36 protein-coding genes (1 of these 36 only partly in view) are annotated in these 42,239 nt (G+C 44.2%); 20 read left to right on the forward strand and 16 right to left on the reverse strand.

The window, feature by feature from the left end:
- The 4 genes from ACI4L0_RS00505 to ACI4L0_RS00520 all read right to left on the reverse strand — a co-directional run.
- Positions 1 to 466 carry the 5' portion of a flagellar basal body-associated FliL family protein gene (locus tag ACI4L0_RS00505; protein ID WP_439798212.1) on the reverse strand. The gene continues 29 nt to the left of window position 1, outside the view, so the window shows 466 of its 495 coding nt (coding positions 1-466); its start codon is at positions 464 to 466; the stop codon falls past the left edge of the window.
- Positions 463 to 1,752 (reverse strand): GTPase HflX, encoded by a 1,290-nt coding sequence (hflX, locus tag ACI4L0_RS00510; protein WP_439798213.1) that lies wholly within the window; start codon positions 1,750 to 1,752, stop codon positions 463 to 465. The genes ACI4L0_RS00505 and hflX overlap by 4 nt, the downstream gene beginning before the upstream one ends.
- A gap of 639 nt (positions 1,753 to 2,391) precedes the next feature.
- A complete protein-coding gene (locus ACI4L0_RS00515; RefSeq protein ID WP_439798214.1) occupies positions 2,392 to 3,012 on the reverse strand; it encodes a hypothetical protein in 621 nt (206 codons plus the stop codon).
- Positions 3,013 to 3,121: 109 nt separating this feature from the next.
- A complete protein-coding gene (locus tag ACI4L0_RS00520) occupies positions 3,122 to 3,454 on the reverse strand; it encodes a hypothetical protein (RefSeq protein ID WP_439798215.1) in 333 nt (110 codons plus the stop codon).
- A 319-nt stretch (positions 3,455 to 3,773) separates the two neighbouring features.
- Here ACI4L0_RS00520 and ACI4L0_RS00525 point away from each other — a divergent pair, with 319 nt between their 5' ends.
- Entirely contained in the window at positions 3,774 to 4,052 is a 279-nt protein-coding gene (locus ACI4L0_RS00525) for a hypothetical protein (RefSeq protein WP_439798216.1), read from the forward strand.
- Here ACI4L0_RS00525 and ACI4L0_RS00530 read toward each other — a convergent pair whose 3' ends face one another.
- On the reverse strand, positions 4,053 to 4,445 hold the full coding sequence (locus tag ACI4L0_RS00530; RefSeq protein WP_439798217.1) for an acyl-CoA thioesterase: 393 nt from the start codon (positions 4,443 to 4,445) through the stop codon (positions 4,053 to 4,055).
- An 18-nt stretch (positions 4,446 to 4,463) separates the two neighbouring features.
- Positions 4,464 to 5,993: a DUF5312 family protein gene (locus ACI4L0_RS00535; protein ID WP_439798218.1), complete on the reverse strand. Its 1,530-nt coding sequence runs from the start codon at positions 5,991 to 5,993 to the stop codon at positions 4,464 to 4,466.
- 83 nt (positions 5,994 to 6,076) lie between these two features.
- On the opposite strand from ACI4L0_RS00535, the gene ACI4L0_RS00540 reads away from it, so the two are divergent.
- Positions 6,077 to 8,296, forward strand: a complete 2,220-nt coding sequence (locus ACI4L0_RS00540; protein ID WP_439798219.1) for a peptidase U32 family protein — start codon at positions 6,077 to 6,079, stop codon at positions 8,294 to 8,296.
- Between the two features lie 53 nt (positions 8,297 to 8,349).
- On the opposite strand, the gene ACI4L0_RS00545 is transcribed toward ACI4L0_RS00540, so the two are convergent.
- Positions 8,350 to 8,799: a single-stranded DNA-binding protein gene (locus ACI4L0_RS00545; RefSeq protein WP_439798220.1), complete on the reverse strand. Its 450-nt coding sequence runs from the start codon at positions 8,797 to 8,799 to the stop codon at positions 8,350 to 8,352.
- Between the two features lie 195 nt (positions 8,800 to 8,994).
- Between ACI4L0_RS00545 and ACI4L0_RS00550 the strand changes: the two genes are divergently transcribed.
- From ACI4L0_RS00550 to ACI4L0_RS00600, 11 genes are all read left to right on the forward strand, one after another.
- Complete coding sequence (locus tag ACI4L0_RS00550; RefSeq protein WP_439798221.1) at positions 8,995 to 10,935, forward strand: hypothetical protein; 1,941 nt, start codon at positions 8,995 to 8,997, stop codon at positions 10,933 to 10,935.
- A gap of 211 nt (positions 10,936 to 11,146) precedes the next feature.
- A complete protein-coding gene (locus tag ACI4L0_RS00555) occupies positions 11,147 to 12,202 on the forward strand; it encodes a magnesium transporter CorA family protein (protein ID WP_439798222.1) in 1,056 nt (351 codons plus the stop codon).
- Positions 12,199 to 13,170 (forward strand): formylglycine-generating enzyme family protein, encoded by a 972-nt coding sequence (locus ACI4L0_RS00560; protein ID WP_439798223.1) that lies wholly within the window; start codon positions 12,199 to 12,201, stop codon positions 13,168 to 13,170. The genes ACI4L0_RS00555 and ACI4L0_RS00560 overlap by 4 nt, the downstream gene beginning before the upstream one ends.
- Positions 13,167 to 13,622 carry a hypothetical protein gene (locus ACI4L0_RS00565; protein WP_439798224.1) on the forward strand — a complete coding sequence of 152 codons (456 nt, stop codon included), beginning with the start codon at positions 13,167 to 13,169 and terminating at the stop codon, positions 13,620 to 13,622. The genes ACI4L0_RS00560 and ACI4L0_RS00565 overlap by 4 nt, the downstream gene beginning before the upstream one ends.
- 116 nt (positions 13,623 to 13,738) lie before the next feature.
- Entirely contained in the window at positions 13,739 to 15,160 is a 1,422-nt protein-coding gene (locus ACI4L0_RS00570) for a lyase family protein (protein ID WP_439798225.1), read from the forward strand.
- Positions 15,161 to 15,174: 14 nt separating this feature from the next.
- On the forward strand, positions 15,175 to 16,257 hold the full coding sequence (locus ACI4L0_RS00575; protein WP_439798226.1) for a Gfo/Idh/MocA family protein: 1,083 nt from the start codon (positions 15,175 to 15,177) through the stop codon (positions 16,255 to 16,257).
- Between the two features lie 95 nt (positions 16,258 to 16,352).
- The gene (locus tag ACI4L0_RS00580; protein ID WP_439798227.1) at positions 16,353 to 17,018 is read left to right on the forward strand and encodes a LolA family protein; all 666 of its coding nucleotides are present in this window, start codon (positions 16,353 to 16,355) and stop codon (positions 17,016 to 17,018) included.
- A 3-nt stretch (positions 17,019 to 17,021) separates the two neighbouring features.
- On the forward strand, positions 17,022 to 18,137 hold the full coding sequence (locus tag ACI4L0_RS00585; RefSeq protein WP_439798228.1) for a helix-turn-helix domain-containing protein: 1,116 nt from the start codon (positions 17,022 to 17,024) through the stop codon (positions 18,135 to 18,137).
- Positions 18,130 to 19,584, forward strand: a complete 1,455-nt coding sequence (gene rimO, locus ACI4L0_RS00590; protein ID WP_439798229.1) for a 30S ribosomal protein S12 methylthiotransferase RimO — start codon at positions 18,130 to 18,132, stop codon at positions 19,582 to 19,584. The genes ACI4L0_RS00585 and rimO overlap by 8 nt, the downstream gene beginning before the upstream one ends.
- Complete coding sequence (locus ACI4L0_RS00595) at positions 19,581 to 21,791, forward strand: ATP-dependent helicase (RefSeq protein ID WP_439798230.1); 2,211 nt, start codon at positions 19,581 to 19,583, stop codon at positions 21,789 to 21,791. Before rimO ends, ACI4L0_RS00595 begins: the two co-directional genes overlap by 4 nt.
- A complete protein-coding gene (locus ACI4L0_RS00600; RefSeq protein ID WP_439798231.1) occupies positions 21,791 to 22,819 on the forward strand; it encodes an FAD:protein FMN transferase in 1,029 nt (342 codons plus the stop codon). Before ACI4L0_RS00595 ends, ACI4L0_RS00600 begins: the two co-directional genes overlap by 1 nt.
- A 79-nt stretch (positions 22,820 to 22,898) precedes the next feature.
- Here the strand turns inward: ACI4L0_RS00600 and ACI4L0_RS00605 are convergent, their stop codons facing one another.
- From ACI4L0_RS00605 to ACI4L0_RS00620, 4 genes are all read right to left on the reverse strand, one after another.
- Positions 22,899 to 24,386, reverse strand: coding sequence for a glutamate synthase subunit beta (locus ACI4L0_RS00605; protein ID WP_439798232.1), 1,488 nt, complete (start codon positions 24,384 to 24,386; stop codon positions 22,899 to 22,901).
- A gap of 123 nt (positions 24,387 to 24,509) precedes the next feature.
- Complete coding sequence (gene gltB / locus ACI4L0_RS00610) at positions 24,510 to 29,033, reverse strand: glutamate synthase large subunit (protein ID WP_439798233.1); 4,524 nt, start codon at positions 29,031 to 29,033, stop codon at positions 24,510 to 24,512.
- Between the two features lie 197 nt (positions 29,034 to 29,230).
- Positions 29,231 to 29,632 carry a NusG domain II-containing protein gene (locus tag ACI4L0_RS00615; protein ID WP_439798234.1) on the reverse strand — a complete coding sequence of 134 codons (402 nt, stop codon included), beginning with the start codon at positions 29,630 to 29,632 and terminating at the stop codon, positions 29,231 to 29,233.
- A 24-nt stretch (positions 29,633 to 29,656) separates the two neighbouring features.
- Positions 29,657 to 30,373: a rhomboid family intramembrane serine protease gene (locus tag ACI4L0_RS00620; protein ID WP_439798235.1), complete on the reverse strand. Its 717-nt coding sequence runs from the start codon at positions 30,371 to 30,373 to the stop codon at positions 29,657 to 29,659.
- A gap of 229 nt (positions 30,374 to 30,602) precedes the next feature.
- Here ACI4L0_RS00620 and ACI4L0_RS00625 point away from each other — a divergent pair, with 229 nt between their 5' ends.
- The 5 genes from ACI4L0_RS00625 (at position 30,603) to ACI4L0_RS00645 (ending at position 34,940) form a co-directional block, all read left to right on the forward strand.
- On the forward strand, positions 30,603 to 31,685 hold the full coding sequence (locus ACI4L0_RS00625) for a 6-phosphofructokinase (protein WP_439798236.1): 1,083 nt from the start codon (positions 30,603 to 30,605) through the stop codon (positions 31,683 to 31,685).
- Positions 31,675 to 32,520 carry an alpha-hydroxy-acid oxidizing protein gene (locus ACI4L0_RS00630; protein ID WP_439798237.1) on the forward strand — a complete coding sequence of 282 codons (846 nt, stop codon included), beginning with the start codon at positions 31,675 to 31,677 and terminating at the stop codon, positions 32,518 to 32,520. Before ACI4L0_RS00625 ends, ACI4L0_RS00630 begins: the two co-directional genes overlap by 11 nt.
- A gap of 13 nt (positions 32,521 to 32,533) precedes the next feature.
- The gene (locus ACI4L0_RS00635; RefSeq protein WP_439798238.1) at positions 32,534 to 33,190 is read left to right on the forward strand and encodes an ECF transporter S component; all 657 of its coding nucleotides are present in this window, start codon (positions 32,534 to 32,536) and stop codon (positions 33,188 to 33,190) included.
- 139 nt (positions 33,191 to 33,329) lie between these two features.
- Positions 33,330 to 34,097, forward strand: a complete 768-nt coding sequence (locus ACI4L0_RS00640) for a TrmH family RNA methyltransferase (RefSeq protein WP_439798239.1) — start codon at positions 33,330 to 33,332, stop codon at positions 34,095 to 34,097.
- A gap of 6 nt (positions 34,098 to 34,103) precedes the next feature.
- Complete coding sequence (locus ACI4L0_RS00645; RefSeq protein ID WP_439798240.1) at positions 34,104 to 34,940, forward strand: phosphatase PAP2 family protein; 837 nt, start codon at positions 34,104 to 34,106, stop codon at positions 34,938 to 34,940.
- Positions 34,941 to 34,945: 5 nt separating this feature from the next.
- Here the strand turns inward: ACI4L0_RS00645 and ACI4L0_RS00650 are convergent, their stop codons facing one another.
- Complete coding sequence (locus ACI4L0_RS00650) at positions 34,946 to 36,172, reverse strand: hypothetical protein (RefSeq protein ID WP_439798241.1); 1,227 nt, start codon at positions 36,170 to 36,172, stop codon at positions 34,946 to 34,948.
- A 136-nt stretch (positions 36,173 to 36,308) separates the two neighbouring features.
- A complete protein-coding gene (locus tag ACI4L0_RS00655) occupies positions 36,309 to 37,022 on the reverse strand; it encodes a 5'-methylthioadenosine/adenosylhomocysteine nucleosidase (protein ID WP_439798242.1) in 714 nt (237 codons plus the stop codon).
- Positions 37,023 to 37,333: 311 nt separating this feature from the next.
- Between ACI4L0_RS00655 and asnB the strand changes: the two genes are divergently transcribed.
- Together asnB and ACI4L0_RS00665 are read left to right on the forward strand one after the other, a co-directional pair.
- On the forward strand, positions 37,334 to 39,076 hold the full coding sequence (asnB, locus tag ACI4L0_RS00660) for an asparagine synthase B (RefSeq protein ID WP_439798243.1): 1,743 nt from the start codon (positions 37,334 to 37,336) through the stop codon (positions 39,074 to 39,076).
- Positions 39,077 to 39,139: 63 nt separating this feature from the next.
- A complete protein-coding gene (locus ACI4L0_RS00665; RefSeq protein WP_439798244.1) occupies positions 39,140 to 39,757 on the forward strand; it encodes a YkgJ family cysteine cluster protein in 618 nt (205 codons plus the stop codon).
- A gap of 343 nt (positions 39,758 to 40,100) precedes the next feature.
- Here ACI4L0_RS00665 and ACI4L0_RS00670 read toward each other — a convergent pair whose 3' ends face one another.
- The 3 genes from ACI4L0_RS00670 to ACI4L0_RS00680 form a co-directional block, all read right to left on the reverse strand.
- Positions 40,101 to 40,811 carry a hypothetical protein gene (locus tag ACI4L0_RS00670; protein ID WP_439798245.1) on the reverse strand — a complete coding sequence of 237 codons (711 nt, stop codon included), beginning with the start codon at positions 40,809 to 40,811 and terminating at the stop codon, positions 40,101 to 40,103.
- A 44-nt stretch (positions 40,812 to 40,855) separates the two neighbouring features.
- Positions 40,856 to 41,320 (reverse strand): hypothetical protein, encoded by a 465-nt coding sequence (locus tag ACI4L0_RS00675; RefSeq protein WP_439798246.1) that lies wholly within the window; start codon positions 41,318 to 41,320, stop codon positions 40,856 to 40,858.
- A partial coding sequence (locus ACI4L0_RS00680) for a DUF3289 family protein (RefSeq protein WP_439798247.1) occupies positions 41,310 to 42,239 on the reverse strand: 930 nt, incomplete at its 5' end. The genes ACI4L0_RS00675 and ACI4L0_RS00680, both read right to left, overlap by 11 nt.

Consider the following 42,239-nt stretch of genomic DNA (forward strand, 5'->3'; position numbering starts at 1 on the left):
AGACTGCGCGGATTTTTCCCATTACAAGATTTTCGTTAATCTTTTGAAGCAGCTCTTCCTTTATTGTTTTTTCTCCCTTTGATTTTATCTGGGGGAATGTGAGCGCGGAAAAATAATTTGTAAAAATGGCTTTTATCTGCCGCTCCTTTAGCGAAAGTTCCTCAAACAAAGCCTTGTCTTCCGACGGATACGAAAACCACGGGGAAACTACAACAACGACTGCCTGCGCGTCTTCTTCAGTCTGCCTGGTGAAAATCCGGAGCTGTCCTATGTCAGTGAACGCATCCATGCTTTTTTCGCTTCCTGCACTCATGTTTGTGATTTTTTCTGCCGCTGGATTTGGGTTCCAGAAAATTCCGTGTTTTTCCCTTGAAACAATATAGAACACTATTGTGGCTATAAAAATAAAGGCAAACAGGGAAACCGCTATGACTGAAAGAATTTTATTCAGTTTTGCGTGTGTCATTTTATGAATTCCTTGAGCAGCGAAAGCGTTCTTGTTGTGCCGTTTCCGTTTTCATCAAATTTTCCTGGAATTCTTGCGGTCAGCTCAATTCTGTCTTCAAGCCATTCTTCCTTTTTAATGGTGCCATTTTTTCTGGCAAGCTCCACAAGCGGCGCGCTCTCCATCGGAATTTCAAATTTCCATTCTTTTCCAAGAAGATTTTCTGTAAGAACCGAAATTATCTGGTCAAATCCCATGCCTGTTTTTGCGCTTGCATGGATTGCCTGGGGAAAGGTTTTATTCAGCGTTGAAACCGTTATGATATTGTCCTTTACGCGGTCAAATTTATTCAGCACGATTGCCTGCGGAATATTTTCAGCGTGGATTTCCTTCAATACTTTTTGAACCTGATCATACTGCTTTTTACATTCAGGATCTGAAGCGTCAACCACAACAAGAAGAAAATCGGAAAGCACGGTTTCCTCCAGAGTGGACTTGAAAGCATCAATCAGTGTGTGCGGAAGATTCGAGATAAAGCCGACAGTGTCAGTCATCAGCACGGAAGAAGCTTCGGACAGCGGACATTTTCTTGTGGTCGGGTCGAGGGTTGCAAAAAGCTTGTTTTCAACAAGAACATCAGCTCCGGTGAGCGCATTCAGCAGGCTTGATTTTCCGGCGTTTGTGTAGCCCACAAGTGAGCAGGTTGCTGCCGCGGTTCTTTCTCTCTGTCTGCGCTGTATGTTTCTGTTTACTGCGACTTGGGCAAGCTCTTTTTTTATCTGGACAATTTTGTCTTCTATCTGGCGGCGGTCAAGCTCCAGCTGTGTTTCGCCGCTTCCCTTGTTTCCGAATGCTCCGCCCCTCTGTCGCGCCATATCACCGTATGTGTGGCTAAGTCTTGGAAGCGAATACTGGAGTTTTGCAAGCTCCACCTGAAGGCTGGCTTCTTTTGTCTGCGCCCTTGAGTCAAAAATCCGTATGATGACTTCATTCCTGTCAAAAACAGGCATTCCGGATAATTTCTCCCAGTTGCGCTGTTTTGACGGATCTATTTCCCAGTCAAAAATTATGCAGTCCGCAGAAAGCTCCTTTGCTCTGTCCGCGATTTCCTGGGCTTTTCCTGTTCCTATCCCGTATGCGGGGGTTGGCTCTATGCGCGTAAGAACAACTGTTCCTGCCGTTTCCATATCCAGTGTCCGAACAAGACTTTGCAGCTCCTGCGGCTCAGGGTTTCCGCTTTTTTTGTCAGGCGCGCCGACTAAAAGGCATCTGACTTTTTGCTCCTGTTCTTGCCTTATTTCAACCATGGGTAATATTATACATTTTTCGGGGAATAAATAAAGGGGAACTAATGAAGTGTTTTTTGATGATTTTTTTGGAATTATTTCCTCAAACACTTAAAGTTATTTGATATTTCAAAAAACGCATTATTTTCTTATGAAAAATGACATTCAAAGAATTACAAGAAAAATTCCTTTGGAACAATCTGTCATGGCGGTTTCCCTGTTTGCCTTTATTTTCATTGCCACAACACTTTTTTAATTTTCACCGGCACGATTTTCGAGCCCCCCAGCCTCACAAAATGATTTTATGCCGTCTATCTTTTCTTGAACGTCAAAAAGGAATTTCTGCTTTATATAAAATAACAGATTTATTGATTCATTTGATAAGTTCTTATGGCAAATTGTATAGTATTTTTGAAATGGTAGTTCCTGACACGCCTGATTAAGTTCTGGGGCACTTGAGACCATTCGAGTAGGAGACAAGTGAGAATGTATTATGGATTCGATGCATTCTTTAAAATTCACTTGTTGTCCATTTCATTTTTGTATCTTACCAAATCACCCTTGCTTGCTTTTTTATAAAAATCATCAATGTTATAAATGCTTATTAAAAGAGGATTTGTAAAACCTAGTGGAACAACAGACAATGCTTTTGACAGACTGTTACTGCAATGCGTTCTGATAGCGTGAAATAAAATCCTTAATTCCAATTTCTTTCAAAATAGTCTTTTGCTCTTTTGCAAGCAACTTAACCTTAAAATTATAGTGGTTAGTGATAAAATCGAGGATTTGTTTAGAGGAATTATAAGAGGGTGGTGTTTTCCAGGAGATTGTATAATACAAACATTTTTTTGTTTGTTCATTAAGATGTATTGGTCTGACATTTATTTTAAACTTACTGTCTAATAAAAACATTGCCGTTATTAAATCATATCCCTTTAGTACATCTTCATTTGATTCTACTGCTGTCCATGATACAGAATTGTATCCTATGTCAAACAGCAAAATTTCAAGTAAGAGTTGTAAATTTTTCCAAGTAATAAAATTTTTCTTTGGGTCAAGAAATGAAAACATTTTTATGTTTTCTATGCTTCTGTCTTTGCTAGGTTGTATGCCGACCCAACCTGTGATTTTTTCACCCGTCATAAAAAAAAGGGGGCGGCTTCCAACGACTTTTCGTGCCATGTTCATAAAGTCAAACAAAGATGTATCACCTGGCTCTTCAAGTTCCTGTCCTATACGTTTTTGATACTGTTCTGGAATTTCTTTATAAGGCAATTCCAAAAATTTTAATTCCGAGTCCGTTTCAATTTATGATTTAAATTTTTTCAAATCAGCGAATTGTAATAAACATCTTCGTTCATGTTTTCAATACCCTTTCAAAATCCATTTTCTACTTTGTCCGGTGTTTGTTGTAAAGATTCCTCGCAAACTCAATCAAAGAAGCCGCACAATCACCATTTTCATTAATCCATTTCCTTAATTCTTCTAAGTTGCGACGATCATACATGTCGTCCGTGCCAGTGTGTGTATTGCAGTCGTTTTCTACATATTTTATATAATCTTCCAAAGTCTGCAAGTTGTGCCTGTGATGTTGTCTGATAACAGGGACACCTTCTTTCTTTGCTTTTTCGGCTGTGTAATCACCCCAAGTTTTATTATGACGTGTGCAGCCACCATTATTAGACTTGCCCCAGGCAATAGTTTTCTGATATGAACGGCTCATTCTTACCTCCAGAATTTTTTATCTTCTGGTCTTGTAGTAAATAACAATTTAGGATTTTTCTTTTTTGCAGATTTTAATTCTAATGATTTCTTATAGATTTGTTCAAGAACATTTCTTGTAATACTGGCTTTATTATTCCAGTCAATTTTTTTTCTAATTCGGGGGGGCGTTTTTTATATGTTTCCTTAAAAGTATTAAACTTTTTTGCTATTTTGTCGAAAATAAAAGGAATCTCCGGGAGCAGCAAATTCGGATTATCCAGTGTTTTCCGGAGGCAACTTTGAAAATGCCCTAAACAGGTTCAGGACTTCAAAAGAAAATGTCGGAATTTGAAAAAGAACAGAAAAACACTATTTCTTCCTCTGAGCATGGACTGATGAAAAAGGCTCTTGAATTATCCAAGCCGCAGAACGGCGGCGGTTCGGGGTTGCTTTCAAAAATTACAAAATCTTCATTAAGGACAAAAAATATGGCTAAGGTAATTGTAGAGCAGAATGGGATTTTTACAATCAAGGAAAATCTTGAAACTTCATCAGTAAAGCAGGATCCGGATTTAAAGTCCCTGGTTGAATCTGTTCTCAAGGGATTCCTTAAATAGTCATGGCTTGAGTCCTTCGACAATATATTCCTGTGGAAGTCTTGCAGGAGCATTGTTTTTTACAGAAGCCCAGGTTACATCAGCTTCGGCGCAGACATGCCCGTCTTCTTTTTTTATAATTTGATGAAAGGTTCCGCTTACAGCGCCAAGCTTTACAGGTGTTGTTTCAATTACAAGCTTGTCGTCAAGAAATGCTGAATTCTTATAAAAAATATCAATGTGGGTCACATAAAGATAATATCCCGCCTCGACAATTCCCTTGTAGTCGAATCCGATCTGGTGCAGGTAATCCATGCGCGCGAGTTCAAGGTAGTTGAGATACACTGCATTGTTGACATGGCTGTAGCTGTCACATTCGTATGAGCGTACAGTAAGACTTGTGCTATAGGTCATAAAAAATTCCTTGCGCTGTTACTCTTCGTTTATTTCGATGTGGAAATTCTGCATAAGGGAAACGAACGAAAAAATTTCCTTGTACACAGCGATGCACATCTGCTTGAGCTTTCCTTCTGCAAAATGATCTATGTCCTTCCAGTTTCTTATGAGGGCAGGGTGCTGCTTTATGCAGTCTTCCAGAATCATCTTGAGATTTTTTCCGTAGATAATAAAGAAATTTACTGAGCTTAAAATAATTTTCGCTGCCGATGTGTTTACAAAATTCAATGTGGAATGAATTATGTTCCGTGATTCCTTGTCACGCTCTGTGCGCGGAAGGTGTGTCTTCATTTTGAGACCGAGGTCAACGCTGTCATTAAGGCTGTTGTCCAGCGCAATGATTTTGTCCACGTTTTCAACAAGCTGATGGAATGCCTCGCTCATAGGGGAAGCAAGCTCCTGGCTGGCCCATTCACCGCGAACAAGAAGAATGTCCGAAAGCTCCTTGATGTCTTTTTTTACATAGTCAAGGATAAACTTTTTCAGGTATGAAAGCGGCTCGCAGTATTCAAAACGACCGATTTCCTTACGCTCGAACGGCGCGCTTCCGGCTTCCGTGTAGAATTTCAGCTTTTCAATTTGAGTTGTTCCAAAGATTTGTGTCAGCAGAGCTTCGATTTTTCCCTCTGTTTGCTTTTCTTTAAGGTTGTTGAGCGTTGCTTCAGCCTGCTTTTTGGCATCGGTGATAAAATCGTCCACAATGTAAAGCTCCTTGTTAGAAACATCCTCCTTGTATGACGGATTTTCAGAAATAAGCTGAACGAGCATTTCAATTATTCTGTTTTCTTTAAGGTAGCGGATTCTTGCAAGGATTTTTTTCCAGATTCCAGATGAAATAGGATCTACGCCCTTTGCCCTTTTTATCAGCTTGAAAACTTCCTCCCATGAGCTGTCGGAAAGAACCGGCCATGCAACATCGGCGAAATTCTTCAAGTCCTCAAGCACGTATGTTCCGCTGATAGGAGAAAAACGCGGGGCGGCCGAAAAAGAATTTTCCTTGAGTCCGCTGTCGAATTTTTTGAGCATAAAGAAATAATCGAACTGCAAGAAATTTACAAAATTCATGAGGTTTGTATAAAGGTTATCAATAGAAGAAATTTTTGCGCTGTCGAATTCAGAAGAGAAAGCGTCAATCTGAATTTTTGTTTCGTCAAAAACTTCTTTGAGCGGCTTTTTTCTTACAGCTTCGGTGATTGCGTTTTCCGAGATGTTATCCAGAGCTTTGAGCTGTCTTTCTGAAAGCGAATTGTTTATAACCATGTGCTTGAATGCCGCAGGATTTATAGACTGAATCATCGCCTGTGCAGGTGAAATCGCCTTGTATATTTCATAGAAAAATTTTGCAAAACTCGGGTCTATTTCATTTGTAGAAGCTTTGTAGAAATGATATTTGGTTTTAGAAATGTTTTTTGCAATGTTTTTTAAGGCGCGTTTTTTAGCGGCTTCTGGATTGTTTCCTCCAAAAAAAGAATTCAACAAGTCCTTGAAAAAATTTCGGTTTCCCATAGTGAAAATATACATAAACATAAAAGATTTTTCAAGGCGGTTTTATTTGTGACAAACAGTGGAAAAATTTGTATAATAGAAAAATGACAGAATTATTAGCTCCTGCGGGAAATATCGAGGCTCTTGATGCCGCCATAGGCGAAGGTGCGGATGCCGTTTATATGGGTTTAAAAAGTTTCAATGCCCGTCTTCGCTCCTCCAATTTTGCATGGAATCAGTTTGAAGCGGCTGTGCAGACAGTGCATCGCCTCGGAAAAAAAATTTATGTGACAGTAAATACTGTCTGCGAGGAAAACGAAACAGAGCGGCTTTACCGTTTTCTTTCATATTTAAACAAGATAAAGCCTGATGGAATAATTGTCCAGGATTTTGGTGTAATAAGAATGTGCCAGGAATTTTTTCCTGACCTTGAAATTCATGCTTCGACCCAAATGAATGTGGAAAGCGCCGCCGCCGCAAATTTGCTGTGCAAGCAGGGTGTGAAGCGCGTTGTTGTTGCAAGGGAGCTTGGACTTGAGGAAATCCGCCTGATAAAGTCAAGAACAAATGCAGAGCTTGAGATGTTTGTGCATGGTGCGCTTTGTGTAAGTGAAAGCGGCCTGTGTCTTTTTTCAAGCTATCTCGGCGGAAAATCAGCAAACCGCGGAGTTTGTACGCAGGCCTGCCGCAGAATATATTCAGCTGAAATTCCCGGCGCTGTTGAAAACGGATATTATTTTTCTCCCTGTGATCTGGAGCTTATTTCCCATGTGCCGGAACTCATGGAAGCCGGTGTTGACAGTTTTAAGATTGAAGGCCGCATGAAAAGCGCGGAGTATGTCGGGGCAGTTACCGCTGCTTACCGCTACGTGATGGATCATTGGAAGGAAGACAAAAAAGGTTCTATTGCGGAAGGAAAGCGCATTCTGAGCACTGATTTTGCGCGGTCAAAGACTGACTACTGGTATGGATTTAAATCTGTCCAGGAAGGTGTTGATTCGGCCGGGCAAAAAATATTGAATCCGCGTCAGGCTGGCGGAACGGGAATTTTCCTTGGCAGAGTGAACAGAACAAGGCCGGCATCTGCTTCTGAAACGGAGCAGTATTCATCCTCATTGGAAAAAAAGCAGGATTTTGCCATTCAGATGGCAGAAATTTCAGGCGGCGACTACAGCCCTGATCCAGGGGACAGCATCCGTCTTCACCGCAAGGATGACAGCGGCCGTGAAAGTCATAAAATCCGTGTGCTTTCTATAGATGAAAAAGGCTCAAGATGGATTGATATTCCGCAGGGTTTTTCAAAAGGGGACAGCGTTTATCTTTTGCAGACAAAGTCAATGTCCAAGCGGTACAAGCGCATCCTTCCGCCTGACCTTTCGCGCTTTAGAAAACAGCCGGGGCCGGAGCGGCTTCCTATTCTGGATCTTACTCCTCTTGCGCGCAATCAGCTGGATTGGTTTCCGGAAGGGCTTTATGTCCAGGTTTCCACTGTTTCAGATGCGCACATTGTATCTGCGCTTCATCCTGTCCGCCTAATAATTGAGCTTAACTCTGAAACCACCTATGACCTTTTGAACAAGGACAGCCCTTCGCGCCCAATTCTTCCGTACAGCAAAAAAATGGTCATGATTTCCCTGGATCCTTTTTTTGATGAAGGAAGGGCGGACGAATTCGGCAGGACACTTTCTGCGCTTGTGGAAAAAGGCTACACGGCTTTTATTGTGAATAATATTGCGCATATAAACATCCTAAAAAAGTATAAGGTCAATATCATCGCCGGGCCTTATCTGTACACTTTCAACCGGTGGGCGGTCAGCTTCCTTGAAAACAACAACATTATGGCTTTGCAGTCACCGGCTGAAAATTCAGAGAAGAATCTGGCCCGTGTGTTTGAAACTCCTGCCGAGCGCTCAAGGGTTCTGCTGAGCGTATTCTCTTATCCTGTTTTGTTCAGGATGAGATTCAAGCTTCCGGCCGACTATAATTTTACCTATTTCAGCGACAAGGAGGGAATGGGATTCAAGGTGAATTCCACGCCTGACGGTTCGTTTGTTATGCCCGAGTACCCGTTCAGTCTTTTGGACAAAATGGATACTTTAAAAGGAAAAGGGTGGACAAGGCAGCTTATAGATTTTTCAAAGACAAAGGTTTTGAAAAGCGATATAAGGAACCTTGTTTCCCTTATCCAAAAGCGCGAATTCATAACCGGAGCTTCCCGGTTCAACTGGAAAGATGGCTTTTACAGTCCGGAAAAACTTGAGGCATATCAGGCCGCCCAGGAAAGAAACATGCAGGCTGCAAAGCTTTCTAAAAAGCGAAAATAATTTTGGCCAGCATCACAAGCCCCTGAAAAACAGAATTTTCCGGGGCTTGTTTTTTAGAATTCCAGGTCGTCGTCTTCAGGCGGCTCGCGGAATTCTTCCTGCAAGGATTCCCGGGATTTTATTTTTCTGGAATTATTTTCAGTTCCGGATGAATTTTCCTCCGGGTCTTTTTTGGCAAGCGGCTTGAAGTCTATGTGTTCTGCGATTATTTCTATGCTGCTGCGTTTTTTTCCATCTTCGCTCTTTAGTGTTGTTTGCTTGAGCCTTCCTACAACCCGGATGCCTCTTCCCTTGGAGCACCATTTTTCGCACAGTTCCGCTGTCTGCCCGAATGTCGCAATGTCAAAGTATGAAACTTCGTCAATGTAGGAGCCGTCGCCTCCCTTATATTTTCTGTTTACCGCTATTGGAACACGGCAGAATGCGGCTCCGTTTTTGCAGCTTTTCTTTTCCGGCTGGCGGACGACGTTTCCTTCGATGATGATTTGATTCAAGGCGTTCATAGATTCCTCCGTAAAAATGTTTTCCAGAAGCTTTTTGCTTCCGAAGCTTTTACTGGAATTTATTTCTGTTTTTTTTAAAAAACTGCACGTTTTGCGGAAAAAATCCAAGGAAAAGCAAAAAAATTCTTGAAAATGAATTTTTAGACTTTCTCTTTTTATGTTTACTCTTGTTCTTTTTCAATATATAATGGAAACATGGCTACAACCTCAAATATTTTGACACTTTTAAAATTTAACTGCACAAAGCAGAAGACGGACATGCTCGAGTATGGGCAGTTTGCGGAATATGTTCATAGATATGCCCAGCATCATATCGAAGAAAATTCTGCTCTGGAAAGCTACTGCACCACTGATTACAAGAGTACACTAGAGGCTGAACTGAACACCCTTGTAGCTGACCGCCAGGTTGTAATTGGCTCTATACGCAATAAGGATTATATTTTTGTTGTTCCTTATTTCATTGAAAAATACAATGCGCTTTTTAATCAGATTGAGGCGAACATCTCCATTCCGTTCCCGAGCATAAATGACATGCCGAAAGTTGTTCCCCTTGATGTTGTTACAAAAAAGCAGGCTGACGACATTATCTTTGACCGCCTGGACAAGGAGGAGCTGAACGACAGGGCTTTGTACTGCATTGTTTTTTCAAAATCCGTTCCTTCTCTTATTTTTCCGTCGTCATATTCTATTACTTCTCTCATAAATCTTTCGCTGAAAAAGATTCAGGAGCTGATGCACAAAGAGGAAACGCACGACTATTTTTTGAAGAAGCTTTCTATTTCAAATCCGGGAAAGGAGCTTTCAATAAAGACATTTTTCAATAAATTCTGCGCGAATCCCCAGGCGGTTCTTGATGTTTTAAAGACCAGCGGCGACAATTTTTATTACTGGAGCCAGCTGTGCTATTTTATAAAGCAGGATTACACAAAGCTCAAGGATTTTGCTCCAGAGGATGTTACAATTCTTCAGTCTGTTGCAATAATTGAAATAACCACTTCCTATTATAAGTCCAAGGCGGCGGAAAGAATGCAGGCGGAAGCCGCGTTTGAGCAGCTTGATCTCCTTATGAAAAATCCTCCGTACTATTATAACATGAATGACATCAGGAAGATGAAGGACAAGTCTGGAATTCCGCTTTTAGGCCAGTACAAGGAAGAGCAGCTGCTTGAGCATCTCAAGGCAAAAACCCAGGAGTCTGTCGGAAACCAGATGCCGGAGCTTTTGATTTTCAAGATTAACGACGGAAGCGGCTACTACATTTTCAAGGAGCGTGTTATTCCGCTTATACTCAGGCTTGCAAATGATGTTAGAGTTTTAGTCCGCGAGGCTCTTATAAAAAAATGGTACAGTTATCTGCGCGAATACGAAATGCTTTCGGAAATGAAGGAGAACACTGCCTTTGAGCGTTGTCTTGAGCGTGAAGTTTCTTCTATAGAGCCTGTTCTTTCCGCGCTGCTGAACGCTTCGTTCTTGCCGGTTGTTGCTTTTGAAGACCAGACTCCAGGGCACGCAGGACTTTTCAGAAACGGCACGATGATTTCCTACAGCGAGCTTCTTATGCTGAGCAGGCATGAGCTTTTGGCGGATGCAAAGCTTAAGCTTCCGTTCTGGTACGCAATGCCGATTATTTCGTTCTTTATGAAGCTCCTGTTCAAAAAGCCCCGGGCAAAAATTAGAAAAAACGCAGGAACTTCCGCCACCCTGAAAATTCAGAATGAGCAGAAGGAAAAGGAAAAGGAAATGCTGAAACGCCGCGACGAGGACGACAGCATAGACCCAAAGAATGCCCGCCGCCGCGACCTTCGGAAAATCGCCATTGAAATTGAAAAGGAATTTGTTCCGGAAAGCAGCACGCTGGAACGCGAGCTTAAAGGCTACATGCATGAATGGAACGATAGAATCGGCAAGCAGAACTATGAAAATCTTGGAGAGGATGTAAATGCGCTGATACGGGACTATTTTAGAAAAGTCCTCAGAAGCCTTAAAGCCGACACATTCAATGCCGAGCGAATTCAGCGGCTTGCAGAGTCCCTTGTGGACACTCCGAGCATGATGAAGATAAAAAATCATCCTGCCTTGAAAAGGTATGTAGAGCTTTATATTTTGAAGATTGTAAAAAACCTGCCTTCAAATTAAGTGAAAGTCTACGGGCGGTGATTGGCATTTTTCTGCTATTTTTTGTATTTATTTGAAATAGCGAAAACAGCAGATGTTGTTCGTGCGGAGGTTTGATGCCCGGTGCTTGCATCGGGGTTGTTGTTTATTGGCACTGGATAATCCGGTTTTGCATTGTTCAGTGTTTCCCTGAAATTCATTTTCAAAGCTTTTGTTTTAGCGGGGTTTTTCTATGATTACATATTGGCAGCAGGAAAACGGCAAGCTGGTGAGCAAGGAAAAAAACGAGCTTGCTCCAGAAATGAACACATGGGTTGATGCCCGCTCTGTTACCAGGGATGATATCCGCGAGCTGGAAGAAACCTATGGAATTGATCCTGAAAATATGCTTGATATACTTGACCCGGACGAGCTTTCCCGAATTGAACGCAATGACGACACCGGCTATACCTTTACAATTATAAAGCTTCCGGTTTTTTCCCCGGGCGATGATGTGAGCTATTTTACAGCGCCGCTGGGCATTATTACATTTGATTCGTTTTTTATAACAATCTGCTGGACTGACTGCGAGGTTCTGAAGGATTTTGCGGCCAACAGAATCAAAGAGCTTTCTCTGAACGATTTTCCTGCTTTTACAATCCGGTTTATGTCGCGCGCAGACCTTACCTTTCTTAGGTACCTGAAGGAGCTGAACCGCCGGGCAACCACAATTCAGAACGAAATGCTCCGCTCCGTGCAGAACCATGAGCTGATTCAGCTTTTGAACATACAGAAATCGCTCGTGTTTTTTACAACTTCCCTCAAGAGCAACCAGATGCTTCTGGAAAAGCTCCGCAAGACAAAGATTCTGAAGCTTGACGAGGAAGACCAGGACTGGATTGATGACGTTGAAATCGACAACCGCCAGGCTCTTGAAATGGCCGATATGTACACAAACATTATGGCCGGAATGAACGATGCTTTTGCCTCTGTTTTGTCAAACAACCTGAATATTGTCATGAAGACAATGACAGCCTGGAATCTTGTGCTCATGCTTCCAACGCTGGTGACAAGCTATTTTGGAATAAACGTTCCGCTTCCATGGGCTGATTCAAGATGGGTTGGAGCCGCGGCGATTGCGGGGCTTTGTGTTTTCACTTCGATATTCGGCTATTTTTTCTTTATGAAGCGGCGGCTTACTCCGGCTGTTGAAGTGCGAAAAAGAATTTCAGCTAAAAAGCGCAAGGCTGAGCGGAAGCAGATGCGTTATCTGAAAAAACAGGAAAGAATAGCGGAGAAACGAAAATGAAATTGATAAAGGCGGCGGCATTTATTTTTTTTGCGGCGGGGCTTTCTGCGCAGGAAATTCACGCGGAAACTTTTTCGGAACTTGATTTTGTGGAGTTTTCTACGCCTCCCGGGGGAATTGAATATGTTATCGGCGAAGACTTGCAGTCTGTGACAGCCAAACGGAAAGTTTTTTCATTCAGGCTTAACCGCTATGAAACAACATACAGCCTGTGGTACAAGGTGCGCCTATGGGCGGAGGAAAACGGATATGTTTTTGCAAACCCAGGGCAGGAAGGTTCCGGAGGACAGCGCGGAAAAAGTCCTTCGCAGATGAACTGCTATGAGCCGGTTACAGGCATAAACTGGTACGATGCCCTTGTGTGGTGCAATGCGCTCAGCGAAATGGAAGGTCTTGCTCCAAGCTATTCTTATAAAGGCAATGTTTTGAGAGATGCCACAGACACTGTTTCCTGCGATCTTGCGGAATGTGACTGGCAGAGCAAGTCCTACAGGCTTCCTTCTGAAACGGAATGGGAATATGCCGCCCGGAAAACTCCAGCGGGATTGCAGCCCGGGGATTTGGCCAGCGGACAGATTGATGCGGCAGGAAAGGGAGATTCTTCTGTTTGCGCGGATGAAGTCGCCTGGTACTTTGAAAATACCGGCGGAACAAGGAGAGTTGGAACAGCCGGAACTCCTTTTTCCACGAGCGCGCCTCCAAGCCCTTCAAGCGGAAATCCCAACGGCGCAGGAATTTTCGACATGAGCGGAAACGTGCTGGAATTCTGCTGGGACTGGGAAGCTCCGTACAAGGCTGTGGATTTGTCAGAGCGTTATTCAGGCCCGCAGTTCGGCTCGGAACGCATTATGCGCGGCGGAAGCTGGAATAAATACACAATGTTCATCTCGGCGGCCGACCGCTATTCCTATGACCCCAACGAGGCGTACAATTTCTTCGGATTCAGGATTGCGGCTGGTGTGGAATGAATTTTCAAAATTACAAGGAGCTTTTGCTTTCTTCACTTTCCGGAAATTATGACACCAGCGCTTTTTACCTTGGCGAGGAATATGACATAGCTGGAGTTCTGCGCAAAAACGAAGATGGATTTGAGCTGAGGGAAGTCTGTCTTGTTTCGTTCTGCAAAGATGAAGGGGCTGTGCTTGGCCAGCTTGACAGGCTCCCTGAAATTGCGCTTTCCGGGGCTTCATCTTTTTTAAGAAACAGGCGTTCTGTGGTTGTAAGGGTTCTTGTGATGGAAAGTGTACCCTTTGAACTTGCCAAGAGAATCCGTGGGTTCAGCTTCAGCAGGGCAAAAAAGGGGCAGTTTTGGAGCTATGCCGAAGCAAAGGTTGTCCTTGTTGATTTAAACAATGAAATGGTTTATTCAAATCTTTCAGGCGAAGACATAAAGGATTCTTTTAAATTCACGCAGTCATAGGCTCTGCGGAAATTTGCCGCTGTAGGTTCTGAAAAAATCATTTAAAAAGAATTTTTAGAGTTTCCCCTGATGCACCTTAATTGAAAATTATTGCAAGATAAACTAGAATAGTTTTCATGGAAACACGTAATATTTTTGAAAACATTTCTTGTATCGACCACAGATATTCATTGTCAGAGGCTAGCGTTTTCAGCGGCCTTTCTAAGTATATTTCAGAGGAAGCTTCAATACGCTCATGTGCGCTGTGCGAGGCTGCCCTTGTAAAAAGCCACCTGAAGCTTCGGAATTCCCTTACGGACGAAACAGCCGCATTGCTTGACCGTATTGCTGCGGAAATCGATCCGGCGGAAGTGTATGCGGAGGAAGAAAAGACCCGGCACAATATCCGCGCTCTGGTGAATGTAATGAAGACAAAAGCTCCGGCCGACATAGGTCCCCTGGTTCATCTTGGCGCAACAAGCGTTGATATTCTTGACACTGCGCTTTCCTGCCGCATGAGGGATGTCACAAAAAATGTTGTTCTTCCCGAGCTGAAAAAACTTGAAAAAAGCCTGTGCGCTATTGCTGACAGGGATGCCGAGGTTCCGCAGGTGGGACGCACCCACGGACAGCACGCAGTTCCCATTACTTTTGGATGGAGCATTGCGGAATTTGTCAGCAGACTTGGAAAATCAATTCTGCGCATAGAAGAACTTTCCGGCCAGCTTGTCGGAAAACTTGCAGGCCCCGTCGGCTCTTATAACGGACCTTCGATGATTGTAAAAGACCCGGAGGAACTTGAGCGTGTCTATGTGGAATTCCTGGGGCTTTCTGCGAGCGAATATTCGAACCAGCTTGTGGAGCCGGAGTATCTTCTGCGCCTGTTGCTTGAAATGAACGTTGCCTTTGGAATTATTGCGAACCTTGCGGATGATCTGCGCAACCTTCAGCGTTCAGAGCTTGGCGAGGTCTTTGAATATTTTGCTTCTACCCAGGTTGGCTCAAGCACTATGCCGCAGAAGAGAAATCCATGGAACAGCGAGCATGTAAAATCTCTCTGGAAGGCAATGTGCCCGCGCGTGATGACTTTTTATATGGATCAGATTTCAGAGCATCAGCGCGATCTTACAAATTCCGCGAGCCAGCGTTTTATGGCTGACTATGTTGCCGGATTCACAATGGCGGTTGCCAGAATGAACAGCGTTGTTTCCGGATTGCAGGCTGACAAGGAGACAATGGCGCGCAATCTTGAAAATGCCGGCGGAAAGGTTCGCGGCGGTGTTCTTGCCGAGCCTGCCTACATTCTGCTTGGCGAAGCCGGAGTGAATGACGGCCACGAGGTTATCAGAAAAATTACGCTTGAGGCTGAAAAATCCGGCAAAACTTTCTTTGAAGTTCTGAAGACACATACAGATGCCTTTGAAAAAATCACTGCCCAGCTTGAAAAACTCGGCGTAGAAAATCCAGAGAGCTTTTTTGAGCATCCGGCGAATTACTGCGGACTTGCGGCCAAGAAATCCAGAAGGCTTGCAAAGAAATACGAAAAGCTCATGGACTGATTTTCCGGGAATTTATGCGCACTTACACAGCTGTATTGGTCGGCCTGGGAAGAATAGGCTACACTCTCGGACTTGACGAAAAGCGGGAGCAGCCTGCGAGCCACACAATGGCTCTTCTTGGAAATTCCCGGATACATCTTGTTGCCGGCTGTGACACAGATTCTTCTGCGCGCGCCAGATGGCATGAGGCAAACAGCGGAACCGAAGTTTACTCTGACAGTTCAAGCCTGTATGCCGCCTGCCGCCCGGACATTATTACAGTGGCGGTCAATGAGGCTTCGCATTTGAATGAAGCTCTTTGTGCAATCCATGCCCGCCCGCGCCTTGTTATTCTGGAAAAGCCCGTTGCATTGAATCTTGCCGAGGCTGAAAAAATCCGCGTGGAAGCTGAAAAATACCAGGTTCCCTTTCTTGTAAACCACGAGAGGCGATTTGCGGAAGATTTCAAGCTGGCAAAATCCTACATGGAAAAAATCGGGGAGCTGCAAAGCATTCATGCGCAGCTTTATTCAAGCCTTTGTGTCTATAATCCTGCGGAGGAAAATACCGGCGCTTACAGCCTTATCCATGACGGTACGCACCTTGTTGATGCCGTTCTTTTTTTTCTTGAAAACAGCCGGCAAAAAACTGAAAAAAGCGGTCTTTTGCGCCTCGCCTCGGCCTTGAATTTTTCCAGTCCCGTGCTTGCTTCTCCGGTTGTGACGGGCATTTTTTCTGACAGTGAAAAAAACATCCGGCAGTTCAGTGCGCATTATACAACGCCGCAGTGTCCAGATGTTTGCGTCTGCATAAGCGGCCGCTCCCGTTTTTTCGGCTTTGAAATTTCAATTACGGGAACAGAAGGAAGAATCTGCATTGGAAACGGCTATCTGAAGCTTTACCGGCGCGGAGAGTCGCACTTGTACACCGGATTTTATTCTCTTTTTAATGACCGCTCGGAAAAAATTCCTGAAAAAACCAGATATTTTTCGAACATGGTTCAGAATGCCGTTGATTTTCTTGACGGAAAAAATTCCCTGCGCTCAACCCTTCAGACTGGAATAGAGGCGCTTTCTGTTCTTGAAGAAATCAAGGAAATCCTGAAAAAGTCATGCTGAAAAAGCGGAGTTTTGGCTTGTAGTTTTCCTTAAAAAAATGCCTGTTGACGATAAAAGGTTATTTTTTTACAATGTATTAATTTGGAGTAGTGTAAATGAAAAAGTTTTTGTTTACCGCACTTTTTTTGTGCAGTCTTTGTGCGGCGGCATTTTCACAGGCAATCACAACGGCCAATGATTTTTTTGAATCAGTCAGTGACCGCTACGCCGAGCTGAAAGACTACGAGGCTGATATTGATATCCTGATTGGAAAAAATGAAATGACAGGAAAATTGAGCTTTAAGCGTCCGGAGATGCTGCGCATAGATTTTTCTAATCCGGCGGAACAGGTTATTGTTTTTAACGGCGATGACCTTACCATTTATCTTCCGAGTCCGACTTCAGCGATTCTTGAGCAGAATGTTACATCCTCCGGTCTGAACACTGCTACTTCCAAAGGGCTTGCTCTTTTGCGCCGGTATTACACGATTGCCTATGAATCCGGGCAGTCGGCTGTTCCGCTTGAGGAAAACAGCGATGAGATGGTTGTGAATCTTCTTCTTTCAAGAAGATCCGCCACGGAAGCTTTCCGCACAATAAAGCTTTCAATAGACCCTTCATCAAAACTTATAAGACGTGTTACGGCAGTTTCTGCGCAGGACACGGAATATGTGTTTTCTTTTCATAACTACAGGCTGAATGTAAATATAAGCGACCAGCGTTTTATTTATGATCCGCCGTCATCTGCAAACAACTATAACAATTTTCTTCTTTCGGAGTAAGAAATGGAAAGCTACGGAGAACTGTTGCGCGCCGCCCGCGAAGAAAAAAAATTTTCCATGGAAGCTATTGAGCATGCCACTGCAATTACAAAAAACTATATAGAGTCGTTGGAAAATGAGCGTGTTGAGGATTTTCCAGGAGAGTCCTATTTTGTGGGCTTTTTAGTGAATTACTGTGAATTTCTTGGAATTGATAAAAATGAAATTCTTCAGCTTTATCATGCAAAGAAAATTCAGGAAGCGCCTGTGCCTGTGGAGCTTTTGAAAAAGCATCATCCGGCTTTTCTTATTCCAGCGATTATTGCAGGCTCGGTTGCTGTTCTTGCTTTTCTGGTGACATACATTTATTTCAGTGTCTTGAAAATTCCAGAGAAAAAACAGATTAAAACAAAAGAGCAGGTTGAAAAGGAAAAAATCCACCAGTATCAGTTTACCGGCAAGCCAGAAACCCGCAGACTTTACAAAGGCGACAAAATTCTTGTTCCTGCAAAACAGGGCAAGGGAAATATTGTGCTTACAGTCGGCGGTACGCTTGGCAACTTCCTGATTCTTACGCCGTCAGGAAATCAGATTGTGGAGCTGAGCGAAGAGCGCGAGCTGGATATTGACGGCGACGGATTTTCTGATTTGATTTTGTATCTTAGCGATATTTCAAGCGACAATGAAGCCAACGGCGCGGAAGTCAGAATTCTGGAAAAGGCAATAGAAAATTCATTTGTTGAACTTTCAAACGACGGTTCGGGAACAGAGCTTTCTGAAATTCCTGCTTCGTCTTCTGTAAAAAACAATGACAACAGAACTGTGATTCATGAGGACACGCGCCCTTATCCGTTTACAATAAATGTTACTTTCCGCGGCTCATGTCTTTTCCGGTACAAGAGCGACCGCCAGGATTATGTTGAAGGCTATTACAAGAGCGGCGAGCTTGTTACCGTTACTTCTAACAACGGAACGCGCCTTTGGATGAGCAATATCAACGCGCTGAAAATTCATGTTATTGCGGGACTTTCTTCCTATGATCTTGAAGTTGGCCGCGCAGGCGAAGTTCAGGCGGAAGATATAAAGTGGGTTCGCGACAGTGATGGAAAATACCGTTTAGTGGTGCTTGAGCTTGACTAGTAAAAAATTTTTTCTTGACCAGCATGGATGCGCAAAAAACCAGGTTGACGGCGAGCTTATCATAAGCCGTCTTTTGAACCTTGGATTTGAACAGGTTTTGGAGCCTGAAGCGGCTGATTTGATAGTCGTGAATTCCTGCGGCTTTATTGAGAGCGCAAAAAAGGAAAGCCTGAATTCCCTTATTGATGCCAGAGCTGCATTCCCGGACGTGAAAATTCTTTTGACAGGCTGTCTTGCGGAGCGTTATGCCGATATTTTTAAAAAGGAGCTTCCCGAGGCAGATGGAATTCTTGGAAACGGAAATTTAGAGCTTCTTGATTCCGCTGTAAAATCACTGTTTGACGGTCAGCGTCCGGTTTTAAAGGCGGAGCAGAAAGGGGTTTGCTGCGGAGAACGCCGGGAGCTTTTGTCGTTCAAGGGAAGCGCATTTGTAAAAATCACTGAAGGCTGCGACAACCGCTGTTCATTCTGCGCCATTCCGCTTATCCGTGGAAAATTGCGCTCCAGAAATTCAGATGACATTGTGGCTGAAATAAAGTCGCTTTTGGCGCGCGGAGTTTTTGAAATCAATTTAATCGGGCAGGATTTGGCGGCTTATGGCTGCGGCTCGGACGACGTGGAATTTTCCTCTGAAAAAAACTGGCATGAAATTATTTACAGGAATTTAAATTCTCCTGTCTGCAAAGAAAATAATTTTTCTGAAGCGAACGGCGAATCTCCACTGTGTTCACTTATACGCAAAATTTCTGCGCTCGAGGGAAAATTCTGGGTTCGGCTTTTGTATATTCATCCTGACCATTTTAATCAGGATATTCTTGAAGTCATGAAAAATGATCCGCGTTTTCTTCCGTATTTTGATATTCCGTTTCAGTCCGGCGACGACACGATTATCCGCGCCATGAACCGCAAGGGAACTTCCGCCGACTATATTTCACTGGTGGAAACAATCCGCTCGGTTTTTCCTGAAAGCTGCATAAGAACAACTTTTTTGACAGGTTTTCCCGGGGAAACTGAAGCCAGCGCGCTTGCTACCGAAAATTTTTTGAAGTCAATACGGGCTGACTGGTCTGGATGCTTTCCGTACAGCAGAGAAGAGGACACCGCCGCTGATAAAATGAAGCGTCAAGTTTCTGCGGCAAAGGCAAAGGAAAGAGCCGTGCGCCTGGAGAATTTTCAAGCGGAAATCACTGCGGAAAATCTGAAGCTCCGCTGCGGAAAAAAATACGATGTGCTGATAGAAGAAATTATAGAAAACAAGGACGGCACAGACGAAGGGCTTGCAATCGGGAGAGCGTGGTTTGAAGCTCCCGAAGTTGACGGAGCGTTTGTTGTCCGCTACGATCTTGACAGCGAGGCTGCTGTAAAAAAAATTGTTCCGGGGGCAGTTGTAAAGGTTCTTGCAGTCAGCGCTTCAGGCGTGGATATTGATGGAGAATTTGCTGAATGAATATTGAAGACAGTCTTTCTGTTTTGAATAATGAGCAGCGTGAGGCGGTGGAGCATCAGGGCAGTCCGCTTTTAATTCTTGCAGGAGCAGGCTCCGGAAAAACCCGTGTTATAACTACAAAAATCGCATATATGATTTCCAGCCTCGGGATAAGTCCTTCTTCAATTCTTGCCGTTACCTTTACAAAAAAAGCCGCGGAGGAAATGAGAGAGCGAGCAGTTCAGCTTGAGCCGCTTGCGTATAAAGCCCAGATTAGAACGTTCCACTCATTCGGCGCATGGTTTTTGCGTCTGTATGCTGAAAGATGCACAATAGGAATTCAAAGCAATTTTACAGTCTATGATGACGATGATATGTGCTCTCTGATTATAAAGGCTGTTCCTTCGCTTACAAAAAAAGATGCTTCCCATTATGCAAAAAAAATTTCGCTTGCCAAGGATTATTGCCTTCTTCCTGACGATGCTGAGCTGAGGCGAATTTGCGACGAGCCGATGTTCCCGGAGATTTATGAAAAATACCAGGCGCGCCTCAGGAATACTGGAAATCTGGACTTTGGAGATTTGATTCTGCTTCCGTATCTGATTTTAAAGGAAAATCCTGACGTAAGAAGAATTTTTTATTCAAAGTTCAGGGCTATTCTTGTTGATGAATACCAGGATTCAAATGTGGCGCAGTTCAAATTTCTGAAGGAACTTTCCGGCATTGATGAAAATTCCGGGACATACGTCTGTGTTGTAGGTGATGATGACCAGAGCATTTATAAATTCCGCGGCGCTGAAGTGCAGAATATTTTGAATTTCAAGGACGAATTTCCGGGAACAAAAATTGTCCGGCTCGAAACGAATTACCGTTCAACTTCTGAAATTTTAGGCTGCGCTGAAAATGTTGTGAAAAACAATTCGGGCCGCCTTGGTAAAAAACTTATATCTGCCCGGGGCAAAGGCAAAAAGCCCGCGCTTGTGTTTCTTCCTTCGCAGGATGATGAAACTGAATTCTGCTACAGCCTTATAGAGCAGGCTTATAAAAACGGAGTTCCCTATAGCGACTGGGCAGTCCTCTACAGAACAAACGCGCAGTCCCTTGGCTTCGAAACTGAATTCATCCACAGGAAAATCCCCTATGAAGTCGTGGGCTCCCTTAAATTTTATGAGCGCGAGGAAGTGAAGGATATCATTGCCTGGCTTTCGTTTATTGTAAATCCGCGTGACGAAATTTCATTCAGGAGAATTGTAAACAAACCTGTGCGCGGAATCGGAAATTCAACCCAGGACAAGATTGTTGAGGCGGCTTCAGGCTCTTCGATTCTAGAGGCGGCTTCGACCCTGAAGCTTTCAAAAAAAGCCCGGGAGGGATTTGATTTTTTCAAGTCGCTGGCTGAAAAGTATGCCGCTGCTTTGCCTGATGTTCCTGTCAGCTCCGAGGCGTTTCTGCTTGCAGGCCAGGCGATAGATGAAAAGGCTGTTCCTGATTCCGGGGAAAAGCGGCTGTCTTCTTTTATTTCTGAAATTGCAGGGGAAAGCGGACTTGAGGAATTTCACAAGGAGCAGGACGAGGATACAGGCACGCAGAAAATAGAAAATATTCAGGAGCTTGTGAACAGCGCGGTTTTATATCCGTGCACAAAACAGGGACTTATTGATTTTCTTGATCACATAAATCTTGACCGCACTCTTAAAAACGAGGAGGCGGAAAGCGAATCCAAGGACAAGGTGACTTTTATCACGCTCCATAATACGAAAGGTCTTGAATTCAAGCGTGTCATAATAACCGGACTTGAATCTGGAATTTTTCCGCGTGAAGGAAAAACCGAGCTGGAGCTTGAGGAAGAGCGGCGGCTTTTTTATGTCGGCATTACGCGTGCAAAGGACGAGCTTTATTTTACTTCGTGCGGAATCCGAAGACTTTTCGGGAAAACATCGTTTATGATTCCAAGTCCGTTTCTTTCTGAGCTTGGAACTGAAATCCGCATACTTGGCCAGAAGCCGAATTCATTTTCTCCGGAGCAGCATAAAAAAAATCCGATTGAGCAGAAATACTGCAAGGGCGCTTCTGTTTTCCATGATGATTACGGACACGGGCAGATTGTAAAATGCGGCTACAGCGATGAGGGCGAATACGTTGTTACGGTCAGCTTTGAAACTGGAGGAATAAAAAAATTTCTTCCTGAGTATCAAAAAAATTCTCTGCTGCTCGAGGAAAATATCTGATGAATTTTTTCTTCTTTTTGTTTTTTTCTTTTATCGTGGCTCTGTCTTCCTGCTCACGGCAGAGCGGCGCAAGAACAGAAGCATGCATGGACACTGTCTGTACAGTTAATGCTTTTGAAAGCGGATCAGAAAAACTTTATGATAAAATTTTTGCAAGACTTTTTCAGATTGAAAATGAATCTAGCGCATTTCTTCCCGGCTCGGAAATTTCCCGTATAAATTCCATGGCAGGAATTTCTGAAGCCAGCGCATCTGATGATATTTTGAAAATGCTGTCCGCCTCTAAAAAAGCTTTTTATGTTTCAGGAGGCGCATTTACTCCTGTTGCAGGCCCGCTGATTGATATGTGGGGAATAGGCACTGACGATGCGCGGATTCCGTCTTTGGATGAAATAAAAAATACCCTGCCGCTTATGGATGCGCGTTTTATGGAGCTTTCAGGAAATTCAGTGTTTCTGGAAAAAAGAGGCATGAAAATAAATCTTGGCGGAATTGCAAAGGGATTCGCCGCGGATGAAATCTGTTCAATTTTGAGGGAAAACAATGTGGAGCGCGCTGTTCTGGACTTCGGGGGAAACATCTGCCTTTACGGAAAAAAGCCCGGCGGAAACCCCTGGGTGGTCGGAATAAAAAATCCTGAAAATCCTTCCGGCCAGCCGCTTTTAAGGCTTTATACCGGCGCAAATTCCGTTGTTACAAGCGGAAGCTATGAACGCTTTTCTGAACTCGGCGGAAAACGCTATCATCATATTTTTGATGCGCGCAATGGATTCCCTGCGGATTCGGGCGTTGTTTCTGCGACTGTTGTTTCTCCGTCGGGAATAGCCGCAGATGTGCTTTCAACAGTAACATTTATTCTGGGTGTGGAAAAATCCTTTTCGCTTCTGGATGAATTCAAAAAGACGTTTGAAACGGATATTTCGCTTATTTTTATCTGTAAATACGGCTCGGTTTTTGCATCCGGGGATTTGAATGGCAGTCTGGAATTTGTTCAGGATACTTCGCGCGAGCTGATTTTTATTCCATAGGAAGCTACAAAAATGCGGGCTTGGAACCGCTGTTTGCAAACGATTTAAAGCCCGCTTGAAGTGAATTGAAAATGTTTTGCTACAGATTTGAATATCCCATCAGGTATTCATCGATTTCTCTTGCACATTCGCGGCCTTCTGCGATTGCCCAGACCACAAGGGACTGTCCTCTGTGCATGTCGCCTGCCGTGAAAACTTTTTCAGTTCCTGTGAAATAAGAAGCTGCGCCTGAAGTTTCAACTGTGCTCCGGGGTGAAAGCGCTGCGCCAAAAGCTTTTGCCGTGTAATCTTCGCATCCCAAAAAGCCAGCCGCAACTAAAATCAAATCAGCGGGAAGCTCCTTTTCGCTGCCTTCGATTTCGCACAGTGTTCTTTTTCCGTCGATATTTCTGAATTCCACCTGAACTGTTTTTATTCCGCAGACTGCGCCGTCTTTCTGATAAACTTCCTTGATAGTTGTTTTGTAGACACGCGGATCATGGCCGAATACTTCAATAGATTCCTGTGCTCCGTAATCTGTCTTGAGAACTTTCGGCCACTGCGGCCACGGATTTTCAGGCTGGCGTTCTGCTGGAGGGCAGGGCATCATTTCGAGCTGGGTTACACTCGCTGCTCCAAGGCGGATGCTTGTGCCTGTGCAGTCGTTTCCTGTGTCGCCGCCGCCGAGAATTACAACGTGTTTTCCCTTTGGATCAAAGAAATTTTTGTCTGCAAACTCTGAATCCAGAAGGCTTTTTGTAACGCTTTTCAGCCAGTCAACGGCAAACATAACTCCCTGTGCATCGCTTCCGGGCGCAGAAAGAGGACGTGCTTTTTTTGCTCCGCAGCACAATGCAACGGCATCATAGTCATTTAAAATTTTAGCGGCATCGATATTGTTTCCGACATCAGCGTTTGTTATAAAAGTAACGCCTTCCGCTTTCATAAGCTCAATGCGGCGCAGAACAATTTTTTTGTCGAGCTTCATGTTTGGAATTCCGTACATCAAAAGCCCTCCGATTCTGTCATCGCGCTCATATACAGTAACATTGTGTCCGCGGCGGTTAAGCATGTCTGCAACAGCAAGTCCTGCCGGGCCTGAGCCTATGACGGCAATTTTCTTATCGCTTCGGACTTTTGGAACCTGCGGTTTCATGTAGCCGGACTCAAAGGCTTTTTCGATTATATAAAGCTCGTTGTCATGAATTGTAACGGCCTCTTTTATGTCTCCGCCGTTGCCGCAGTTGCAGGCTTTTTCACAGAGCGCAGGGCAGACTCTTCCTGTGAATTCAGGGAAGCTGGAAGTTTTTAAAAGCCGCCATGCCGCCATGTCGTACTGGCCTTTGTACAGCGCATCGTTCCATTCAGGTATGAAATTATGCAGAGGACATCCTGTCACCATTCCCGCAAGTTTTATTGCGCTCTGGCACATTGGAACTCCGCAGTTCATGCACCTTGCCGCCTGCTCCCGTCTTTCGCTGTCATTCAAGTGATTATGAAATTCACTGAAATTCTTTATGCGTGAAGAAGGCTCTATCCATGAATCTTCCACGCGTTTATATATTATAAATCCGTCGTTTTTACCCATAATGTACCCCTACCAGATTGTATTTTAAGGAAACCCCGGAAAATTGTTTTTTTCCAAGATAACTCTAAAATGCGATGTTTTAAGCCATGCCGCTGCAACGACTTAAAACTCGCAGAACGCTCTTTATGCCGTGAGCTTTTTAAAGGCTTCAAGAACCGCTTCCTCGTGGCTCAGTCCACGCTGCTCGCCTCTTGCAATTTCTGTCATCATTTTTTGATAATCGTTTGGAACAATCTTCTTGAAGTGCTTTATGTAATTATCAAAATCTGCAAGAATCTTTTTTCCCAGCTTAGAGCCGGTTTCTTTTGTATGGCGTTCAATCAAATCACGCAGCGTGTCTATGTCGTGCTTGTCGGTAACTTCACCCATAGAAACAAGCTGTTTGTTCAGGCGAAGGTACAGGTCGTGGTTTTCGTCAAGAACGTAGGCAATTCCGCCGCTCATTCCGGCTGCAAGATTTCGTCCTGTAGGGCCAAGAATAACTGCCGTTCCGCCTGTCATATATTCAAGTCCGTGATCGCCGCATCCTTCTGCAACGGCAACTGCACCGGAATTACGAACGCAGAAACGCTCGCCGGCAAGTCCGTTTATGTACGCTTCGCCGCTTGTTGCGCCGTAAAGGGCAACGTTTCCGATGATGATATTTTCTTCTGCCTTGTACGTGGCATCTTTGGAAGGATATACGACGATTTTTCCGCCGCTCAGACCTTTTCCAAGATAGTCGTTTGCATCGCCTTCAAGCTTTAACGTCATTCCCTTAGGAATGAATGCGCCGAAGCTCTGTCCGCCGCCGCCAGTACAGTTTACTACAAACGAATCGTCTTTCAGCGTTCCGCCAAAATTCTTCTGGATTTCTGAACCGAGTATCGTTCCCACAGTTCTGTCCGTAGAAGAAATTGAAATACTGAACGTGCCTTTTCTGGCTTTCTTTGCTTTTTCAAACGCTTTCAGAAGTTCTTTTTCATCGACTGTCTTTTCAAGCTGGAAGTCGTATATGTCCGCCGGGTCAAAGTGCGATTTTGTTCCGTCCGGTGCTTTCCAGCCGATTATCCTGCTCATATCGACAAGGTTTGCACGAGGGAACGAGCATTTTTCCTTTATCTTTAAAAGCTCGGAATGTCCGCACATTTCGTCAAGCGTCCTGAAGCCGAGTTTTGCCATATATTCGCGCAGTTCCTGTGCGATGAATTTCATAAAGTTTTCAACGTATTCCGGCTTTCCGGTGAAACGCTTGCGCAGTTCTGAATTCTGCGTTGCTACGCCGAACGGACAGGTATCAAGGTTACATACGCGCATCATTGCACAGCCCATCGTGATAAGCGGTGCAGTTGCAAAACCGAATTCTTCCGCACCTAAAAGCGTCGCGATTGCAACGTCGCGTCCGCTCATAAGCTTGCCGTCAGTTTCAATGACAACGCGGCTTCTAAGTCCGTTCTGAATGAGCGTCTGGTGTGTTTCTGCAAGTCCGAGTTCCCACGGCAAGCCTGCGTGGTGGATTGAACTTAAAGGCGCAGCTCCTGTTCCGCCGTCGTGTCCGGAAATAAGGATGACCTGTGCGCCGGCTTTTGCAACACCGGCAGCAATCGTTCCGACGCCTGCTTCAGAAACAAGTTTTACGGAAATGCGTGCGGCGCGGTTTGCGTTTTTCAAGTCGTAGATAAGCTGCGCCAAATCTTCTATAGAATAGATGTCGTGGTGCGGCGGCGGTGAAATGAGCGAAACGCCAGGTGTTGCATAGCGTGTCTGTGCAATCCACGGATAGACTTTTTTGCCAGGAAGATGTCCGCCTTCGCCCGGCTTTGCTCCCTGCGCCATTTTTATCTGGATTTCCTTTGCGCTCAAAAGATATTCTTCCGTTACACCGAACCGTCCTGAAGCAACCTGCTTGATTGCAGAATTCCTGTCTGTTCCAAGCCGCTCCGGACGTTCTCCGCCCTCGCCGGAATTTGATTTTCCGTGCAGATGGTTCATCGCAAGCGCCATACATTCGTGCGCTTCCTGACTGATTGAACCGTAGCTCATCGCGCCTGTCTTAAAGCGCTTTACAATTTCGTCAACGCTTTCTACTTCGTCAAGCGGAATTTCCTGTGCGGCGTCAAAGTCGAATTTGAGCATTGCGCGCAGTGTGTGCGGATGGGCGTTGTCGTCAACAAGAGCAGTATATTCCTTAAAGCGGCTGTAGTCGCCGCTTCGCGTAGATTCCTGAAGCGCGATTATTGTTTCCGGTGAATACAGGTGATCTTCGCACGTAGGACCGCGGCGGAGCTTGTGGTTTCCAACGCTGTCAAGGTGAGTGTTTACCGTAAGTCCAAGCGGATCAAATGCCTTGTTGTGGTGGAAGTTTACGTCGTCCTCGATTTCTTTAAGTCCTATTCCGCCTACGCGGCTTACGGTGTTAGTAAAGTACTGGTCGATGACTTCCTTACTAATTCCCACGGCTTCAAAAATCTGCGCAGACTGGTAGGACTGAATTGTGGAAATACCCATTTTTGCGGCGATTTTTACGATGCCGTTTATAATTCCCTTGTTGTAGTCGTCAATCGCCGTGTGGTAGTCTTTGTCCAGAAGTTTCTGGTCGATAAGTTCGGCTATGCACTCGTGCGCAAGATACGGATTTACCGCACGCGCACCGTAGCCTAAAATCATTGCCGCCTGATGAACGTTGCGTACTTCCGCAGACTCAAGGATAATTGAAATTGCCGTGCGCTTTTTCGTGCGCACCAGATACTGTTCTACGCCGCTTACTGCAAGCAGTGACGGAATTGCAACGTGGTTTTCGTCAACTCCGCGGTCGCTTAAAATAATGATGTTTGAACCGTTGTGATATTCGTGGTCAATCGAAATAAAAATATTATCAAGAGCTTCCTTGAGCGAAGTGTTCTTGTAATACAAAAGCGAAATGACAGCAGTTTTAAGTCCCGGACGGTTCAGGTTTTTCAGCTTGAGCATATCAACGCCGGTCAAAATCGGATTATTTATCTCAAGGACTGTGCAGTTTGAGCTTTTCGGCTCAAGAAGATTTCCGTCTGTTCCCACATAAACAGTTGTGTCTGTAACGATTTTTTCACGCAGCGAGTCAATCGGAGGATTTGTAACCTGCGCAAAAAGCTGCTTGAAGTAATTGTAAAGAGGCGGATGCTTGTCGCTCATCACGGCGAGCGGTGTATCAACTCCCATTGCTCCGGTCGGCTCCACTCCATTTTGGGCCATCGGCAGAATCATTTCGTTTACGTCTTCATAATTCCAGCCGAACGCACGGTACATAATGTCGCGCTCTTCCTGGGTGTACACAGGAATTTTCTTGTTTGGAATTGACAAATCCTTGAGCTTTAAAAGATTCAGGTTGAGCCATTCGCCGTATGGATACAAATTTATGTACTGTTTTTTTGCATCCTCATCTGAAACAAGCTTCTTTTGAACCGTGTCGACAAGCAGAATTTTTCCAGGCTGCAAGCGTGATTTTTTTACGATGTTTTCTTCCGGAATATCAAGAACGCCCACTTCAGAGGAAAGAATGAGCATATTGTCTTTTGTTATATAGTAGCGTGAAGGGCGCAGTCCGTTTCTGTCGAGTGTCGCTCCGACAAAATCTCCGTCGCTGAAAAGAATCGCAGCAGGACCGTCCCACGGCTCCATCATTGTTGCCCAGTAATGATAGAAGTCGCGCTTTTGCTGGCTCATTGTATCATCATTTTTCCACGGCTCGGGAATACAGACCATAACGGCAAGTGGAAGCGGCATTCCGTTCATCACAAGGAATTCAAGAGTGTTGTCAAGCATTGCGGAGTCAGAGCCTGATGTGTCCACTGCCGGAAGAATTTCCCTGAGTTCCTCGTCCTTGAAAACAGGAGAATCAAGAGTTTCTTCCCTGGTCAACATTCTGTCAACGTTTCCGCGGATTGTGTTTATTTCACCGTTGTGCGCAATAAAGCGGTTCGGGTGGGCGCGCTGCCAGCTGGGCTGTGTGTTTGTGCTGAAACGCGAATGTACAAGCGCAAGGGATGAAGTGTAGTCTTCAGACTGAAGATCCCTGTAGAAAGTTCTGAGCTGCTGAACAAGGAACATTCCCTTGTAGACAATCGTGCGCGAAGAAAGCGAAGCAATGTATGTGTTCAGGTGTGAATGTTCAAACTGGCGGCGCAGAATATAAAGCTTGCGGTCAAATGCAAGCCCCCTCTCAATGTCCGAAGGTCTTTCTATAAAACACTGCATAATGCACGGCATGCAGTCTTTTGCGCGCTGTCCAAGAACGTCAGGATTTACAGGCACTTCTCTCCAGCCAAGAAAATTAAGGTTTTCCTTTTTTGCAAGAACCTCAAGCATTTTCATTGCCTGGGATCGTATGTACTTGTCCTGCGGAAAAAAGAACATTCCCACGCCGTAATCGCGCGCTTCTCCGAGCTTTATTCCTATTTCCGCGGCGGCATTCTTAAAAAAATTGTGGGAAATCTGTACAAGAATTCCAACGCCATCTCCAGTTTCACCGGTGGCATCTTTTCCTGCGCGATGCTCAAGTTTTTCAACAATGGAAAGCGCATTGTCCACTATTTTGCGGCTGGCAGTTCCGTCAATGTTTACGACAGCTCCGATTCCGCAGGCATCATGCTCAAACGACGAGTCATACAAAGTTTTGTTCTCTTCACTCATAGTAACCCCTTGCATAAAAAAAGGCGCTTTGCAAAAAACAGACAATTAGCCTGTATTTTACAAAACGCCTTTGTTTCGTTCATTTGAATATATAGAAAAAGCGGCAAAGTATCAAGGGATTTTATAAACGAAAGTTCAAAAAACTGAATTTTTTCAGTACAGTGCGGAAGCTCTTTTTGCCGGGGATTTCAGGTCGTTCAGTTCGAAATCGCATCAAAGCCGTCTTCCTGTGCGCTTCCTTCTATGCTGATAAAAATTTTGTTTGGAAGACATGCCGCCCATTGTCCGTCTGCTGAGATTTCTCCGGCCTGAATGCAGTTTTTGTTCTGGCACGGAGAATTTGCAAAGCTGGCTTTTCCGTCTTTTATTTGGACTGAAGTTTCTCCGAGTGCGCCTTCAAATGTGTATATTCCGTCCTTTGAAAGCGGATATAGAAATTCACCGTTTGGTGTATGCACCCGGAGCTGCGGCGGGCGGGGAATTTTATTTCGGGCTAGAATATAAAAGGAAAGAAAAATCGCCGCCAGAAAAACAAGCGCAATAATAAAGTCGCCGCATTTTAAGCGCTGCCGCGCCGCATGAATTTTTTTTCCAAGCATTGCAGAAAACCCGGAAAAAGCCGCCTACAGGCTTATGTTTCCAATGATAGTTTCGTCGCTGCTGGAACTGGATTCCTGCTTGTAGTCTGAATTTTCCGCAGTCGTCTTCTGGGCTTTGCGAGTGCTTTCGCGCTTTTTCGGGCACACAAAAAATCCAAAAAGGCTTCCGCAGATTCCTGATGCCAGCTGAATAAAAACAGGAACGCTTTTGTTCAGAAAATCCGGAAAATTCTCTGAGGCTGGAACGGCGGTCAGTTCAAAACTGATGAACAGAATAAAAACAAAAATCCATGAAAACGGCACCTGCTTTTTTATAAAAGACTGAAGCACCGAAAGAATCACCAGCATAAAGACAATTCCGCCCGCGCCCATAATGCTGAACGGAGAAAGGCACGCAGTCAGAACACCGCCGACAAGCGAAGTTATAAACAGCATCAGGGAAAGCATCAGCGAGCCGTATCGCTCTTCCAGAAGCGGCCCGAGCAGAAGAAGAAAAGCCATGCTCATAAAAAACTGCGGCCGCCCCGAAAATCCCAAAGGATAGAATATCATCCGCGCATAATCCGCCGCCGACTTGAAGTTGAACGCAGGATCTGACTTTGCGCCATGACATTCAAAAAGCAGCCCGGAAATATTTATGCTTGAAAACGCATCAAAAATAAAAAACGCCGCCGACACTGCGGTGAACACAAGTATAACAGGAGAGTCAAAAACGGCTCTCAGTGAATTTTTTCTTGCCATGGAAATATCCTGATTGTAATTTTATGGGAGCCTGCAAAACTGAATTTCAAGGTCCGCCCACTTTGCAAAGTCTACATCAAAATCAACTTCTTTTCTAGGGAAGAGTTTTTCTGGAAAATCTGCGCGCTTCAGTTTTCTGCTTTTTTTTAACGTTGATTTAATGATTCGCTAATCCGCTGAAAAAGCTTCTTCTTGTCCAAAGAGGGCTTTTGCTATATAATGCCGAACTATGGAATGTAGGGTAAAACGATTTGGAGTTCTTACAAGCGGCGGGGATGCTCCCGGACTTAATGCTGCTATAAGGGCTTTGTGCCGCACAGCAAAATGCAAGTACGGCATGGAAGCTGTGGGTATTTTCAATGGCTACCGCGGTCTTATAAATGGAGATATGCGGATTCTGTCTGAACCCGACATTTCCGGGCTTATTGCTCAGGGCGGAACAATACTGGGAACATCAAGGGAAAAGCCCTTTAAAAATCCGACTGTAAATGAAGCCACAGGTCTTTTGCCGGTTGAGGCTATAAAAGAAAATTACAAAAAATGGAATCTAGATGCCCTTGTCTGCATCGGCGGAAACGGAACAAACACGACTGCAAGCCTTCTGTTTCAATCCGGTCTTAATGTGATAGGGCTTCCGAAAACAATAGACAATGATATTGAAGGCTCGGATGTTACATTCGGCTTTTATACAGCCCTGGATGTTGCCACAGATGCGGTTGACAGAATTCATTCCACAGCGTGCAGCCACAGCCGCATAATGGTTGTGGAAGTGATGGGGCACAAGGTAGGCTGGCTCGGGCTGTATTCAGGAATTTCAGGCGGAGCGGATGCCGTGCTCATTCCTGAAATTCCCTATGACATAAATAGCGTTGTGGAAAAAATAAAGGAGCGTAGAAATTCCGGCAAGAATTTTTCAGTTATAGTTGTAGCTGAAGGCGCAAAATCAAAGGCCGAGGCTTTGCTTGATAAAAAGGCATTTAAAAAAGCCCGCGCTTCCATGCACACGTCGATAGGCTTCAGGGTTGCAAAGGAGATTGAAGAGGCGACTGGTCTTGAGTGCAGGGTAACTGTGGTTGGCTATCTTCAGCGCAGCGGAACACCTTCTTCCTATGACCGCCTTTTTTCAACGTACATCGGCTCTGCCGCCGCGGATTTTCTTGCGGAAGAAAAATTCGGAAATCTTGTTGCGGTGCAGAACGGAATTATAACTGCGGTTCCTCTGGATTCTGTTGCAGGAAAAACAAAGGGAATTCCGCTTGATCATCCGATGCTGAAAACCGCAAGAGACATGGGGATTTGTCTTGGAGAATAAATTCAAGTGCAGGTTCTGCAATCCGTGCGCTGGTCTTGGGTGCGCCGGCGAGCTTCCTGGAATGGGCGGAATAAATAAAAATGCAAATTTTATTTTAAATTGCCAGGGGTGGAATGATATTCCTTTCGGCCCTGAAAATTCATTCAGAAAGGAAATCCGGCTTGCCCCGATGACAGGCGCGGTTGAAAATGTCGGCTACCCGGATGAAAGGCAGTTTTATTTTGATTTGATAGCCGGCTGTGTTTCTTCCGGAGCGAGGCTCAGCATTGGCGATGGAGTTCCGGACTGCAAGCTTCAGTGGGGAATTGAGGCTGTGCGTGCGGCTGGAAAAAAAGCGGCGGTTTTTATAAAGCCCTACAGCAACAAAAAAATTTTCGAGCGTTTTGAGTGGGCGGCGGATGTATCGGAATTCTGCGGAATTGATATCGATGCATATAATATACTCACAATGAGAAACAAAGCGTCCCTTGAAAAAAAAGATGCGGCTTCATTGCTTGAGCTGAAGTCCTGTTTTGCCCGCAGGGGAATTCCTTTTGTTATAAAAGGAATTTTTTCCGAGGCGGACATTGAGCTTGCAGAGCAGGTCAGGCCGGATGTTGTTTTTGTTTCTAATCATGGCGGAAGAGTGGAAGCCCGGGAGCAGAGCACCGCTGAATTTCTTGCGGAAAAATTCCAGCTTCTGCGTTCTTTCTGCGGCCAGATTTGGGTTGACGGCGGAATTCGCTCCTGGAACGATGTTTTTAAGGCGCAGTCCTACGGAGTTTCTGAAGTGCTTGCGGGCCGTCCGTTTGTTTCGTGCCTGTGCCAGAAAAAATCTTTTGAAAATATTTTTTAGCGAGGTTTCTTTTATGGAAAAGAATTCTAGTTCACTGAATTACAAGATTGCTTTGTCAGGTGTTTTTTCAGCCCTGAGCATACTGCTTGCATTTACTCCATTGGGGTATATTCAGCTCGGCGGCGCAATACAGATAACCCTGATGCACGTTCCTGTGATTATTGCAACTCTTCTTGCAGGGCTTGTTCCGGGGCTTGTAACAGGTTTTGTGTTCGGAACTTCGAGCCTTGTCAAGGCGCTGATGACTGGAGCCGGCTCAAGCCTGTTTTTTATGAACCCTGTTGTTTCTGTGCTTCCGCGCCTTCTTTTTCCTGTGGCTGTGTGGGCGATTTTTGCGCTGTTTAACTGTATTCCGCATTTTCCTAAGGTTCTGAGCGGAATCATTGCCGCCGCCTTTGGCACTTTTTTTCATACTGTTGTTGTCATGGGCGCGATTTTCCTTTTGTACGGCGATAAATTCATTCCGATGATTAATGCGGCCATAAAAAAACTCGGGCTTGCGGCTGAAACGCTTTCAGGATTCAAGGCTTTTGCGGCTGTCATCGCCACTACAATGATTACTAATGGATTTTTTGAAGTGCTGTGCGCAGTTATTCTTACAGGCGCGGTTCTGGGAACTTTTTACGCTGCCGGCTCCAGAAAGTCAAAGCTGTCCAAGCTTGAAGAATAGAATCTAAAAACGCTGGTTGCATTTTTGAATTTTTCTTGATTCATTCAAATGCTGGTCAGCGTTTCCAAAAACTTTCCGACGATTTTCACTTTTTCTCGCTTTAATTGAATTTTTCTCCGATTGCAGGTATATTTTCTGTATGAAAAATACTCAGAGAAACGAACTTGCAGTCTGCGGTTTTGCCGCCGTAAAAACACTGGAAAAAATGAACAGCCAGAAAATTCAGCGCTTTTATTTTACAGAGGAGCGTGCGCCTTTTTTCGGCGGACTGTGCAAAAAAATGGCTGCCTCAAAGCGTCCGTATAATAAAGTTTCAGATTCCGCGGAGCTTGAAAAACTTTGCGGAAGCGTGCATCACCAGGGCGTTGTTGCGATGATTGAAGCTCCAAGGGTTCTTCCTCTTAACACCGATATTACCGCCCGCTGGGTTGAGCAGAATGAAAGCGCCATTATCCTAGACCGCGTGGGAAATGCGAACAATCTGGGCGCCATTGTAAGAAGCGCGGCTTTTTTTGGTATACGCAACATAGTCATTCCGCTTGATGAATCCCAGTCCTCCGTTACAACCAGCAGCTACCGCGTGGCCGAGGGCGGAATGGAATTTGTGAACATTTATTCTGTCAGGTCAATTCCGTTTCTTCTCAAGGACATGAAGGGAAAAATGGCGCGCTTTGGAACTTCACTTAAAGGCACAACTGATGTTTCGCAGATGAAATCCCTGTGCGCCGGAAAGCCTGCCCTGGTTGTGCTCGGCAATGAGGAAAAGGGAATCAGCGATGAAGTGGCGCAAAACTGCGACAGCCTTGTCATAATACCATTCGCTGGAATGGGAGATTCCGGCCCGCGTGTTGACAGCCTGAATGTTGCCCAGGCGGCTTCCGTAGTCATGTATGAGCTTAGAAAGTAGGTTGCTGTGAAGCGTTTTTTTTCCGCCGCTATTTTTCTTGTTTTTTTGCCGCGCATTTTTTCTGAGACAGCTGATTCACATTTCAAGCTGAATCCTGTTGCAGACGGAATTCTTCTTGGAGCCGGAACTGTTTTTACTGTGTCCGCTGTTGCCGCTGAAAGGACAATCGATTTCCCCGAATATACAGAGCGCACCTACAATCTTGGCTCGGTCAATTTTATCGACAGAAAGCTTTCGCGCGGATACAGCAGGCCGCTGGACCACCTTGGAACTGCCGCCTGTGCCGTGAACCTTGCGCTCCCCTTTGCGGTCTATGGCGCAGGATTCTTTTCCGAGACTTTTTCCTCAGAGGATTTTTTGACAATGGCGACTATGTATGTTGAAGCCTATCTTCTTGACTACAGCGCAAAGAATTTTCTGAAAATGGGAATAAAGAGGGTGCGCCCTTACATGTATTATGATGATTATCCGAGCGACAAGCTGGATAATTATGACTTTGAATTTTCAAGTCCGAGCGGCCATACCACAGATGCGTTTTTGGGCGCAGGATTTCTTTCGTACACATTCTGCCGGTACTACCCTGATTCAAAATGGAAAGTGCCTTTGATTGCCGCTTCGTATTCAGTTGCAGCCGGAACTGCCGCCCTTAGGATTATGAGCGGAAACCACTTTTTGACTGATACGCTTTTTGGAGCGGCTCTGGGAACTGTCTGCGGAATAGGAGTTCCCGTTATACATGAGCTTGTCGCTTCACGCCCGGAAAAAAAGGATAACACTTTCAAGAAGGGGAGCATCAAATTTTATGTTACCCCTGTTTCCCTGGGCTGGAAGATAGGACTGTAATGCTCCTACAGTGACATTCCTATAGAAAATCCTGTCTGGAATTCTTTTTCTGTGATATTGTAGATGATTTCAAGTGAACAGGCAGGAAATGCTACTTTTGAAAGGTACATCTTCATGCCGCCGCCAGCGCCCTGGTTGAAAACCCAGCTTCTGTCAAGATCCTTGGCGCGCGCAGTCTGATAAACCGCATAAACTGAAAAAAGACCGATTTTTGTATTGAAGGCGGCGTATTCAAGTCCCGCGGAAAGCCCGGCCATTGCATCAGAGGCAAAGTCTGACGGAAAGAGGCTCACAGAGGAATGGTATCTGTCCTCGTAGAATGTGACCGGAGCTTCGAATTCAAAAAAGCAGGAAGCCGCCTGAATCAGCCTGAGCTTTTCAAAAATCGGCTGCTGTATTTTTATTCCCAGCTCAAATCCGTTGAACACATCGCGGCAGGTTGTTACATTTACAAATGTTCTGGCAGAGGCGGAATTTTCGGACATGAACACTCCGTTCCAGTCGGATCTTTCAAATTTCATTTGTCCGCCGATGTTCCATGCTTTTTCTGATTCGATTTCTCCTTTTATTTCGTCGGAGCTGTCGATGTTGTGAATTTCAATTCCAGTGTTGAGCGAAAGTGTCAGACATTCAAAAAATTTTCTTGAAACAGAAACGCTTTCCTGAAAAACAAAGGTGTCGAAGTCATAGACTGTTTTATCCTCTGTGGTGTTGATTTCCTTGTCTTCCTTGGCAATGCCCGTGAAAATTCCAAAGCCGAAAGACGAGCCTTTTGCCGGCCGCTCGAATGAAACGATGCCGGAATAGCTTTTCGCCGAAAAAATTCCTCCCAGAATAAAAAAGTCTTTTCTTCCCAGGGCATTCGAGTCAAGGAAAAATGCGCCGCCGAAAAATTCGCCGTTGTTCACGGACACAATCGGGAGCGGAAAAACAGAAAGCTTTTCCTCGAGAGAAATCACCACGCAGGATTCCGTTTCTGAAATCTCGGAAGTTTCGATGCTGATATTTGAAAAGAGGTTGTCCTCCTGGAGCGAATTTTCTATTTTGTGAACAAGAGCCGGAGTAAGTTCCTTTCCCAGGAATTTTTTAAGGTCGCGCTGAACAACGGATTCCTTTGTCCGCTTGAGTCCATGAATTTCGAACTTTGAAACGACTGGCTCCGCATTCAGCAAGGCCGATAAAACTGTAAAAATCATAAAAGCAATGCATTTCTTTTTCATTTTTGATTTCATCTCCATATTTTATGAATAATCTTTTTATAAAAATTCAACAGCTGTTCTTATGGCAAGCTGTTAGTGACAATTTTAGACAGCCAGGAAAAGAATCCCCCCCCCGTGGTCTTGTCAAGATGCTCTCTTTTTGCTCCTGCTAGAATCTGCCGAGCATTTCAAGCACCAGTGAGCCGCTGAGTCTGGCGGCTTCGCTTTCGTTGAAGCTGTAGGTTGACTCGCCGTTTTCATCCGCCATGTCGCTCATGCAGCGTATGACAACAAACGGAATTCCGTTAACCCAGCAGGCATGGGCAACAGCGGCTCCCTCCATTTCAATGCAGGCCGGGGCGCAGGCTTGCTGAATGGCGGATTTCTGTGCGCTGCCGCTCACAAACTGATCTCCCGTGGCGATTCTTCCAAGCACAAGCGAGTGCTCCTTGGAAAATTCCCCGAACGCCTGCTGCGCCGCCTCAATCATTGCCTTGTCGGCCGGAAAATCGCTGCATTCCATCTGCGGAATTTCAGTTTTCCTGTAGCCGAATCCTGTTGCATCCATATCATGGTAAAGGGCATCAGCGGACACTACGAAGTCAAGTATTTTCAGCCCAGCCGCCGCCGCTCCTGCGATTCCCGTGTTTACAATATGTGTGCATCCGAACTGAAGAATCAGCCGCTGTGCGCACAGAGCCGCGTTTACCTTGCCGATTCCTGATTTTACAATAACAACCTGTGTGTCCTTTATGCGGCCTTCTGTAAAGCTCATTCCTCCTGACTGCACTGTTTTTGGAAGGTTGTCCGCTGTTTCGAGCTTTGACTTCAGAAATTCAAGCTCTACGCTCATGGCTCCTATTATACCGATTTTTTTATGCATGAAAACGTTGCTCCTTGCGAAATACTGCAATATTTACAAAATATTTCAAATAATTCATAAAAATTATTGACTTCAATATAATTTTCATGTACGTTATAGTCAATAGTAATAAACGTAAAAAAGTTGCTATATTTTGGAACGGGCTGTCTTTCTCCTCCTTAGGGCAGTCCGTTGTTTTTTTTTCATGAATTGACATGGAACTAAAAAAGAAATATACTTTGCAAAAGACAAAGACGTCTGTTTTAGAGGTATTGTTATGCCCGTAAAACAGGCGTCTTTTTTTTGCCAATTAATTGAAAAAGGGGTTATATATGTGTGGATTTGTTGGCGCATTTGACTTGAACAGCGGCTCACAGCCGATTGATGAGGGACTGAAAGAACAGCTTCGTTCTCAGATTCTGGATATGTCTAAAAAAATTCGTCACAGGGGACCGGACTGGAGCGGAGTATACACAGGGGACAATGCGATACTGAGCCATGAACGGCTTTCCATTGTAGACCCTTTGTCCGGAAAGCAGCCTCTGGTGAGTGACGATGGAAAAATAATTCTTGCGGCGAACGGCGAAATCTACAACCACCAGGAAATCCGCCGCCAGTTTGCCGGAAAATATAATTTCAGAACACAGAGCGACTGCGAGGTTATCCTGCCGCTTTACAAGGAAAAGGGCGTAGATTTTCTTGAGGATTTGAGCGGAATTTTTGCGTTTGCCCTTTATGACTCTGAAAAGGACGTCTATCTGATAGGCAGGGATGAAATAGGTGTTATTCCGCTTTATCAGGCGTGGGACAAGCAGGGACGGTATTATGTTGCTTCTGAGCTGAAGGCTCTTGAAGGGCAGAATATGGTTTCTATAGAAGAATTTCCAAACGGACATTATTTTTATTCAAAGGATTCTGCGCCGAAACGCTGGTACAAGCGTGACTGGGAGGAATTCAGTGCTGTTGAAAATGCCAGACGCGCGACCGGAGACAGCGGTGAAATTTTAAATGAAGATGTAATTCAGTCTGTGCGTGACGGACTTGAAAAAGCTGTAAAGCAGCAGCTCATGAGCGATGTTCCATACGGAGTTCTGCTTTCAGGCGGACTTGATTCAACTGTAATCGCCGCGGTGACACAGAAATTTGCGCGGAAGAGAATTGAAACCGGCTCCCTGAAGGATGCCTGGTGGCCTCAGCTTCACAGTTTTGCAGTGGGACTTGAAGGAAGCCCCGATTTGATTGCCGCAAAAAAAGCCGCGGATTTTATAGGCACTGTTCATCACGAAGTTCACTTTACAATTCAGGAAGCCCTGGATGCGCTCGAGGATGTTATTTACCATATTGAAACATACGATATAACCACGGTCAGGGCTTCTACGCCGATGTATCTTTTGGCGCGCGTGATAAAATCAATGGGAATCAAGATGGTGCTTTCCGGAGAGGGCAGCGACGAGCTTTTCGGGGGATATCTGTATTTTCACAAGGCGCCCAATGCCCGTGAATTCCATGAAGAGCTTGTGCGAAAAATCAGCAAGCTGCATTTGTATGACTGTCTGCGCGCAAACAAATCCCTTGCCGCCTGGGGAGTTGAAGGCCGTGTTCCGTTCCTTGACAAGGAATTTATAGACATTGCCATGGGATTGAATCCTCTGGACAAAATGAACATTCGTCTTCCTGATGGAAAGCAGCGCATTGAAAAGTGGATTGTGCGGAAGGCTTTTGAGGACATTCTTCCACCTGACATCTGCTGGCGCCAAAAGGAGCAGTTTTCTGACGGCGTAGGATACAGCTGGATAGACACGCTCAAGGAAATGACAGCGCAGAAAGTTTCTGATTCGGAATTCGCGCAGAGGGCAAAAAGATTTCCTGTAAATACACCGGTTACAAAAGAAGAGTATTATTACAGGGAAATTTACTCACGTCTTTTCCCGAGCGAAAGCGCAGCTCTTGCAGTTCCGCATGAAGCCGGTGTCGCCTGTTCAACAGCAAAGGCTCTTGAGTGGGACGCCGCATGGAAGGACATGGACGAACCGAGCGGACGCGCCATTGCCGGTGTGCATGACAAGGCGTATTAGAAAACTTTTGACACATTCCAGCTGCCTCTAAAGACTTTTGTTTTTAGAGGTTTCTTTAATTATATGGACTCTCTTTTTGAATTTTTAAAAGACACGCATGAAGGCAAGCTTGCCGCTGATTTAAAAGTTCTCTATGAAAATCTTGAAAAGCAGCAGGCGGCCTGGTACACAAAAACAAAATTCACCTGCCCTGACGGCTGCGGAATGTGCTGCCATAATTTTGAGCCGGACTTGACAGAGCCCGAGGCTGATTTTATGGCGGTGTGGCTTTTGCAGAACCAGAGGGCGGCCGCAGAAAAGCTGCTTGAAAATCCTCCTGATTCAGGGCGGACATGCATATTTTTCAACAAGGAAAATCCCTGGCACTGTTCTATTTACGGGGCGCGGCCTTTTGTGTGCAGGCTTTTCGGAGGCAGCTGCTTTTATTCCAAAAGCCATGGTGCGGTCTGGCGGCCCTGCAAATTCTACCCGGAGGAGCGGCTGAAAAATTTCGGGCTGCTCAGGCGGCAGTACAGGGGATCTGAAATTGTGCAAATTCTCGGAGCTGTTCCCCCTGTGATGAGCGATGTAATGTCCCAGGCGCTTTCTCTTTCACCTGAAAACACAAGCACCGCGCCGCTCCGTGAAATTCTTCCTGCAAAAATTCAGCACATTCTCTTTTTAATCAAGTGCCTTTCCTGACGAAATCCCCAGACCGCTTCCGCACATAAAACGGCATTGATTTTAAACAGTCTGGATGTTTGCGGCTGTTCGCTAGATTTTATTCCATACCTGTGATTTTTCCTTGAATTTTTTTTCTGTACGGAAACTGTCTTGTAACTTTTAAGCATAGTGCCATTCTGAATTTACAGTGTCATTCTGTATTTTTACCGTCAGTCCTATTTTTACTGTCATTCCGAATTTATTTCGGAATCCATGCACTGTGTACAGCATAGATGCTGAAACAAGTTCAGCATGACAACTTTTTAGGTAGCCTCATGACAGTACACAATTCGTGACATTACATTTCATAATTCGTGATATATTAGTCCAGATACTCGTCGTAGTCGCATGAGCCGTCATCGTCTTTTTCAACGATTTTGATTGTGGCGGTCGCTCCATCGTCAAGGTCTGTAACATCGGCACAGAGCATTACTTCGTCACCGACAAGCGCTTTGGTAATAGGCTTGCCGTCTTTTTCCCAGCGTGAGTTTAAAATTTGCGGATTTTTTGTTCTGTTCCGTACCATTTCACTGTCGATTTCACTTGCATACCCTTTGTGCCTCGACGTCTCGCAGCAGTTCCGCATCAGGCCACATTCCGTTCTGTAGCCGTTCAATATGTCAAATGTATGCGTTACAAATTTTATAAGGTATTCACCTGAGAACATTTCTCCAAGATATTTTACGGCAAGCCTGTTGCCCGGCTTGATTCTGTAATTTCCTTCACATTTTGCCCTGACTGTCTGGAACTTAAATGAACTTTGCATTAAGAATGCAGCTGCTATTTCCTTTGCATCTGCCCGGTCAACTCCGCCGTTTATAAAGTGGCTTCTCTTTCTGTCAGGCTCCTTTAAGCATACCTTTACATCCTCAATCGGATTATTTGAGCTGTCTAGCCTTGTTACTTCTATATCCCTTGAAAGTTCCATTTTTTCTGACTGCTTTTCTGAACAGCGGTAACTTTCTGCCATGATAATGAATTTCGGCTTTTTTCTGTATGGAATTTCTATTTCATCGTCATAATCTTTAAGCATGAACTCGAATTCTCTTGGTATACTTTTTCAGATTTAATATTTTTTTAATAATAATCTCTAAATTCTATTCCGTCCTCCGTTACCCAAAAAGCTCTTAACAAATAATCAGAACACATTTCTAAATCTGGAAATGGCTCTTCATCTCTCCAGTAAAAAGGCATCTTCCCAGAAACTTGATAAAAATGAAATGACATAATTTCATATGATTTATTCTTGTTATATTGATCCAAACAATAGGATTTTAAAAGAATTTTAGTTGGTAACAAAGTCCTTTTTACAATATAATATTTTACAATTAAAGTCTTTCCATTGCATTCTGTAATGTTATCCATCTTTAAATCTCGAAATGTAAGCCCATTAAAATGAACAATATCTTCTTCCGGAATATTTTTGTCACCTTTATACGAGATATATGGATGCGTAAGACCTAGATAAATAATAAAAATTGGTAGCATTATGGAGAGAATTAGAAAAATGATGTGGCTGATATAAATGTTCTTAATTTTCAATTTCTAATTCTACCTTTTCTTCATAAGTGGCATGATCTATAAAAGGTTTACATCCAGTTTCACATTCATTGAAATGTTGTAAAATATACCATCCTTGAAATCCTGAACGTAAAGCTGGAAATATATCAAAACTAGATAAATCATTAGAATCTAATCCAAAATGATCATAGAAGTCAAAGAATAGCGTGCAATAAAATTTTCCATTTTTTATTAATATATTCTTTGCTATAACATCAAAACCTTGTATATCATGAAAACACAACATAGGTCCATTTGGTCCGTCTGTTAAATAGTTTCCAAATATAGGTCTCTTTACTCCATTTTCGGATTTATAGTTTCCGTAGATAGAATTATTAAAATCGTCTATATTAAAAATGCCTATTTCATATTTATATTTTTTTAAATAGTTTTCAAACCTTTTTCTAAATTCCTTTATACATTTTTTAGTTTTACTATGCTCTGTAAACAATTTATTCAGGAGAGAATCATTTTTATAATCTGTATCGTCATTTTCACAAAATCTGTTATAAAGCTTAAATCCTAATGTTTCCCAATCAGAGTCATCCTTTGTACAAAACTTTATTAACCATTTCATAGCTTCTTTTGCTTCTTTAATGATAGATTTGTTTAGATAATCAATTCTATTTTCAATTTCTTGAAATTCTAAAGATGTATTTGGAGATATTCCATTACGCAGAAGTTCCTGAGCTCGTGACTCTCTAAGACTCTTAAAATAATTTAAGTCATTAAAAAAAGGATATAACATAGTATTATTTTTTACTATTTCTTCAGAATTCTGATCTCCAGATGTCATGTCTTCTGAAGTTTGGGAACTATTGTTTCTTTTTTTTCCAGGACGATATCTATGCTGAAATATAACAGTATCATCGTATTTTATTTCAAATTCCTCTTTCGTACA

The organism is Treponema sp., from assembly GCF_051883275.1.
In the GTDB taxonomy this organism is placed as follows: domain Bacteria; phylum Spirochaetota; class Spirochaetia; order Treponematales; family Treponemataceae; genus Treponema_D.

Excerpts from the sequence above, each read along its gene's own strand:
- hflX (WP_439798213.1), bottom strand. The coding sequence starts at position 1,752 with ATGGTTGAAATAAGGCAAGAACAGGAGCAAAAAGTCAGATGCCTTTTA.
- ACI4L0_RS00520 (WP_439798215.1), bottom strand. The coding sequence starts at position 3,454 with ATGAGCCGTTCATATCAGAAAACTATTGCCTGGGGCAAGTCTAATAAT.
- ACI4L0_RS00525 (WP_439798216.1), top strand. The coding sequence starts at position 3,774 with ATGTCGGAATTTGAAAAAGAACAGAAAAACACTATTTCTTCCTCTGAG.
- ACI4L0_RS00530 (WP_439798217.1), bottom strand. The coding sequence starts at position 4,445 with ATGACCTATAGCACAAGTCTTACTGTACGCTCATACGAATGTGACAGC.
- ACI4L0_RS00535 (WP_439798218.1), bottom strand. The coding sequence starts at position 5,993 with ATGGGAAACCGAAATTTTTTCAAGGACTTGTTGAATTCTTTTTTTGGA.
- ACI4L0_RS00540 (WP_439798219.1), top strand. The coding sequence starts at position 6,077 with ATGACAGAATTATTAGCTCCTGCGGGAAATATCGAGGCTCTTGATGCC.
- ACI4L0_RS00545 (WP_439798220.1), bottom strand. The coding sequence starts at position 8,799 with ATGAACGCCTTGAATCAAATCATCATCGAAGGAAACGTCGTCCGCCAG.
- ACI4L0_RS00550 (WP_439798221.1), top strand. The coding sequence starts at position 8,995 with ATGGCTACAACCTCAAATATTTTGACACTTTTAAAATTTAACTGCACA.
- ACI4L0_RS00555 (WP_439798222.1), top strand. The coding sequence starts at position 11,147 with ATGATTACATATTGGCAGCAGGAAAACGGCAAGCTGGTGAGCAAGGAA.
- ACI4L0_RS00560 (WP_439798223.1), top strand. The coding sequence starts at position 12,199 with ATGAAATTGATAAAGGCGGCGGCATTTATTTTTTTTGCGGCGGGGCTT.
- ACI4L0_RS00565 (WP_439798224.1), top strand. The coding sequence starts at position 13,167 with ATGAATTTTCAAAATTACAAGGAGCTTTTGCTTTCTTCACTTTCCGGA.
- ACI4L0_RS00570 (WP_439798225.1), top strand. The coding sequence starts at position 13,739 with ATGGAAACACGTAATATTTTTGAAAACATTTCTTGTATCGACCACAGA.
- ACI4L0_RS00575 (WP_439798226.1), top strand. The coding sequence starts at position 15,175 with ATGCGCACTTACACAGCTGTATTGGTCGGCCTGGGAAGAATAGGCTAC.
- ACI4L0_RS00580 (WP_439798227.1), top strand. The coding sequence starts at position 16,353 with ATGAAAAAGTTTTTGTTTACCGCACTTTTTTTGTGCAGTCTTTGTGCG.
- ACI4L0_RS00585 (WP_439798228.1), top strand. The coding sequence starts at position 17,022 with ATGGAAAGCTACGGAGAACTGTTGCGCGCCGCCCGCGAAGAAAAAAAA.
- ACI4L0_RS00595 (WP_439798230.1), top strand. The coding sequence starts at position 19,581 with ATGAATATTGAAGACAGTCTTTCTGTTTTGAATAATGAGCAGCGTGAG.
- ACI4L0_RS00600 (WP_439798231.1), top strand. The coding sequence starts at position 21,791 with ATGAATTTTTTCTTCTTTTTGTTTTTTTCTTTTATCGTGGCTCTGTCT.
- ACI4L0_RS00605 (WP_439798232.1), bottom strand. The coding sequence starts at position 24,386 with ATGGGTAAAAACGACGGATTTATAATATATAAACGCGTGGAAGATTCA.
- gltB (WP_439798233.1), bottom strand. The coding sequence starts at position 29,033 with ATGAGTGAAGAGAACAAAACTTTGTATGACTCGTCGTTTGAGCATGAT.
- ACI4L0_RS00615 (WP_439798234.1), bottom strand. The coding sequence starts at position 29,632 with ATGCTTGGAAAAAAAATTCATGCGGCGCGGCAGCGCTTAAAATGCGGC.
- ACI4L0_RS00620 (WP_439798235.1), bottom strand. The coding sequence starts at position 30,373 with ATGGCAAGAAAAAATTCACTGAGAGCCGTTTTTGACTCTCCTGTTATA.
- ACI4L0_RS00625 (WP_439798236.1), top strand. The coding sequence starts at position 30,603 with ATGGAATGTAGGGTAAAACGATTTGGAGTTCTTACAAGCGGCGGGGAT.
- ACI4L0_RS00635 (WP_439798238.1), top strand. The coding sequence starts at position 32,534 with ATGGAAAAGAATTCTAGTTCACTGAATTACAAGATTGCTTTGTCAGGT.
- ACI4L0_RS00640 (WP_439798239.1), top strand. The coding sequence starts at position 33,330 with ATGAAAAATACTCAGAGAAACGAACTTGCAGTCTGCGGTTTTGCCGCC.
- ACI4L0_RS00650 (WP_439798241.1), bottom strand. The coding sequence starts at position 36,172 with ATGAAATCAAAAATGAAAAAGAAATGCATTGCTTTTATGATTTTTACA.
- ACI4L0_RS00655 (WP_439798242.1), bottom strand. The coding sequence starts at position 37,022 with ATGCATAAAAAAATCGGTATAATAGGAGCCATGAGCGTAGAGCTTGAA.
- asnB (WP_439798243.1), top strand. The coding sequence starts at position 37,334 with ATGTGTGGATTTGTTGGCGCATTTGACTTGAACAGCGGCTCACAGCCG.
- ACI4L0_RS00665 (WP_439798244.1), top strand. The coding sequence starts at position 39,140 with ATGGACTCTCTTTTTGAATTTTTAAAAGACACGCATGAAGGCAAGCTT.
- ACI4L0_RS00670 (WP_439798245.1), bottom strand. The coding sequence starts at position 40,811 with ATGCTTAAAGATTATGACGATGAAATAGAAATTCCATACAGAAAAAAG.